The sequence below is a fragment of the Ruegeria sp. BI7 genome (assembly GCF_056537925.1).
The window spans coordinates 346,029-403,699 of record NZ_JBQFSK010000002.1 but is presented as its reverse complement, the minus strand read 5'-3'; the positions used below and the strand labels follow the sequence as shown (position 1 = coordinate 403,699).

The window sequence follows — 57,671 nt, the reverse complement described above, 5'->3', positions numbered from 1 at the left end:
GGTGTAGCTGAGCACCATGTCCGCCTCACCCTCAAGAAACAGGCCATACGCCTCGGACCAACCTTTGGTCACGGTCACGATATTGTCGGCAAGCCCGGCCCAGATTTCGGGGGCTTCGTCTCCATAAGACGCTTTGACCCACAACAGCAGCCCCAGACCCGGAGTGGACGAACGCGGGTCTTGAATAATGATCTTGCTTTCACCCTCGGCCAGTTCACGGAAATTGGCAGGTGCCGCCGCATCTGCGTTATGGACAAAAGCAAAATAGCCCCAGTCATAAGGCGCGAACACGTCATCCGACCATTCAATCGGCAGGGTATAATCGGCGCTGACCGAGTTGGGAGCAAACAAGCCAGTTTCCTTGGCCGCTGCGATCAGGCCGGTGTCCAGCCCAAGCACCACATCGGCGTCCGTGTTTTCACCCTCAAGCCGAAGACGCGACAACAGTGCCGCGCCGTCTTCGACGCCCACGAGGTTCAGATCACAGTTGCATACTGCTTCGAAAGCTTCTTCTACTTTCGGGCCCGGACCCCAGTCCGAGACAAAGCTGTCATAGGTGTAAACGGTCAGCTGAGGTTTGTCGGCCGCGACAGCCGCTGTTGCGCTCAGAAGTCCCGCAGCAATCATCAGATGTTTCATGTCATCCTCCATTGCGGCGAGAGGGCAAGGGTGGATGAAACCGTTACCTTTCCCTCCGCCGGTTCTAGCCGGTTCAGGTTCTACGGGTTCGCCAAAAGCATCTCAGCGCGGCAGGCCACGCACCCCGAGGTGAGGTTGTCAGTAGGTTGGAACGGACGAAAAGACAACCGGGTTAAAGTGCTTTTTTTGGATGCTCAAATTGGCATCCGTTCAGTTGGATTGAGAGATGCGCAACATAAGCGCCCTGAGGAACAATCACCGTAGGAAAGGTTTTGAACTACGTTCCGGGTACTGGAACAATTTGCGTTTTTACCCTTGAGAATTTCAGAGGCCGAACCTCAAAACTGAGAGGACGGCCACCAATCTTTTAGGCCTGAAGGCTAACCATCTTACCTTTCGGTCCCAGCCGCGTTGGGACGATAAAAGTCGCGGTACCACTTAACAAACTCAGCCACACCATCTTCGACCGAAGTCCTTGGTTGATAACCGGTCAATTCCCTGAGCAGCGATGCATCGGCCCAAGTTGCGGGCACGTCACCGGGCTGCATTGGCATCATGTTTTTATTCGCCTTGATGCCAGTGGCCGTTTCGATGGCTTCAATAAACGCGGTCAGCTGTACCGCATCATTGTTGCCGATATTCACCACTCGATGGGGGGCGATCGGTGACAAACTGTCCCCTTCTCGAACATTGCCGTCTGCGGGGCGCACAGGGACGGCGTCCATCAGCAGGCGGATCGCCTCAACCAAATCTTCGACATAGGTAAAGTCGCGTTTCATGTCACCGTGATTATAGACATCGATCGCATTGCCCTCGAGGATCGCTTTGGTGAATTTGAACAGCGCCATGTCCGGGCGACCCCAAGGGCCATAGACGGTGAAAAACCGGAACATGGTGATCGGCAAATCGAACAGATGCGCATAGGAATGGGCCATGCTTTCGGTCGATTTCTTGGTGGCCGCGTAGAACGACATCTGATGATCGGCGCGTTGGGTTTCCTTATAGGGCATCTCGGTATTGGCGCCAAAGGCCGAAGAAGTCGAAGCCAACAGCATGTGTTTTGGCGGATGCGCCCGCGCCGCTTCCAGAATTTCGAAAGTCCCTATCACATTGCTTTCCAGATACGAGCGCGGATTCTCGATCGAATAGCGCACCCCAGCTTGGGCAGCGAGGTGAATGACATAGTCAAAACCATGTTCCCCGAACAGCTCCATCATCAGGCCGGGGGTTTCGACCTTGCCGATGACGGGCGAAAAATTCTTACCATTGGGTTCGCGCGCCAGCATGTCGTGGCGGGCCTTTTTCAACGACACATCATAATAATCGTTCAGAGAGTCCAACCCCACTACGTGGTACCCTTGGGCCAGCAGAAGCTTGCTCAGATGAAAGCCAATAAAACCGGCTGACCCGGTGATGAGAACGCTCTGCATAATGTTGCCCTTGTAAAAAACTTGGTATTTCGGGCCTTTTTAGTGCGAGATCAAGGGAAGATACCACCACAGTTATCGCAGAAAACGGTGTATTCTGCTGTGCCCTTTCGCCACCCGGGCGACGCGTAGCAATAATCTGCCATTGTATAGGATTGGCAGCAGCGGACGCCAAAGGTTGCCAGCATTAATCATGCGCATAATTGACGCGCATTTAAAATGGACCTATCTTAGGGTGAAGGGAGGCATATCTGATGAACGCCCAATCACGCAGACCAACCAACCTTTCGCTGGACAGCGCATTGTTGTCCGAAGCCAAAGCTTTGAAGGTCAACCTTTCCCGCGCAGCCGAAGAAGGTGTTCGTATAGCTGTTGCCGAGGCCAAAGCCGAGCAGTGGAAAGCAGAAAACGCGGAAGCCCTCAAAAGCTCAAACGCGTTTGTTGAGCAACACGGCCTGCCGCTGGACAGCTTCCGGCAATTCTGATGCCCAAATACGATGTTTTTCCGAATCCATCGGGTGATGGCTATCTTCTGGATGTGCAAACCGATCTGCTTGGGGACCTGAATACGCGGGTGGTCGCCCCGTTGATACCATTGGCCAAGGCCCCAAAGCCCGCGACCCGGCTTAATCCAGTGTTCGATATCCATGGCGAACAGGTTGTCATGGTCACCCAATTCATGGCCGCGGTTCCGGTGGGAATTCTCAAATCTCAGACCGCCAACCTGAATGAGGAAGCCGACCGGATCACGGTTGCCATAGACATGCTGATGCAGGGCTTCTGATATCTGTGGAGCGACCGAAGTCTTGTTGATCAGGGTTGACTGAACCCTCGGCTAGTTGTCCTGACCCAGCACCTTTATGGCACCCAGTAGACGAGCGATTTCCTGTTCGGTGTTGTAGTGGCAGAACGAGATGCGGATGCAATCCGACAGGCCCAGTGGCTTTAGGACGTTGCCGGAATAGTGGTCATCCTTACGGGTGTGGGTGCGGATGCCCTGCTGATTCAATATCTCCACCACATCTTCCGAGGCATGACCTTTGACCACGATTGAAACCAACCCTTCGCGCGCGGGATTGTCAGCCCCGGCCAGAATGGTGACGTGATCCATATCGCGCAGGCCAGGCAGATTTCCGGTCCCATTAATGGCGGCGTTGGTCAGGTGGGTCTCATAGGCATGGATAGCACGGCCAGCGGCCTCGATCCGTTTGCGCGGGTCGGTCTCGTCCGACACCTCTCCGCCCAGCCAGTCGAAATAGGACACCACGTCCGAGACGGTCGCATAAGACCCAGTGTCACGAGTGCCGAATTCCCAGCCCGTCGCAGGCGCGTCGATCAGCATGTCATGCGGGGTGTTGGTTAGCTTTTCAGAAATCCAGGCAATGCCATAACCATGGCGCGAAAACACCTTGTAGGGCGAGATCGCATAGCCATCAACATTGTAGGCATCCAGATCCAGTTGCCCGTGGGCGGCGTGCTGAATGCCATCGACGATGATCATGCAATCCGGTGCGACCGCGCGGATCGCGGAGGAAATCGCCGCCACGTCCATTCCCATGCCTGTCACCGGTGAGGCATGCAGGATTGTTGCCACCGCCACATCGGGTGTCATCAGCGCAGTGTAATCCTCGGGTGTGACCAGCCCGGTTTCGTCATTATGCGGCACAATTACGTAGTCCATTCCCGCAATCTCAGCCCAGCGGTGCGCAGCGCTGCGGGTGGCAGGGTGTTCTATGGACGACCCGATCACCTTGGACCCCTTGGGGGCGGCCAGACAGGCGGTGCGGATCATCCGGAACAGCAACTCTGTCCCGCTTTCACCGGCAAAGAACTGCCCGCCCGAGGCGTTCATGAATACCGCCAGGTCACCCTTGGCTTTGTTGATCACATTCTGTGTCCCCTGCCCCGCCGGGTTGATGCGCCCGGGGTTGTCTGGGATCGCAGCATAAAAAGCCGAGGTTTCGGTGACTGTTTTCAATGTCAGCGCACCGCCTGCGTTTTCGAAAAAAATACGCTCGCCCTGAAACGGGCAGCTTTCGACATGGTTAAACCGGTCGCGGATCGCATCGATGAGGGCTGGGTTGTTCTGGATCATGGGTCTGTCCTGTAGTTTTTCTAAGCGCGCGGGGTGCGATCAGAGTGTGAGGGGTCATTCAGGTGTCTGCCAGCTTTGCCTCTGTAACCCAAGGATTGTCGAGCAGATTGGCGGTCGTCTGGCGCGTTGGCGACATCAGACAGTCTGCCACCGCCATCAATATCTCGAGGGATTGCCAACGAGAGCGACGCCGATAATCATGCGAAGTCTTGCCGGATCGCCAAAAGAGTGAGTGCAATATCCCTTAAAAACCCACATAAAACAAATAATTTCAGGATTATTGGGTTGAAATTGTATGTTTTTGTGGAACTATAGGGAAGAATGATGTCAAAAAGCCGGAATCTGATGTTACAAGAAGACGACAGCCTGGAACTTCAGGATTGGATTGTTGACTTGCACAACGTGATGCAGTGTGCCGAGGGCTATCAGAGCGTCGGAAAAGCGGGAGATGTCCGAGATTCTAAAGGTGAAGCTCGACCGCCCGAAAGGAAGCTGGGCGCCACCATGGGGCACGGCTATGCGCAGATGTTGGACGTTGATACAAATTCAAGAAATGCGATCGAACTTAATTGCAATTCGGCTAGAGCCCGCATGACCTCTCCCAATTATTGCTGCCCTAGCCCCGCAATCCATCACTAGACAGGACGGAAATGGATGTTGAATCCAACAAGCTCACAAAATACCGAAATGGCTGATCTGGTAACGCATGCGATGGCGGTTGCCGACATAGCCAATACTGCGGCACGAGGGTATTTTCGCGGTAGGTTGGGTGTTGAATTCAAGTCGGATGAAAGCCCGGTTACACAGGCCGATAAAGGTGTTGAAACCCAGGTACGCACTTACCTAGAGCAGCATTTCCCGGATCATGGTATCTTTGGTGAAGAGCACGGGTTTGACGGGCAGAATTGTCGTGAAGTTTGGATCATTGACCCGATTGATGGCACAAGATCGTTCCTTTCGGGGCATCCGCTGTTCGGCTTCTTGCTGGGGCATCTGGTTAATGGCAAGCCGGATATCGGAGTGATCGGTATGCCTGCGTTGAATGAGGTGTTTGTAGGCGTTTCCGGTCAGGGCACGACTCTGAATGGCAATACCATCGCAACGTCAAAAAAGACGCGGTTGGATCAATCCATCCTGTTTGTGAACGAAGGCGACAAGATCTATCGCGATCATCCCGCTTTATTCGCGAAACTGATGCAATCCGGGCAGACCCGCCGGTTCGCCTATGACTGCTACCCGCATGCCCTGCTGGCAGCAGGGCATGTGGATGCAGTGATTGATTATGACTTGCAGCCTTATGACTTCTTGCCTGTTCTGGCCGTTGTTGAGGCCGCAGGCGGGGTGATGACCGATTGGAATGGCAAGCCCCTCGACCTGAACTCGGATGGTCGGGTGATCTCGGCCGCTACGCCTGAACTGCATGCAGAAATGCTGGATATGGTGAACGGTTAGGCTCATGGCGATTGTAAGCTTTCTCATCAACTTGGCCGGAGCGACAATGTTGTTGCTTTTTGCCGTGCGCATGGTGCGCACGGGGATTGAGCGCAGCTATGGGGCCTCGTTCCAGCGCGTTATGACGGGCCAGCGCAGTTATTTGCAGGCGTCGATGGTGGGGCTTTCGATGGCTATTGTGCTGCAAAGCTCGGCGGCGGTGGCATTGTTGACCTCGGGCTTTGCCGCTGGTGGGATGCTGGCATTTCCTGCGGGCCTTGCAATGGTACTGGGTGGCGATCTGGGGTCTGCGCTGATTATTCAGATTCTGTCGTTCAAGCTGGATTGGCTGGTGCCGCTTCTGTTGGCGATTGGCGGGTATCTGTTTGTCAAAACCGAGTCCAAGAAACCGCGGCAATTGGGCCGCATTCTGATGGGCATCGCATTCATCCTGATCTCATTGCGCTTTTTGCGTGAGGCAATGGACCCAATCCGCGACAGTGCTTTTCTGCCCGCCATCGCCGACTATCTGGCCCGCGACTATATCACCGCGTTTTTGGTGGGTGGTGCGCTGGCCTTTGTCATGCATTCCTCGGTCGCGGCGATCTTGATGTGCGTGACGCTTGTGCAAATCGGCGCAATTCCTTTTGCCGCCGGGTTGTCGCTGGTGTTGGGGGCTAACTTCGGCTCGGCCTTTATCCCGGTTTGGTTGACGCGGGGGATGGATTTATCAGCCCGGCGCATCCCCTTTGCCAATCTGGCCCTACGTGGCAGTTGGGCCGTTATTACCCTTTTCGCAGCCACCACAGCCCTGAGGGCGGGCGTTCTGGGCGATCTGCAAGGCGGGCAAATGCTGGTGAACGCGCATCTGGCCTTTAATGCCTCTTTGCTGGTTCTGGCGCTGCCATTCTGTGGACGCCTAAGCGCCCCGTTCGAGCGGCTGTTGCCAGATCCGAAAACATCAGAGGCTGCGCTGCAGCCGGGTCGTCCCACCAGCGCGTTGGAAATGCGCAATATCGGCAGCCCCAGCCAGGCCCTATCGAGCCTCAAACGGGAACTGCTCAGGATGAGCGATCTGGTTGAATCGATGTTCCGCCCATCGCTGGAACTGTACCGCAGTGGAGACAAGGAACAGATCCGTGCCGTCAGGGACATTGATGTCGAGGTGAACGAGTGCCTGTCTGGCGTCCGAAAATTCGTGGCAGCCATTCCGGCAGAGGATTTTGGAAAGCAGAATGCGAAAGTGGCGCGCGACTTGATGGAATACGCCATTCGCCTTGAAACTGCAGGCGACGTTGTCGCCAAACGTCTGACTGTGTTGGCTACCAGCATGCGCAAAAAAGGTGCATCATTCTCGAAAGAAGGTTGGGCAGAATTGGTCGAAATGCACGAGGGTATTTTAGCCAATCTCAAACTGGCCTCGAACGTGCTGATCTCGGATGATTTGGAAAGTGCCCGCCTGCTGAGCCTCGAAAAGACCGAAATCAAACGGGCCGAGCGTGACAGCCGCAAGCGTCACCTCAAACGGCTGCAGCATGGCAGCACGGAAAGTTTTGAGACCAGCGATATCCATCTTGAGACGTTGCGCGCGCTGCGTGAATTCAACAGTCACATCGCAGCTGTGGCCTATCCGATCCTTTATCGGAATGGCCAGTTGCTGGAAACACGCCTGATCGAAGAAATGCCCCGGACGCAAAAAGATTCAGATACAGAGGTGAAAGGATGATTGCGCCCGTAGAGGTACTGAACGAAGAAGGCCAGGGCAAAGTGGTCTTATTGTGCGAACACGCGAGCCATCGGATTCCATCAGACTACAGTGATCTGGGTCTGTCCGAAGCTGACCGGCTAAGCCACGCAGTCTGGGACCCGGGTGCGCGAAGCCTGGCGTTAAAGCTTTCGCAGGCTTTGGATGCGCCGGTCGTTGCCTCGACCGTGTCGCGCTTGGTTTATGATTGCAACCGCCCCCCGGAAGCCGCAAGCGCAATGCCTGAGAAATCTGAACAGATCATGGTCCCGGGGAATACAGGCCTGACGCAAGCGCAGCGCGATGCGCGTACGGCTGCGGTTTACGATCCGTTCTGCGCTGCTGTGTCTGAGGTTTTGAACAAGCGCCGGGCTGATACGGTGATCGTGACTGTGCATTCATTTACCCCGGTCTATTTCGGCCAACCGCGTGCGGTTGAGCTAGGTTTGTTGCATGATGAAGACAGTCGGCTTGTGGATGCGATGCTGAATTATGTGGATCGTATTCCGAACCGCCGAACCGAACGAAATGAGCCTTATGGTCCAACCGATGGGGTCACCCATTCGTTACGCCTGCATGCGCTCAACCGAAATTTGCCAAATGTAATGCTGGAAGTGCGCAACGACCTACTGCGTACCGATGAAGAGATTGCTGTCGCAGCAGAAGAGGTATTGACCCTGCTGTTACCGGCACTGAACGACATCGCGATTAAGGAGGATAAATCGTGAGCGGAACTTTCAACCTCGACGAACTGAAGGCGCGTGTGACTGCGGGCGATGTTGACACGGTTTTGGTATGTTTTGTTGACATGCAGGGACGTTTGATGGGCAAACGCTTTCATGCGGGTCACTTTGTTGCGGGTGCATGGGAAGAAACACATTGCTGCAACTATCTGCTGGCGACTGATTTGGAGATGGGTACGCCGGATGGCTATGCCTCGACCAGTTGGGAGCGGGGCTATGGCGATTACGTCATGAAGCCGGACCTCAGCACGCTGCGCCCTGTTCCGTGGCTGGAAGGCACTGTGATGGTGATGTGCGATGTGCTGGATCACCATACCCACGAAGCAGTGCCGCACGCGCCGCGCTCGATCCTGAAACAGCAGGTCAACCGTCTGAAGGCGATGGGCTATGACGCGATGTGCGCGACCGAACTTGAGTTCTTTCTGTTCGAGAAGAGCTTTGACCAGATCCGTAAGGAGGGCTTCCGCGATCTGGCTCCGATCTCGGGCTACAATGAGGATTACCACATCCTGCAGACCACCAAGGAAGAGCATGTGATGCGTCCGATCCGCAACCATCTGTGGAATGCGGGGATTCCGGTCGAGAATTCGAAAGGTGAGGCCGAGACCGGGCAGGAAGAGCTGAACATCAAATATGCGGCGGCAATGGAGACGGCCGAGTATCACTCGATCGCCAAGAATGCGGTGAAAGAAATTGCCTGGCAGCACGGCCATGCGGCGACCTTCCTGTCGAAATGGCATCATGACAAGGTGGGCAGCTCGTCCCATGTGCATCAGTCGCTGTGGAAGGATGGCCAGCCTGCGTTTTTTGATGCGGATGATGAACTGGGCATGTCAGCGCTGATGAAAAGCTATATGGCCGGTCTGCTGAAATACGCCGCTGATTACACCTATTTCATGGCACCCTACATCAACAGCTACAAGCGGTTCATGAAGGGCACCTTTGCGCCCACACGGATCATCTGGTCGGTGGATAACCGCACCGCCGGGTACCGCCTGTGCGGCGATGGCACCAAGGCGGTGCGGGTCGAATGCCGCATTCCGGGCTCGGACATGAACCCGTATCTGGCGATGGCCGGGATGCTGGCCGCCGGAATTGCAGGGATCGAGGAAGGGCTGGAGCTGCAGCCGCCCACCCAAGGCGATGTCTATCAGGGCAACACTGGCATGATCCCGGGTACGTTGAAGGATGCACGAAACGCCCTGCATGGGTCGGCCATGTTGCGCGCGGCCATGGGGGATGAGGTGGTCGATCACTATATCCGCGCGGCAGAGGTCGAGATCGAGGAATTCGAGCGCGTGGTAACCGATTGGGAAGTTGCCCGCGGGTTCGAGCGGGCGTGAGCTTGGGCCAGGCTGGGGGCTCTGCCCCCAGACCCCCGAGGTATTTTTGGCCAGATGAAGCAGGGGATCCTGCCGTCTTTCGAAATGGAGTGGTTATGGGGCAGATGTTGAAATGTGTCTCACCGATTGATGGATCGGTTTTTGCGGAACGCGAGGTTCTGTCGCGGGACGCCGCCTTTGCGGCGGCTGAGCGCGCACGTGCCGCGCAGGCGAACTGGGCGGCGCGGCCGTTGCAAGAGCGTATCGATCGTGTGATGGCGGGCGTGGCGGCTGTTGGTGCGATGAATGATGAGATCGTTCCCGAGCTGGCTCATATGATGGGCCGCCCAGTGCGCTATGGCGGTGAGTTTGGTGGCTTTAAGGAGCGCGCCAGCCATATGGCCGGGATCGCCGAGGCGTCGTTGGCGGATATCGCGGTGGGCGAGGATGAGACCTTCAAACGCTATATCAAGCGCATCCCGCATGGGGTGGTGTTTGTGGTGGCGCCCTGGAACTACCCTTACATGACGGCAATCAATACGGTGGCCCCGGCGCTGATCGCGGGCAACACGGTGATCCTGAAACACGCCACCCAGACCCTGCTGGTGGGTGAGCGGATGGCACAGGCCTTCCATGCAGCTGGCGTGCCGACAGATGTGTTCCAGAACGTGTTCCTCAGCCATGACGTGACAAATGACCTGATCGCGGGCAATGCGTTCGACTTTGTGAACTTCACCGGCTCGGTCGGCGGTGGTCAGGCGATGGAGCGCGCGGCGGCGGGCACCTTTACCGGTGTGGGCACCGAACTGGGCGGCAAGGACCCCGGCTATGTGATGGAGGATGCCGATCTGGATGCCGCCGTGGATACGCTGATCGACGGGGCGATGTTCAACGCCGGACAGTGTTGCTGCGGGATCGAGCGGATTTACGTGCATGAAGCCCTCTATGACGACTTTGTCGCCAAGGCGGTGGAAATCGTGAAGGGTTACAAGCTGGGCAATCCGCTGGACAGCGATATGACGATTGGCCCGATGGCCAATGTGCGCTTTGCTGATGAGGTGCGCGCGCAGATCGCCGAGGCGGTCGCCGATGGCGCGGTGGCCCATATCGACACCTTCGCTGAGGATGACGGTGGTGCTTATCTGACCCCGCAGATCCTGACCAATGTGACCCATGATATGCGCGTGATGCGGGATGAAAGCTTTGGCCCCGTGGTGGGCATCATGAAGGTCTCATCCGACGAAGAAGCGATTGCGCTGATGAATGACAGCGAATTTGGCCTGACCGCCAGCCTGTGGACCCGCGATGTGGATCGCGCGGCCCGTGTGGGCGATCAGATCGAGACCGGCACCGTATTCATGAACCGGGCCGATTATCTGGACCCTGGCCTGTGCTGGACCGGCTGCAAGAATACCGGGCGGGGCGGTGGCCTGTCTGTCATCGGCTATCACAACCTGACCCGTCCCAAATCCTACCATCTGAAGAAGGTGACATCATGAGCCTTGTTGGAAACTGGTCTTACCCGACCGCGATCAAATTCGGTGCTGGGCGCATCAAAGAATTGCCCGAGGCCTGTGCCACAGCGGGGATGAAAAAGCCCTTGCTGGTCACCGACAAAGGGCTGGCCGAACTGCCGATCACCACGGCGACGTTGGACATCATGGAGGCCGCCGGTCTGGGCCGGGGTCTGTTCAGCGACGTTGACCCGAACCCGAATGAAAAGAACCTTGAAGCCGGGGTTGCCGCCTATAACGCTGGTGGTCATGACGGGGTGATTGCGTTCGGCGGTGGCTCAGGGCTGGATCTGGGCAAGATGGTGGCCTTCATGGCCGGTCAGACGCGTCCGGTCTGGGATTTTGAAGACATCGACGATTGGTGGACCCGCGCCGATGCGGATGTTATCGCCCCGATCATCGCGGTGCCAACCACCGCCGGAACAGGGTCTGAGGTTGGGCGCGCCAGCGTCATCACCAACTCTGAGACGCATGCCAAGAAGATCATCTTCCACCCCAAGGTTCTGCCGAGCGTGGTGATCTGCGACCCAGAACTGACCGTGGGCATGCCCAAATTTATCACCGCAGGCACCGGTCTGGATGCCTTTGCCCACTGTGTCGAGGCATTCTCAAGCCCGCATTACCATCCGATGAGCCAGGGCATCGCGCTGGAAGGCATGCGGTTGGTCAAAGAGTATCTGCCGCGCGCCTATGCCGATGGCACCGATCTCGAGGCCCGCGCGCATATGATGAGCGCAGCCTCGATGGGTGCCACCGGATTCCAGAAAGGTCTGGGCGCGATCCACGCCATGAGCCACCCCATCGGGGCGGTGTTCAACACCCATCACGGCACTACCAACGCGGTCTGCATGCCCGGCGTGCTGGAGTTTAACGCCCCTGCCATTGCCGACCGGTTCCAGATGGCAGCCGATTATCTGGGCATCGACGGCGGCTTTGACGGCTTCCGCGCCTTTGTGCAGACCTTCAACGACGATTTGGGTATTCCGCGCAAACTGTCTGACTTGGGCGTGACCGAGGCCGCAATCCCTGAACTGGTCCAAGGCGCAATCATCGACCCATCATGCGGTGGGAATCCCGTTGAGCTGACTGAAAGAAATCTAAAAACACTGTTCGAAGCAGCGTTGTGAAAGCAAGGGCCTCGGCGGACACTCTGCCGGGGCCAGAATTTATAATCACCAGTGGTGTTTCACAGGGTGAAGCCGGTAGGTCTTACCGGATAAAAGCAGTCAAGTGTTCATATATTAGTAGACCAGACGCGTTTCAGCTGATGACCGGATTTATTGGAAAATATAAATAAATCCCCGCAATTCAAATATTGTCACAAAACATTCACAATTTTTGTGGATTTTTAAGTGAAACTATGTTGGGCTTAAAAAATGGATCACGATAGCGATAATATCCCTCATCGGGGCCGTGAACTTCTAGATGTCCTGGCAAGGTTGGGGGGCTCGGCGCGCAATACCCAGATTGCGCAGGTTATGGACGTTTCTGAGGAAACTGTTCGTCGACTGGTCAAAGCGCTGGCGCAAAAAAACATGGTTGAGAGGGTGCATGGGGGAACCTATCTTTCCCGGGCGCAGGACACGCCGATGTTTTCCGGGGCGTTGGAGCAAAACGCCGAAGAAAAGACGCTTATTGCCAACAAGGTCAGCCAAATGATCGAAGACGGCATGGTGCTGTTCATTACGGTGGGCTCGACGACCACCCATGTTGCCGAGCAGCTGCGCGATCTGAAGAACCTAACCGTGGTCAGCAACTCGCTATCGGTTGTCGCCTCACTGGCTGATCACAACGGAACGCGAGCAATCCTTGCCGGTGGTGAGGTTATTCGGTCCGAACGCGGCAGTTTTGGTCGTGCGGCCGAGGAACTGGCCTGCCAATACAGTTATGATGCGGTGATTTGCGGTGCGGATGCCATATCGCTTTCCGGCGGCGTGTTGGCTTCAAACCCGCTGGAGGCTGAGTTGACGCGCGCGTTGCTTAAAAATACGCGGCGCATGATTGTCGCAACCGATCACACGAAATTCGGGGAACAAGCGACCAATGTATCCTGCCGATTTGACCAGGTGACCGATTTGGTGACCGACATACCCCCGTCTGAAACTTTCGCCACGGCTTTGAAGGATGCGGGGGTTACAGTCCATGTCGCTGCGCTGCGTGGCAAAAAAAAGAAAAAGAAGAAGAGAACCGACGTTGCTGCAGTCAACTAATCGGTTTCACAAACAAATAAAAAATGAAACTGACGTTACCGTAGGGAGAAAACATGAAACAGCTTCTGATGTCAGGTGTGGCCTTGGTCACTCTGGGGGGAACTGCCTGGGCGAACTGTCCGGCAGCGACAGTTGCAGATATGCAGGGCCTATCTGATGGTGCTTATCCGCAGCAATTTGATCTGGCAGAGTTTCAGTCGGCCGCGGGCTGTACGCTGAGCTTTGCAGAAAACCCAGCCATTGCAGATCTAAATGGTAAAATCCGCGGCAATGGCGACCTGCCTGCGGTGGCGGATCGTCTGCCGGCCGAGCCTTTGGTCATCGTGCCATATGACTCGATCGGTCAGTATGGTGGGGTTCTGGATGCGCTGTCCAACGCCACCGAAAGCGGCACGTCAGACTTCCTGTCTGTACGTCACGTGAACCTGTTCCGGTATTCCGACGATCTTCAGACCTTGGTGCCCAATGTGGCCAAGTCCTGGGAATGGAACGATGATTTCACTCAACTGACCGTGCATCTGCGCGAAGGTCACAAGTGGTCGGATGGGGCGCCGTTCACCGCGGCGGATGTCGTGTTCTGGTATGACAACCTGATGATGGACACCAATGTCATCGCCGAAGCCAAGGATTATGCTTTGGCAGGCGGTGAACCCATGAAGGTCGAGGCGCTGGATGATACCACGGTGCAGTTCACCCTGGTCGCACCCAAACCGGGCCTGACCGAGACGTTTTCGTTCACCTATGTGCAGCCATACCAGCCCAAACATTTCTTCGAAAAGTTCCACCCGGCGTTGGATGAAAATGCGGACGCCAACGCACAAGCGCTTGGGTATGAAAACGGTTATGAGCTGATCAAGGCCTACTACGGTAATTCGGACTGGATGGATACGCCGTCACCAATGCTGACGGCAGGTGACAAGCTGGCGGATCTGCCCAAGGATGCTATGCCGACCCTTGAAAGCCATATTCTTGTGAAGGAAAGCACCGAAGGGCGCCACTATGTCGCCAACCCCTACTTCTTCCAGGTCGACACACAGGGTAACCAGCTGCCCTATATCTCGGAAATGGATGAAACATATGTCCCGGATGAAGAGGTGCGTAACCTCAAGCTATTGAACGGCGAGGTGGATTACAAATCTCAGGGTGTGAACCTGACATCTGCTCCGGTTCTTTTGGAGGGTCAGGAAAGCGGCAACTACACGTTGGAAGTGAAGCCCGCGATCGGTTATCCGGTGCTGACGTTCAACGTGACCGCCGAGGATGAGGCCAAACGCGCGCTCTTCAACGACATCCGTTTCAGAACGGCCATGTCGGTTGCGATGGACCGCAATCAGCTGAACGAAGTTACCGCTTTTGGACTGGGTGAGCCGACACAGTATATCGGGTTCTCACCGCGCCCGGACTTCATTGATGCCAAATGGTCAGAGTACGAGGCTGGTTTTGATCAGGACCGCGCCAATGCTCTGCTGGATGAGGTCGGCCTTGTTGACCAAAACGGCGATGGTTTCCGTGATCTGCCAAACGGTGACCCGCTTGTGCTGGACTGGCAGTTCTCGACGCAGTCAGCCTCTGCTCAACTGGTGGAACTCATCGCTCAGAACTGGAAAGACGTGGGCGTCAACACCGCGATCAAAGAGGTTACTTCTGATGAGTTCCGCGCGGCGCAATCGGCCAATACGTTGGATATGGGTATGTGGCTCAAGAGCCAGCCTGCCGGTTCGGTTCTGGGCGATGGCGAAATCTGGGTTCCCCCGTTTGACGGGTACTTCGATGTTCGCACCGGGATGCTCTGGGCGGAATACATCAGCTCGAACGGTGAAAACGGTGTCGAGCCGCCCGCTTGGGTTGCCGATCTGAAAGCCGCTCTGGATACTTATCAATCCAGCGCACCTGGATCGGACGCATCCATTGCTGCTGCTCAGAAAATGGTTGAGATAATGACCAGCGAACTGCTGTTCATTGGTACGGTCAACTCGCCGGCACCGATCTACCACTCGAACAATCTGCAGAACTTCACCGAGTTCAAGACGCAGTCGTACGAGTTCTATCGGACCTATCCGTATCGCCCTGCTCAGTGGTGGTTGTCCGAGTAATCCGATCCTTGATCTGAGATGACGGAATGGGGCGTTCGCGCCCCGTTCCAAATGCTAGCCAGGAACAAAGACATGCTCCAATTCGCTCGCTTTGCCGCCACGCGTGCGGTGATGGCTGTGGTCACACTTGTTTTGGTATCACTCATCGTGTTCACGCTGATGGAGCTTGTGCCGGGCGATTGTGCCGAACGCTATCTTGCCTATAAAAATACCCAAGGCTCAGCCATCACACTGGCGGATATCGAGGCCGAACGGGCACGACTAGGGCTTGATCGCCCGTTCCTGACACGCTGGGCCAGTTGGCTGAGCGGTGCGTTCCGGGGCGACTTCGGTGAAAGCTGTATCCTGCGCGTGAATATCGCGCAGCTTTTGGGCGATAAGTTCTGGATTTCACTATGGATCTGCCTTGGCTCGTTGACGCTGGCCTATATGATCGCGCTGCCCGTGGGCATTATCTCGGCGGCTTCCAAGAACGCATTCCTCAACAATTCTCTGCGCCTGATCAGCTATCTGGGTCTGGCCATGCCCAACTTTCTGCTGGCACTGATGGTGATGCTGTTTTCCACCATCTATTTCGGCGAGACACTCACCGGCTTGTTCAGCCCAGAATATCGCGAGGCCCCTTGGTCATGGGCCAAATTCGTGGACCTGCTGAAACATGCCTGGTTGCCTATTTTCATTCTGGGCTGGTCCGCGACTGCCTTTGCGTTGCAGACCGTGCGCGCATTGATGTCGGATGAAATCGGCAAGCTTTACGTAACCGCAGCTGCGGCGCGTGGGATTTATGGCCCGCGTTTGTTGTGGCGCTATCCCGCCCGTCATGCGCTTGGGCCAATTGTCAACTCGCTGGGATTTGACCTGAACCGCATCTTCAACGAGCTGCCCATTGTCGCCCTGATCCTGACACTGACCGAGGCAGGGTCGCTGCTGCTGGAGGCTCTGGCACGGTCGAACGACCAACAACTGGCAGGCGCCATCATCTTCCTGCTAACAGCCGCCATCGTCACACTCAATTTCGCCACGGATATCCTGTTGGCCGTGATTGATCCGCGTGTGCGCAAGAGCATTCTGAGGTAAGATCCATGTCTGCAAAAACCTCCACGAAAATCGACGATCAGAAGGCCAAGGAAGCGTATTTCACGGCGTCGCAAAGACAGCTGATCTGGGCCAGGTTCAAAAAGCAGCGCGCGGCGATGATCGCGGCCACCGTTTTGGTTGTTCTGATCCTGTCGGGCCTCTTTGCGCCGTTTTTGTCGCCATACGATCCAACGGTCGCAGGACGGGACAAGGATTACCTGAACGGGGCCCCTCAGATACCGAAATTCTGCGACAAGAACGGCTGTTCGATCCGCCCGTTTCTGCACACGGTGACGCGCGAGCGGTCGATTGCCACTAACTTTCGCTGGGTCGAAAAGATAAACGAGGATGAACGCCGCTACATGCAGTTTTTCGTCCAAGGCGACAGCTACAAACTGTTTGGGTTCATTCCGGGCAACATCCATCTGTTTGGCATGGATCAGGGCTATGTCCATCTTTTCGGCACTGACAGCGCAGGAAAAGACATCTTTTCACGCACACTGCACGCGGTCTGGACGTCACTTCAGGTGGGCACGTTAGGCGTGGTGATCTCGTTCGTGTTGGCTTTGATAATTGGTGGCGTGGCTGGATATTATGGCGGGGCCATAGACAGTGTGATCCAGATGATCACCGACGCGGTCAGGACAGTACCGTCTATCCCCCTTTTCATGGCCATCGCCGCCTTTATTCCACCCGAATGGTCGGCTGAAACCCGATTTTTCGTCATAACCCTGATCCTCGGGCTGGTGGGATGGCCAACCTTGGCCCGACGGGTACGGACCCATCTGCTGACCGAGCGTAATCAGGAATACGTTCTGGCCGCGCAATTGTGCGGGGCACCCGCCGGTCACGTCATCAGGCGGCATCTTCTGCCAAGCTTTACCAGCTATATCATCGTCGACTTGGTCATATCGTTCCCCTACGTGGTCCTGTCGGAAACGGCGCTCAGCTTTATTGGGCTGGGCCTCAAGGACCCGGTGAACTCATTGGGTGTTATGTTGCAGAACGTGACCAAAGCGGATGTGTTGTTGAATTATCATTGGTACTTCATCCCGGTCCTCTTCTTCATCGCGCTTGTCATGGCCTTTGTCTTTGTGGGCGACGGGTTGCGTGATGCCGCCGATCCCTATTCGGAGACCCGTAAATGAGTCTGATCGACGTCGAAAATCTGACGCTGCAATTCAAGACCGACGAAGGGCTGATCACCGCGGTCGACAACGTGTCATTTTCGCTGGCACCGGGCGAGGTCATGGGCCTTGTGGGTGAAAGTGGCTCGGGCAAATCCGTGACCGCGAAATCGCTGATGAAGCTTAATCCGGGCAATGCAGTCTACGCACCGGAAAGCCGTATCACGCTTCATCTGGACAGCGGACCGGTGGATGTCCTTGCCTTGCAGCGCCCGCGAGATATGGAAGTTGTGCGTGGCGGGGCGATTAGCATGATCTTTCAGGAACCGATGGCCAGTTTCGCACCTGCAATGACAATCGGCAGCCAGATGGTCGAGCAGCTGTTGATTCACACGGATATGTCCAAAAAACAGGCCCGTGAACTGTCGATCGAGATGCTGGACCGCGTCGGTATTTCCGATGCGTCCACTCGGTTTGGCCAATACGCATTTGAAATGTCGGGTGGCATGCGTCAGCGGGCGATGATTGCCATGGCGTTATCGACCAAACCAAAGCTTTTGATCGCGGACGAGCCCACCACGGCGCTGGACGTAACGATACAGGCTCAGGTTATCGACCTGATGAAGGATCTGGTGGATGAATTCGGGATGGGCATCATCTTTATCACCCATGACCTTGGGGTGGTCGCACAGACAGCCGACAAGGTGGCGGTGATGTATTTGGGCAAGATGATCGAACAAGGCCCGGTCCGCGAGGTGATCCGCAACCCCTATCACCCATATACCCAAGGGCTGATCGACGCGCTGCCACAGCTGGACGATCTGGACAAGCCATTGATGCCGGTCCCAGGCGATATCCCTTCGCCGCTGGAACGGCCTGAAGGCTGCGTTTTCCATACCCGTTGCAGCAAAATCGTTGGCGATGTCTGTAAAACGATTGTGCCGGGCTGGTCGGACACTGGTGAAAACCATCGCACAGCCTGCCACCTTTGTGACGAGAGACAATCCGCATGAGCAACGACAATCTGATCGAAACCCAGGACCTGTCGGTTGGATTCCCTGTCGGCGGGAAGATTTTCAACAAGCGTACCCTGATGGCGGTCAACGAAGTTTCGCTGTCGATCCCCCGCGGGTCCTTTTTCGGTGTGGTAGGTGAGAGCGGTTCAGGTAAGACAACCTTTGGCCGCGCCCTGCTGAATGCGGCACCCATCACCGGTGGCACCGCCCATTATGATGATGGAGAGGTCAGCTATGATCTGGGCAATTTGGCCGGGGCCGACCTGAAGGAATACCGCCGCCGTGCACAGCTGATCTTTCAAGACCCGTATGCTGCGTTGTCTCCGCGTATGACCGTTCGCGACATCATTGCCGAACCTCTGGAAGTTATGGGTCTGTGCGACTCGCGCGAAGAGGTGGACGAGCGTGTGCGCGAAATCGCCAGCTTGTGTCGGCTGAACCTGGAACATTTGCGCCGGTTTCCACATGCTTTTTCTGGCGGTCAGCGTCAGCGGATTTCCATTGCCCGCGCTCTGGTGTCCAAACCCCGGTTTGTGGTGGCAGACGAAAGCGTCGCGGCACTGGATGTGTCAATTCAGGCCGACATCCTGAACCTGTTAAAGTCGCTTCAGGATGAGATGGGGCTGACTTATCTGTTCATCAGTCATGACCTGTCGGTGGTGGCCCATACCTGCGATCATGTCGCCGTGATGTATCTGGGGCAGATCATGGAAAGCGCGCCAACGCGCCAGCTGTTCCAATCGCCGCGTCACCCATACACCAAAGCACTGTTTTCAGCGATCCCGTCTCTGGACCCGGATGATCGCGGCAAAGCGCAGAAACTTGAAGGTGAGATCCCGTCGCCAACCAATCGCCCCAGTGGTTGTCAGTTTCACACACGTTGTCCTTTTGCCACTGACCTGTGCAAGCGGGAAGAGCCGCATTTGGAGACCTGCGAGGCTGGACACGCAGTAAGCTGCCACAGATGGCGTGAATTGCAGTTGGCGGGTTAATCCGGGTCAAAGTGTTGGTTGCCGTCAAATTGGTTCAACGCCTTTGAGGCAATAGAGGCAACTGACGAGCAATGTGACTTGGGGAGACACTGAAAGCTTTTTTGTTTAACCGAATACGGCTTCTCGCGAACACGCATCGGTACTTCAAGAAAACTCACAATCCACCTGTTTCCACGGGGCGTATGTTCAGGCGGCAAAAAGTATCTTGGTCCCACGAAAGCCGTTGCACTTCACACTTCTTGGCGCAATGAGAAGGATTGGGTATTTCCAGCACCAAAATCCCGGTCAAAAGGCTTTTCGCCTAGCCGGTATTACGGTAATGGGTGGACTCATACGATGAAGGTCAAACAGTCTAGGTTCGGAGTTTCTTGCACGCAGGGCATCTTACCTGATCGGTAATGGTGTTTCTGCAATCTGAAAGTCGTACTTTTGCACGTTCCGTGAAAATTAGTTCAACAAACCGTACATTATATTGCTTCTGGTATTCCCGGCTCTGACAACCCTTGAGAATTTGAAAAATGGTTAACAGTCCTAGCGCACAGGGTGTCGAACGCCACTGGCAACTGAGTCCCAGGCAGAACCAAAGTGCGTCATTTACCAAGACAGCGGCGGGCACGTTGCTGTTGTTTGTTACTTTCTCTCAGGGCAACGTCACCAGCGCCAGCCAGTTTGTCATCTTATACTTGCCGATCCTGTTCTTGGCGCTTGTGATCATCGGCGGCCGGAGGGGTTCTGCAGGTACTTTTGCCCCCAGCAGCCCCGCACGGCTCGGACTTCTACTGATACTCGTTCCGGTACTTCTGGCGACCCTTTCCACGGCCACCGTGCAATACGTCATCATCCTGCTTGGCTTTACCCTTATTGTCTTAACGCTGCCGGTGGGCGGGTTCCTCCAAAACCTTCCAACTTATGCTTATTACGCAGCCTGGCTGAATGCGATGCTGTACATGGGCGAAGTAATATTTTGGGGGCAACTGGGAATACCATTCGACCCATCAGTGTTTAACTATATCGGCGTCGACCGTGAGGGGGTAATCACCACATGGGGATTGACCCGCTATGGTGGACACCATTCGGAGCCAGGGTCCTTCGCAGTCAATTTCGCGGCGTTAACGGTGTTGTCGTTGATGGGCGATCGAAAGCCTACTCTGTTCCATTGGTTTGCTGTGTTTCTATTGGCTGGAACTCTGTCGATCACGGCGGCGCTATTGGCTGTGGTTGTGGTGGTGTCGATTATTCTGACCAGCAAACTGACGGCGAGATCTCTGTTTTTGCTTGTACTGGGACTTGGCCTGATCCCTGTGCTGATTTTGCAAGTTCTACCCCTTTTAGGCTTGCAATCGATGGAATTTCTGACTGAACGCCTGGTTGACCGTGGCGGGAACGATATCAGTATCTACATTAAAGCACAGCTTATCGAAGATGTTAAAACGCGAGACTTCTTATCTACAATATTCGGGAACCGATACGCAGAGTGCTTTCATTGTAGTTACTCCAAATCCATGGGCTTTGGTTTCTATTTTCTGTTTCAAGGCGGTCTGGTGGGTGCCATTGCAGTTGCAACCATTGGTGGCATCGCAATCTGGCGACTTGGACGAAAGGGCTTCGCGCTATTCATCGTTTTTATGTTGATGCGGTTGGAGTTTCATTTCCCTCAAGCCATGATGCTTTATTTGATCGTTGCAGGTTTGCCAGCACCCAACGGACGTTCCTCAAAGGGTAAGGTCGCGTGAAAAATATTTTGGTATTTGCGTTACGTATGATTACGCTTCGTTTGGCAGTCATTCTTTTGTCGTTGGCGCAGACTACACTTTGGGCGGCTGAGTTGGGGGTTGCAGGTTTCGGCCTGGTTTCGGCCTTCATCAGCGCGCAGGTTCTTTTAGGGTTGGGCGCGCGCTTTGGTGCGGACAACGTTTTGGTACGTCACTTTCGCACTGATCCGAACTTTCCGAAGCGTTTCCATACTTTTGTCCGCGCGGCGATCTTAGCCTCGGTGGTCGTCGCCCTAATCGGGTTTACGATATTGGCAAAGCCAGTGTTCGGTAAGCTGACCAGTTACGGCGCCGTCGCGTTTGTAATGTTGTTGCTGAGTTTTAACATCATGCAAATCCTGATTCAGGTCGTCGTAGCCCAAAAACGTCAGGTGCTGGTGACACTGGTCGGAGGCGTACTACCATTGTTGGTAAGTCTGGGATTTTTCTCCTTACCGTTGGACAACTACCTTTCAGTGCCCAGACACATTCAGGCAGTAGCGTTCTTGGCTTTAGGATATTTTTTGGCTGCCGCGGTTTTGGCGGTTCTTCTGCGTGATTTCTGGGCAGAATGTCGTGCGCAACACCGAGCGGCTCCTGGGCGCATGCGATTGTTGCTGGGTTCTGAGCAGTGGCACTTTCTAGCTTATCAAAGTATTGGCCTTGCCCGGGTTCACGGGACCACGTTGGCTGTCATGGCGTTGTTTGGTCCTGAAACGGCCGGGTTCTTTGCTCTTGCATTGCGCTTTGGCAATCTGCTGAGCTACCTCAACGAGCCAGCTCGCATGTATGTACTTCCGCGCGTTGCCGGCAGTTCCAGGGGCAATATCTGGCGCCTCTATCGCTCAATGTTGGGATTGAACGCTGGGCTGTTCGTGATCGGTGTCTTGTCGCTTGCCGGCCTCTATTTCTTTGTCCAGCTGCCATTTTCCACAGACCCACCGTTCCTGCTCTATACCGTTATCATCATGGCCGGTGCGGCGGTGAACCTCTGTGTTGGTCCAGTAGGGGCTATTCTTGCTCAAAGCGGCAATGAAAAACGCAACCTCACCGCAAATATTCTGGGCTTTGGCATCGCAAGCTTCTGTCTGCTTTTGGCTTGGGCTTTAAATGAGCCTGTTGCGGCAGTATTGGGAGTGTCATTGTCCACCGCGACGATCAATCTGTCTAACACTTTAAGCCTGATGCAAGTAATGCGCGATCCAATTTCCGGTCCCGGTCCGTGGCAACTGGGCCGTAGGCGTGGGTAGAGGGCCATCCAGGGTAAAGCACGTTTTGTTGGCAGCAAAAAATTTAGAATGGCATTGGTTGAAAATAAAGGTCATCTGAGTTGATACATGTTCGAAATTTCCAAATCGCAAGACAAAAAGATGAATAACAGTTACGCACCTATTTTGATCTTTGCTTACAACAGGCCGGATAGATTATCTCAAACCTTGCAATCACTAAAGCGATGTCCTGAGTTTTTGGAGTCACCTCTGAAAGTGTTCATTGACGGGCCGAGAACCGCCAAAGATACCAAAATGGTGGAACGCGTACGCGAAGTTGCTCAAAACCTAGAACACCCCAATAAGACAATTCACGTGAGGGAAAGAAATCTAGGCCTGAAAGCTTCGATCAGTAAAGGTGTTTCTGACGAGTTGAGGGAAAATGATTGCGCCATCATTCTGGAAGACGATCTTATCCTATCGCCGCAGACGCTTCATTTCTTCAATCAGGCTCTGGCAAAGTTTGCTTCGGATGACCGGGTTTGGAGTATTTCTGGCTATATGTACGACGTCGCGAGTTTTAAGGAGCGGCGGGACGCATTTTTTGTTCCATTTCCTCATCCTTGGGGCTGGGCAACCTGGAAAACATCTTGGGAGCGTTTCGCGTCTGGCTCGAGGGATCACGCTGTCGTCGAGTCCAAAAGTTTCAGAACTTATTTTGACGTTCTTGGTCTTCGGGATTTCTCATCCATTCTCGAGCTTGACGACCTTGGCTTAATAAGCAGCTGGTACGTGAACTGGTACCTAGAGATTTTTTTGCAAGGCGGCGTTTCACTAGCCCCGCCCGTTAGCCTAGTGCGGAACGCAGGTATGTTTGCGGGTACACATGCAAGCCCTCTGAACCCTTATCGCTTTTTGCACAAGAACCAAGAGTTGGCCTCGTTTTCACCTGAATTGCCGTCAGAAGTTGTGCTGGACTTCAAAGCGTTGGATTGGATCAGAAGCTCACGGGATGTAAAACTGCAAAAGGCCATCTCGCAGCTGGGTCGGGTAAAACGACGTGCCAAACAGGTGGCATCCATTGGGCGTGGCTCGTGAAATGAAATATGTGCGAAACGCTTATCGGGCGATGAACAGGTACACTGCAATTCGGGCGAATGTGAGTGTCGGAAAAAGCTTTGTTATCGGTGTAGGAGGGCACATTCAGGCCCCCGATCAATTGAAAATCGGTGACAACGTCAATATCGGGCGAAACTTCTACATGGCTTGCAATGGAACCATTGGAAGCAACGTTTTGATATCTAGCTATGTCGGCATTGTGGGGCGGCGGGATCATGACATGAAGCAAGTCGGCGTGCCGATTACCCAAGCATCATGGATTTACAGCGACGATCAGGACAGTGACACACCCGAAAGCACGATCTGTATCGAGGACGATGTCTGGATCGGATTTGGCGCGATATTGTTGAGCGGAATTACTGTCGGCAGGGGAGCTGTCATTGGTGCAGGTTCACTGGTAAACTCGAATGTCGAAAGCTACGACGTTGTTGGCGGGAACCCGGCGAGAAAGATTTCACGACGGTTTTCGGACGAGGAAATTGCAAATCACGAAAATGCAACAGTCTAGTTCTGCGCCTATTTTCATATGTTCACTATTCAAGTTCTTTCCGATTTGGTGTCTAAGAGGATCAATCCAGCCTGAATTTTTCGACAACAGTAATATTCAAAACGAATTAATTTCCGTTTAGCCATCTAACATAACTCAGCCTGCCATGGTTTGACGCAACTTTCTATTGCCCGCACGAGAATTTCATGACCGAACCAACTTCAGTACGCCCCATTTTCATCGGCGCTTGCCCCAGAAGTGGAACGACCTTTTTGGGGGATCGCGTAGGGGTACTGCTGAACGGTCGAGTGATGCCCGAATCTCAGTTCAAACGCCCCGCCTTGCGGGCGTTGGCGGTTAATGGCCCCGAGGTCGCAGTAAAAGTACTCGACAATGAGCGGTCTTATCGACTTTGGAGGGATCGCCCGGCGCGTGAGACACTGTTGAAATGTAATGATGCCGCTAGCTTTTTGAGCCATTTGGTTTTTCCCGCAGGCGTCCCTGTTGGCACTGCGCCAATCTGGGTAGATCACACCCCGATTAACTTCGAAGATTTTAGCATTTTGCGGCGAGCATTTCCCAACGCCCGGTTCGTTAACTTGGTTCGAGATGGGCGGGCAGTCTTCTCCTCGGTTCGGGGGTTGGAATGGGGACCGCGCAACCCAATGCACGCATCATGGTGGTGGGCCGCACGTACAGCGCCGGGGCTTGCTGCAAGCCTGAGACATCCGGATTGCTGCATAACCGTCCGGTATGAGGATTTGGCACGCGGACATCTGGATGATTGGAGCTCGTTGCTAACTTTTCTGACCGCAGGCGAGAAACGCAGCGTTACCCCAGAAGAGCTGAGCGCTTCTAGCGGATTTGAAGTGCCCGACTACACTCGCCATCAACACCAACTTGTCGGCGAAGCTCCTTCTGCCGATCGCGTCGAAAGCTGGCGTACAACCCTCTCACAGCGTGAGATCGAAATCTTCGAAGCGAACAACGGCGGCGCGCTGCTTGAGATGCTGGGATACGATCGGCTCTTTTCCTTTCCGCGACCTGCAATCAGGTCAGAGATGATCCGAATGGGCGAATGGCCGTTTCGTGTTACCGCCGAACCCATCAAGAAATTCAAACAGGCGCTGCGTTGGAACAAGGTTAAGTCTGCAGACAAGGTTACAAGTGCATGAGCGATCAGGGTTGTTTCCTTCTCGGGTTGGGTGCGCAAAAATCCGGTTCGACCTGGGTGCATTCCTATCTCGCTGCGGATTCGAATGCAGATTTTGGTCCGATAAAGGAATACCACGTCTGGGATTCGGTCCATTTGCCAGAAATGGCACACTACGATCATCGTGGGCGATCAGGTCTGCGAAACGCAGGTGAATCCTTACTGCGCCGCGCGCTCCGCCGGTCTCCGTCTGTCTCTGCGGTTCGCGGCGCATTACAGGATGATCTTGAAGGTTACTTCGATTTCTTCAAGGATTTGCTCAATCGTCCTGGGATTGCTTTAACTGGCGATATCACTCCAGCTTATGCAGGTCTACCAGCGTCAGTACTAGAAACCATTCGAGACGGCTTTGCCTATCGCGGCATTCCTATGAAAGCTATGTTTCTCATGCGCGATCCGGTGACGCGATGCGTTTCTGCAGCACAGATGAACCGACGCAAAAGCACCCGCACCGAAGCTGTTCAGCTAGATGGCGATTTGGATACCGCTGTACTGGCTTATGCACAATCACCCGAAGCGAGGCTGCGAGCTGACTACGAACGCACCGTAACTGCGTTGCGACAAGTTTTTGCCGAAGATCAGTTGTTCTTCGGCTTTTACGAAACGATCTTTCAGCGAGATGAAATCGCCCGCCTGTCCGAGTTTGCGGGTGTCGCCTTCTGCCCCGAGCATGCAGAACGGCAGGTGAATGTGCATGCCAAAGCTGAATACGTCGGTGACGCGACCCAAGAACAACTGCGCATCATTTTCGATCCGACTTACAATTTTTGCGCAGAAATATACCCAGAAACCAAGGACATTTGGATGCCCGAGGTACTCAACCCGGAAACACTGGTGAAAACCGCCTCATGATCTATCCAAAACGCATCCGCATTGTCTCGCCAGTCTATCCCCGCCCCTATAAACCGGAATCCGGTCGTTTTGTTGCCAACCTTGCCGAGGGCTGGAGTGCCCAAGGTGTTGCTGTCGATGTAATTAGCGCGACTACCCTTTCGGAGCGCCTCAAAGGACGATCTCTCCGCGAAAATGTATCAATCCCCGGCGTCAATACAGATCTGGTGCCGACGTTAGGCACCCCATTTGCCAAGCATTTACCCAAAGGGCTCTACCGCTTGCTGCTAGACCGCCACAACGACAATATCCTCTCGGGGTTGCGTGGTGGTAAGCGACCCGATCTGATCTACGCGCAATTTGCCGAGTCGGGGCAGTTTGCCCGTGTCGTTGCTCGGGAAAAGGGGCTGCCCTACTTCGTGGCTTTGGGCGAGTCCCATTCTCTGCTGAAAGGCACAACCGATACGCTTGAGATGCGCCGCACAGTAATGCGTGACGCGGCAGGGATTGTCTGTGTATCACCGCGATTGCAGGATGAGGCGATTGAGCTGGGTGCCGATTCATCGCGCGTGGAACTGATATTGAATTTCCCGAATTGGGCACGGTTTCGTCCGATGGATAAGGTCGAATGCCGACAAAAACTGGGGCTGAGCCAAGATGCGTTCATCCCGGTCTACGTAGGCCACTATTACGAGCGCAAAGGGGCATCCCGGCTTAACGCAGCACTGCACAAAATGACAAAGCCTGTCCAAGCTGCGTTTCTAGGTTCCGGACCGCTGGTGCCAGACTTTCCAGGTGTCATCAAGACAGGGAGCGTCAGCCACGAGGACCTTGCTTTATGGCTGAATGCCGCCGATGTGCTGGCCCTTCCAACTCTGGCCGAGGGCTGCTGCAACGCCATCGCTGAGGCCATTGCTTGCGCGCTTCCTGCAGTGACTTCGGATATTCCCGACGTTAGGTGGCAGGTTCCAGACAAAGGTGTGGTATTGGTGAACCCCTACGATATTGATGCTCTTGCCGCTGCACTGGATGAGCTTGCTGCCAACCCCCTCCGCGTGGCGGAAATGCGCGAAAGCCTGTTGCCGTTGTCACAGGCAGATCGTGAAAAAAGCCGCCCGTCTGAAATTCTGTCATGGATTCAACGGACGCTCGCCAACGACAGGATTCAATGCCCGGCGTAGTTGCCGTTTAGGCACTGACAAACTTGTAGCATAACGCCCTTGAGAGTGGGTGGCGTCCCAGCCAAAATAGGACCTAAGCCCAACTTTAAGGGCTTCGAACTTCTGCGTGAAATAAACGTTTATGCGGTTTGGAACTAACATCGGTTCGCTCTCAATACGGCAGGTGACGTTGAATTGCTGGCAGAGTGAGACGTCAAATTCAAACTTGGAATTTGCGGTCCACACGAGCAACTACCTAAAAATTAAATTTTATTTGAGTTCAACGACCGCCTCAAGCCTCGTGAAGGTGCTTTCTGACAGTTGGATCAATCCTATTGCTTTGGGCAGGATAGATTCCACAAGCAGCAATTGCCTCACGGGCGGTTACACGCTCGTGCAATCGTTTCCAGATTGCCTTGGCAGCGTAGGGATGCGGGTATGGGCGCCATGCGACGCCCATTGTCATGCCTCGCAGATATTTCAGCTGTTGACGATGTGCGGAATACAAAATCGTATTGGCAACGCTACCTTCGCGCGTAAGCTCGTGCTCGGTCACGAATATCCTGTTTCCGCGCATTGTCACCAAACCGGCATAGCGTGAAATCTGGTGCGTGCTTTTGTCTGGAGACGTAGCAATTTCTCGGGAGCGGATCGTGAACAGCCCATCAACTTCCTGAATTCGGATCAATGAACAAAAGATCTTTCCTTCCCATGAAGGTGTGCAGAAATAGGAATGATAGAACCCCACGTATCGCCTGAGGTTTTTCTGTTGACCCCGAAAAGGTTCCAAAAAAGCATCCGTTGGCGTTGTTCCGGCTTGTAAAAAGGTACCTTTTAACATGAGTTCGAAGGCGCCGGTTTCAGCGAATAAATCGGCTTCTGTCAGGTCGAAATGACGTGCAATGCGACGCATGTTGTAAGCTGAGGGCAAGCTGGAGCCATTCAAGTATCGATTGAATTGCTGTCTGTTGACGCCGATGTCACGGCAAATCTGCGAAATGTTCCCATGTTCTGCGCATAACGACCGCAGGTTGGCAGAAAAATTCTCGGACACAGGCAAAACCTTTCGCGTTCTGACGCTGTATCACTGCAAATAGCGTCAGTACGCGTAAGATCGCACAATTTGTTTTATCTGCAAATCGGTTTCTTCTTCGGTATCGGTCCACAACAGATAAGTCTCAGATGCCAATCGAAACCATCGAAAACACATGGATCGCCCTCGCCGACGGGCGGCGGCTTGCAGCACGACTGTGGCTGCCCGGCACGGGGCCAGCCCCGACCATTCTGGAATACCTGCCATATCGCAAACGCGATGGCACTGCGCCAAGAGATGAAACGACACACACCGTATTTGCAGAGGCGGGCTATGCCTGCATCCGCGTCGACATTGCTGGCACCGGGGACAGCGAAGGGCAGTTCGACGACGAGTATTCCGAGCAGGAACTGCGTGATGGCGAGGAGGTCATAGCTTGGATTGCCGCGCAGGATTGGTGTGACGGCCAGGTTGGTATGGTCGGAATATCATGGGGTGGGTTTAACGGTTTGCAACTGGCCTTTCGACAACCACCTGCGTTGAAAGCCGTGGTCAGTGTCGCTTCGACTGTGGATCGCTATGCGGATGACATCCATTTTATGGGTGGATGCCTGCTAAGTGACAATATGAACTGGGGCAGTCAGATGTTTGCGTACCTGACCCGCCCTGCTGATCCTGAACTTCGCGCGGATTGGCGAGAGGATTGGCTTGCCCGACTGCAAAACGTCCCATTCTCTGCGGCGGATTGGTTGCGTCATCCGACACGGGACTCTTTCTGGAAGCACGGCTCAGTTTGCGAGGATTGGTCCGCGATCCAGACCCCTGTATTAGCAATCACTGGCTGGGCAGATGCTTATGTCAATGCACCCCCGGCTTTGGTCGCGAACCTAACCGTGCCCACCAAAGCCGTCATTGGACCTTGGGAACATCGCTACGCGCATATCTCGAAACTTGATCCGGCGGATTTTCACTCAGAAGTCATCGGCTGGTTTGATCGCTGGCTGAAAGGGCAAGAAAATGGCGCCGAGGATTTGCCTGCGTATCGGACCTATATGCAGGAACACTTCAACCCAACAGCGCATAACAGCCCTCGGCAAGGTCGTTGGATCGCTGAGGCGACATGGCCTTCGCCTCATGTCTCTGAACAGGTCTGGCATCTGACAAAGGGCGGTTTTTCGCAGGAGTCGACGTCTGGCACGGTCGCTATCGCGTCGCCCTGTCATATTGGTGCCGATGGGGGGTATTTCTGTGCAGGCATGCGGATCGACAACGAACTTGCGGGCGACCAGGCCAGGGACGATGCCCTGTCGGTTTGTTTTGACAGCGCACCGCTGCAAGCTCCGTTAGAGTTACTGGGGCGCGCAAAGCTGAAGTTTCAATTTTCAGTGGATCAACCAGTGGCACAACTGGTCGCGCGGTTGTGCGACGTCTCGCCTGACGGTGTATCGCAGCGGATCAACTATCGGTCTTTGAACCTGTGTCACTACCACAGTCATGAGACGCCACAAACGCTGGAGCCAGGTCAGATTTACGAGGCCGAGATAGCCCTGAATGAATGCGCGCATCACTTACGCGGGGGCCATGTGTTGCGGCTGGCCCTGTCTACATCTTACTGGCCGATCGTCTGGCCGGCGCCGAATTCTGCCGAGGTGACATTGCACTTGCAAGATTGCGCCCTGCATCTGCCGGTGCGCGAGGTCACACGCGAAATTCATGCCTCGGAACCGGGACCGGCACAGACATATCCGGTTCTGGAAGCTGAACCTTTGCGTCCACCTTCAGCCCAATCCGAACGCATGATGACCGACGATGGTCGAGTGGTTCTGGAAACGTTCGATGACTACGGCAAGACGCGCGATCCTTATCATGATCTGATTGTCGGCAGCGATGTGCGAATGCACTACGGTATCCACCCCGATGATCCCGCCACCGCCGTCTTCGAGACCGCCTGGAATTTTACCTTTGAGCGGGCGGATTGGCAGGTGGCCATCTCGACCGAGTGCCGCATGACCTGCGATGCGCAAAATTTCTATCTCTACCGCAAACTACGCGCCACCGAAGGCGCAGACGAAATCGAAGTTCTGACAAAGGAATGGTCGGAAACCGTTCCGCGCGGGCTTCTGTAAATTAATCCAAGGGAGGATACTATGAAGATCGAATGGACAAAGGCCAATGTCGGTCGCCGAGGGTTTCTGAAAGGCGCAACCGCGCTTGGGGCCGCAACCGCGCTTCCGATGGGGTGGGCGGACCGTGCGTTTGCTGCAGATGACGGTGTTTTGCGTGTGCGGGCTTATGGTGATGCACAGAACATGGATCCGGCCCATTCCGTTGGTGTTGTTGAAGAGGAAGTACATGCTTCGATCTACAACAAGCTGATCCAGTACAAACCGGGCGAGGAATGGGGCTGGCAGCTGGATGCCGCAACGATGATTGAGCAGGTTGATCCGACCCACATCAAATTCGCACTACGTGACGATATCGGGTTCACCAACGGTTTTGGTGCCATGACTGCCGAGGATGTCAAATTCAGCATGGAACGGGTCGTGGACGACGCGACCGACAGTCCGAACAAGCCCGACTTGGGGCCATTCAGCCATGTTGAAGTAACTGGTGAACGCGAAGGGACAATTGTTCTGAACAAACCGTTCGCACCGATCTGGTCGATCGCCCTGCCCTATATCACCGGAAACATCGTCTCAAAAGCGGCAGTCGAAGCCGCTGGTGGCCGGATCGGGGCTGATCCGGTTGCAGAGTCCGGGCCGTACCTGCGGGACAGTTGGTCACCCAAGGAAAAGACGGTTCTTAAGCGCAACCCTGATTGGAAAGGGGATGCGCCGACCTGGGATACTGTCGAGATTTATCCAATTGACGATGAAAACACCGCCGAGATTGCGTTTGAGGCAGGTGAGCTGGATGTAACCCGTGTGTCGCTGGGCTCGGTCGAGCGGTACCGCGCCGGTGTTCCGAATGGCGGATCGCTGGTTGAAAAACCCTCGCTTTATTATGTCTGGTTGGGAATGAACGTCGAGCATCCGAAGCTGCAAAATCAAAAGCTGCGGCAGGCGATCCAGCACGCGGTGGATGTACCCAGCATTCTAGAGGCCGCCTATTTTGGTGCCGCTGATCCATCGACCGGCATCATTGCACCGGGTCTTGCCGGGCATCGACCTTCTTCGCTTGTGCCACCCGAGGCGAATTTTGAAAAAGCGGCGCAGTTGCTGGCGGAATCCGGTGAAACCAATGTCACACTGACCCTCGATACACTGAACAAGACGACCTTTACGACAACCGCCCAGATCATTCAGGCGACACTGGCGCAGATCGGGATCACGGTTGAGGTGAATGTTCTAGAATCCGGGGCGTTCTGGGCGTCTGGCGACAATGAGAACCTTCAGCTTGTACTGAATCGCTATTCCATGACCCCTGATCCGTACTATGCGACGTCGTGGTTTACGCCTGAACAGATTGGCAAGTGGAACTGGGAGCGTTTCAATAGTCCTGAATTCAACGAAATCCATGAAGCCGCGGCTGCGGAAACGGATATCGCAAAACGGGCTGAAATGTATCAGCGCGCGCAGGACTTGATGGAAGATAGCGGTGCCTATCGCTTTATCACCCACGAGGCGACACCGGTCATCCACAGCGCACGTGTCATTCCTGCGCTTCGGCCGGATGGCCTGTCCCTGCTTCGCTATTTCGGCAAGGCGACCTGATCTCCCCAGGTCGACCGAGGTGCGGCGGGCGCGTAACGCTCGCCGTACCAAAAACAAAGCCACCAAGCCGCAAGGAGCCAGTTGGCCATGCTGAATTTCGCAACCCATCGCTTCGGGCTGTCGCTGCTTATCCTCTTCGTGGCGGTGACCGTCATGTTCCTGATGATCCGCGCCGTGCCAGGCGATCCGGTCCAGATCATGCTGGGCCCGCGCGCCACGCCCGAGCTTCAGGCTCAGCTAACCGCGGCGCTGGGGCTTGATCAACCGATCTGGAAACAACTTTTGATCTTCTATGGAAACCTCCTGCAAGGTGACCTTGGCACTGACGTCTTCTCGGGCCGTTCCGTGACCGAGATTGTGTTTCAGCAATTGCCTTTCACTCTGGAGCTGATCTTTGCGTCGATCCTGTGGTCTGCAAGCTTGGGCATCGCACTTGGTGCCTATGCGGCTGCGCATCCTAACACTTTGATCGATCGGATCACCGCCGCAGTATCCGTTAGCTTTGTTGCTGCCCCGGCCTTTGTTGTTGCACTGTTGGCGCTGCTTGTTTTCGCCGTGCATTTGCAATGGTTCCCTGCCATAGGCGCGGGCGAAGGGTTCTGGGATCGACTGGACCATCTTGTCCTGCCCGCCTTTGCAATCGGGCTCAGCTGGGTTGGCTATATTGCCCGGCTGGTGCGGGCTTCGATGCTGGAAGTTATGGGCGAAAGCCACGTGCGCACGGCCCGGGCCTTTGGTATCGCCGAACGTCGCGTGGTCATGGTTTACGCGTTGCGTATTGCCATACTGCCAGTGGTTACCGTGATTGGGGTCGGGATGGGCTTTCTTCTCAGCTCGGCCGTTTTTGCAGAAATCGTCTTTGCCCGCCCCGGGCTGGGAAAGTTGGTGATCGATAGCATCACGACCCGCAACTACCCGATTGTCATGGGTTCGGTCCTCGTATCCACCGCGCTGTTCGTGGTGTCGACCGCATTGGCTGATCTGATCAATGCGTTGCTCGATCCACGTGCGCGTACGGCTCATTGAGGAGGGGGAGTTATGGAAAAATCTCGTTCTGAACTGGGCCAGATCATAGTCGGCGTCGCCCGTGACCCGCTTGGCTTAATGGGCTTGATCATTGTCGGCATCATCGTGTTCTGCGCAATATTTGCGGCCTGGATCGTGCCCTATGACCCGATTGCGATGGATATCAAATCCCGCATGCAAGGACCGTCCGCCGCGCACTTGCTGGGAACCGACCAGCTGGGTCGTGATACGTTTTCGCGTGTGATTGCCGGAGGCCAAGTCGCGCTCAAGGTGGCTTTGCCTGCTGTGTTTGGTGCCATGGCGATTGGCCTGACGCTGGGTATGATTGCAGGGTACGGGCCGAAATGGCTCGACAATCTTTTGATGCTGTTTTTCGATACCATTCGGTCCTTTCCGACCGTGATGTTCGCGCTTGCTGTTGTGGCCCTCGTCGGGCCGAGCCTTCAGACCGTGGTGTTTGTGGTCATGGCGACCTCGATCCCGACCTATGGGCGGGTGGCGCGAACCCAGACGCTGACGCTGCGCAACTCCGAGTTCATACTGGCCGAACGCTCGATGGGGGCCAGCATGGCGCGCATCTTGGGTGTGCATATGCTGCCTAACATCATTGGCGTTCTGGCGGTACTGGCGGCGATGGACATCCCCACAGTTATCGCGCTTGAGGCTGGCCTCTCCTTCTTGGGACTGGGTGTCAAACCCCCAACCCCCAGCTGGGGAGCGTTATTGAAGGACGGTTATTCCCTGATCCGCCAGACGCCTTGGCTGGTAGTGGGCGGCGGCCTGCCGATCATCCTGGCAACTCTTGGGTTCACTTTTCTGGGTGAAAGCCTGCGCGACGTGGTTGACCCGAAACTGAGGAAACAGAGATGACCGATATACTTCTGGAAATCGACCACCTCAGCGTCGACTACGAAACAGGACGCGGCGACCTGAAGGCCCTGCGGGATATCACTTTCAACATCAACAAGGGTGAAATTGTCGGCATTGTTGGGGAATCCGGTTGTGGTAAATCCACCTTGATTTCATCCATCCTGCGTTTGACCGCGCCCAATACGCGGTTCCGCGAAGGAGAGGTTAGGTTCAAGGGGCAGGATTTGCTGCAAGCCTCTGAGCGTCAGATGCGTGACCTGCGTGGGGCGGATATATCCATTGTGTTTCAGGATCCGATGCAAACGCATAATCCGGTTCTGACCATTGGGCAGCAGATGCTGGACATTCAGCACCGATCCAAGCAATCCAAAGCGGACAAACTGGCCCACGCGGCCAAGATGCTAGGCGCCGTTGGCATTCCCGATCCCGAAGCCCGTTTGAAACAGTATCCCCATGAATTCTCGGGCGGGATGCGCCAGCGGATCGCCATTGCGATGGCGTTGATGTCCGAACCTGATCTTTTGATCGCAGATGAGCCGACTACGGCGCTGGATGCGACGCTTGAGGTGCAGATCATTGAGCGTCTGCAAGAACTGCAGCGCGAGTTTCACTGTGCCATCCTGTTTATCTCTCACCACCTGGGCGTGATTGCGGAACTCTGCGACCGGGTGGTTGTGATGTATGCTGGTGCAGTTGTCGAAAGCGGCGACGTGCGTGAGATTTTCCACAATCCCAAACACCCCTACACGCGCCGTCTGATTGAATGCGACCCCGGTCACATCAAGGAACGTGCCCGTATTTTGCCGACCATCCCCGGTGAAGTGCCCGATCTGGCCAACCTGCCAGGTGGCTGCATTTTTAGAGATCGTTGCGATCAAGCGATGGCACGCTGCGCGAGCGAGGTGCCCCCTTTGGATCAACTAAAAGAAGGCCATCATGCTGCGTGCTGGCTGAACCATGAGGAGGCCACAACATGAGCTTGCTGAACGTCGTGGACCTTAAAACCAGCTATGGACCGGTCAATGTTCTGGCGGGCGTCAGCTTTACCGTAGAACCCGGCGAGACCTATGCGCTAGTTGGTGAAAGTGGCTCTGGCAAAACGACGGTTATTCGCGCCATTGCGGGACTTGCCCCGGCGCAGGATGGTTCGGTCACTTTCGAAGGCCAGGAAATTCGAGGCGCGCCGGAAAAGGTCATGCGTCCGCTTCGCAAGGACATGGCAATGATGTTTCAGGACCCGGTCGGAAGCCTGTCGCCACGCTTGACGATCCGCAGCCTGATCACAGAACCCTATCGCATTCAGGGTATGAAGGACCGCGATCTGGATGCCGAGGCCAAGCGCCTGCTGGAAATGGTCAACCTGCCCACGCATTTTGCGGATCGTTATCCTTACCAGCTGTCTGGTGGTCAGGCACGGCGTGTGGGCGTAGCCCGTGCGTTGGCGCTGGAGCCCAAGCTGATCCTGGCGGATGAACCAACCGCTGGCCTTGATGTGTCGGTGCAGGGCGAATTGCTGAACCTGCTCAACGATCTGCGTGAAAGGCTGGGTTTGGCGATGGTTATCATCACACATAACCTCAGCGTCGTGCGCCACGTGGCCGACAGGATGGGCATCATGTATCTGGGCCGATTGGTCGAAGAAGGCACAACCGAGACGATTTTCAACGACCCGCGCCATCCTTATACGCGCTGTCTTCTGAGTGCCAATCCAGAACCCGACCCGGATGCGCGATTGGAACGGATCGCCCTTAAAGGTGAACCCCCCAGCCTGCTCAAGCGCCCTTCTGGGTGCGAATTCCGCGAGCGCTGTCCTTTTGCCAAGGATATCTGCACCCAGACACCAGAATGGGAAGTGGGCGAAGGCCACGGCCTGCGTTGTCTGGCCCCGCTGTCCTAATAGGTAGTCCAATGCCAAGCACACTCTATTTCAATGGCACAATCCTGACGATGGATGCACAGAACTCTTCGCCTGAGGCAGTTTTGACTGCAGGTGACAGAATCCAGGCGGTAGGGTCCGAAGCTGACCTGCGCGCGCGCATGCCTTCTGATGTCCAAGAGCATAACCTGCAGGGGCGCACTCTGATTCCTGCGTTTATCGACCCACACGGGCACTTCCCGGATCCGGGGTTTATCCGACTGTTCCGTGTTGACCTGTCCCCGCCCCCATTGGGGGATTGCACACAAATGGCCCAGGCGCTGGACAGACTTCGAGAAAAAGCCGACGCGACGCCCGAGGGTGAATGGGTCATGGGGGTGTCGTTTGACAATACGTCCATTCTAGAACACCGAATGCCCACACGGGCCGAGTTGGACGACATATCATTACGCCATCCCATCTGGGTTATCCATGCGTCGGGTCACAACGGGGCCGCAAATTCTGTTGCACTCAAGAGGCGCGGGATAAACCGTCAAACCCCTGACCCGGAAGGTGGCCGCTTTGGTCGCGATCCCGATACCGGCGCCTTAACGGGGTTGATCGAAGGGCTATCGGCCATGGGTGAGATGGGCGACACAGATTTCCTTATCAACCGGGAAAGATTCTGGCAGGGCTTTGATGCCTGTCGTGACGAATACCTGGCCCACGGTGTAACCTATGCGCAGAATGCCTGGACGTCGCAAGCCATGCTGGATCACTTTGCCAGTTTGCCCGCAGATCAGGACCCGGGAATAGACATTGAGCTTTTGCCCATCGCAAGACTGGAGCCCGAACTAAGCACGCATTGGATCGGCGCGAATTGGCCCGGCAACCCACATTTTACACTGGGTCCGCGCAAGCTGTTCACGGATGGGGCGTTTCAGTTGCAGACCGCCTATCTGTCGGCCCCCTATTATCGACCGATAGATTCGGATCATCCATGCGGAATGGTCTACACCTCGCAACAGCAGCTGGATGCTGACGTTCGCAAGCTTCATGAAAAAGGTCTGCAAATTCATTGCCACTGCAATGGCGATGCCGGCGCCGAGATGTTCATTGATGCGGTTGAAAAAGCCCTGCAGGCGCACACCCGCGCAGATCATCGCCATACCATTATCCACGGTCAGGCCCTGCGGGATGATCAGCTAAGGCGTATGGCCCAACTTGGCCTGACCGTCAGCTTCTTTCCCGCTCATGTGTATTTTTGGGGGGATCGCCACTTTGACACCTTCCTGGGGCCAGAGCGGTCTGCGCGAATTTCCCCTGCGGCGTCAGCGGAAAAGTTCGGCGTGCGATACACGATCCACAACGACGCCTCGGTCACGCCGACACGTCCGATCCACTTGGCCCATTGCGCGGTAAATCGCAAAACCGCTTCGGGCCGTATGCTTGGCGAGGATCAAAAGATCAGCGTTCTGTCGGCCTTGCGCGCACAAACTATCGACGCGGCCTGGCAAGTCTTCAAAGAGGATCAGCGCGGGTCTATCGAGCCGGGTAAGGTCGCTGATTTCACCATTCTTTCGCGTAACCCCTTGCACGCCCCGGATCACCTGACAGACACACGGGTGCTTGAAACAATTCGCAACGGTCAAATTGTATTTTCAGCACTGCCCACCGAACAAGAAGTCGAGCACACCTAATGACGGCCAAGCGCATCGCGATCGCGGGGTTTCAGCATGAAACCAATTGCTATGGTGTGACAAAGGCTGGTCTGGCCGAGTTTGAGATGGCGGATTCCTGGCCTAGTATGCTGCTAGGCGCGCAGGTTATTTCGGAAACGGCTGGCATGAACCTGCCCGCCGCAGGTTTTGCTGCAGCGGCTACCGCAGTAGGGTTTGAAGTCGTGCCGATACTGTGGTGTTCGGCAGAGCCATCTGCTCATGTAACCGATCACGCATTCGAAACGATTTGCGGGATGTTATTGGATGGAATCCGCGCTGCGGGTCAGATTGACGGCGTGTATCTTGATCTGCACGGCGCGATGGTCACCGAAAGCCTAGCTGATGGTGAGGGAGAGGTTTTGCGTCGCGTCCGCAATCTCGTGGGCCCAGAAATTCCAGTGGTGGCAAGTTTGGACCTGCATGCCAACATCTCGGCTCAGATGGTTGAACACTCAGATTACCTGTCGATCTTTCGCACCTACCCTCATCTGGATATGGCGGAAACAGGCGCAAGGTGCGTTCCTGTACTACAGCGCTTGCTTGCAGGTGAAACACTGAGCAAAGCGTTTCAAGCGGTGCCATATCTTATTCCGCTGCATGCACAATATACCGGCTCTGCGCCATTCGACGAAATCTATCAATTGCCAGCAAGATTCGAGCAGCAGGATGTACTGACAGAAATCGCGCTTGGCTTTACGGCGGCGGATTTTCCCGAAACCGGCCCGTCCTGCGTTGCCTACGCAACCACAGCGAATAAAGCGGCCACTGCCGTTGAAGATATCGTCAACTTGTTTTTGGCCCAGGAAACCCGCCTTGATTGTTCCATGCTGTCTCTGGAAGAGGCTATTTTGACAGGCCGCCAAAGACGGGAAAAGCCGGTTGTATTGGCTGATGTTCAGGACAACGCCGGTGCGGGTGGGACGTCTGACACCACTGGATTGCTGGCAGCCCTGATAGAGGGTGGAGTCACAAGCGTTTTGATGGGCCTATTTAATGATCCCGAAAGTGCAGAGCAAGCCCATGCGGCGGGTGAAGGTGCATTGGTCAATCTGGCAGTTGGTGCAAAATCCAACTTGGCGGGTCACGTTCCGGTCAAAGCAGAGTTTGAAGTTCTGGCATTGGGTGATGGCACATGTCGCTATACGGGTGAAATGTATGGTGGTGGCTTTGCAACGCTCGGCAAGACGGCGGCCCTTCGGTTGGTTGGGCACAAGGCTGAGATTGATCTTGTCGTCACAAGTATACGCAACCAATGCCTGGATCGCGCGCATTTCACGCATATTGGTTTAAATCCAACGAGTTATTCGGTGATTTGCGTGAAGAGTACAGCCCATTTCCGAGCAGATTTCGAACCTATTGCAGAAGAGGTTTTTGCGGTTTCTTCACCAGGTACCTTTCTCTGCGACCTGAAAAAAATCCCCTACACCCGTATCACCAGAAGGCTGCCCATCGCTGCTGGGTCTGCTGCTGACGACGTTCCCGACACTGTTGGCTATTCGGGTGCAACCCCGGCATAGTTCCGTGCTTTGGACATCTTTCCAATTCCGGGGTTGAACGAATTGGTGGGATCACAACATTTGTAATGTGCCGCCAGATCGGGTTTCGCGGCATACAGGTGGCCCACATTGTGTTCGGCCGGATATTCCGCGCCGCGCGCATCAAACAATTTGAGCATCGCCGCCTTCAATGCCTTAGGGTCCGCCCCTTTTCGAACCACATAGTCCTGATGCATCACGTGGCACATGAAATGTCCATAATAGAGCTTGTGGACAAGCTGATTACTTATCTCGGGTGGTAGGTTTTCCAGCCAATCCTGATCATTGCGTCGCAGGGCAACGTCCAAGGCGATGATGTCCTCAACCTCATCTGCGTGAATGGCCATATAGCGCACGGCGGCCCCCGCAGCGGCGAAACGGTGCAGCCCCGCAATCTTGGCCTCACGCGCTGTGCATTCAAGGAAATCGGCGTCGCGATCTTCCAGAAAGCCGGGCAACCAATTGGCCGCTTCATCTATCCCGGCATCCTTCATTTTAAGGATCAGGTGATGTTCAAACCGGTCGCGGAAACCCAGCATTCTTTTGGGCAGAACTCGTGGCCACAGCGCCACCGCCATTTGCATGAAGCGGTCGGTAAAATTGCGCAGGAACGGAACCCGTCGCAATCGCGCATCCACAGCCCCTTTCATGGCAAAAAACATCGGTAGGCGGTCAGTGCCTAGCTTATCAATCATCACGACCGTGTCCTTGCCATAGCGCGCAGTAATATCGAACACGTCGCGGTGCATGTATTCTGCGGACACTGGCAAGACTTTAAACTCGGACAGAATGTGGCGGCGTAGGGCGGCCAGATCACCGGGATCGTTGGCACCGATGTAAAACACCTTCTCAGCATCGTTCTGGGGAAAGGTATCAAGGCGCACGGCGAATACGGCCAACTTTCCAGCAGACCCGGCGGATTCGAACAGTTTTCCCTTGTCGGCGTTGAACCGCGCAGGCGTTTGAGCATCCACATCGCGCACGATCAGCGCATAGTCACTGGCCGAGGCGCGTTTATTAGAGGATTCTGGTGTCCGGTTGAAGGTTCCGGCGTCCAGATTGGTCAGAATTTCTTCGGGCGTCTCGCCCAGATCAATACCCAGATGATTGACCAACTCTAGATCACCCTGTTCGGTGATCCGGGCATAGACCGAAAGTTCAGTGTAAACTGGACCGCGTTCGACCAGGGAACCTCCCGAGTTGTTGCAGACTCCACCAACAATCGACGCCCCGATACAGGACGACCCAATTACCGAATGCGGCTCGCGTCCCAGCGGAGCCAGTAGTTTTTCCAGTGCGAAAAGTGTGGCACCCGGAAAGCTGACAATCTGCGCGCCGTCATTCAATGGGACCAAGGTGTCCATCCGGCGAGTGTTTATCAGGACCACATCTCGGTCATAGTGACCGGACGGGGTCGAGCCCTCGGTCAAGCCGGTGTTGGCCGCTTGCATGATGACGATTTTATCCGCCGCGACGCAGGCTTGCAGCACCCTCCACTGTTCCAACAGCGTACCCGGTCGGATGACACACAATGCCTCGCCCTCACCCGAGCGAAAGCCGCGGCAAAACCGTTCAGTCGCGCGTTTGTCGGTCAGGACATGGCGAGAGCCGACGATGGCGCGGAACGTCCCGATCAGGTCCTCATTGGTCATGCTGCGTCCCTTTGCACATTCAAAGTGGGCGCAGTGTCCCTGAACCGGACATTATTGCGGTTCAACTGGTCGATACGTGTCACACCCATCAGTTTCATATCGCGTTCAATCTCGGCCTGCATCAATCCCAACGCGCGTTCGACACCTGCCTGCCCCGCAGCGGCAAGCGGATACAAATAGTGACGCCCTACCCCAACGGCCTTTGCCCCCAGTGACAGCGCCTTCAACACATGGGTTCCGCGCTGGATACCGCTGTCCATCATCACGTCCAGCTTGTCTCCGACCGCATCGACGATCTCGGCCAGTTGGTCGAACGGCGTGCGCGAGCCGTCCAACTGACGACCGCCATGGTTTGACAGGATAATCCCGGTGCATCCGATCTCGGCCGCGCGACGCGCGTCTTCAACGGTCATGATCCCTTTCAGGCAAAATTGACCGTCCCAATCCCGCACCATCTGAGCGACGTCGTCCCAGGTCATCGACGGATCCAGCATGTCGGTGAAATACCCGCCGATCGAACTCGCACCTCCACCCATGTCTACATGTTCCTCTAACTGCGGCAGGCGGAATTTCTCGTGGGTCACATAGTTGATCCCCCACATCGGCTTGATTGCGAACTGGATCATACCCCCCAACGTCAGCCGGAACGGGATCGAAAAGCCGGTGCGCAGGTCACGCTCGCGATTGCCGCCGGTGATGCTGTCGACGGTCAGCATCATGACTTCGACACCGGCCTCTTTGGCGCGCTGCATCATGGCGGCGTTCAGGCCGCGGTCCTTGTGGAAATAGAATTGATAGACTTGCGGGTTCTTGTGCTTTTGCCGCAGCTCTTCAAGCGATACGGTGCCCAGTGACGATACGCCAAACATGGTGCCGTATTTCTCGGCCGCTGCGGCCACCGCGCGTTCGCCCTGATGGTGGAACAGGCGCTGCAGTGCTGTGGGCGAACAATAGACGGGCATGTCCAGCTTTTGACCCATCACTGTGACGGACATATCAACATCCGATACCCCGCGCAGAACCGAGGGCAACAGATCGCAGCGGTCAAACGCGTTTGTATTCTCGCGATACGTCACCTCGTCATCCGCACCGCCATCGATATAGTTGAAGATGGGCCCCGGCAGCCGCTTTTTGGCCAGCCGCCGAAAGTCATGAAAGTTGTGGCATTGGCTCAGACGCATCACGCGAACTCCTTAATAGGCGACCGAAGGCAACCAGGTGGCAAGGGTCGGCCATAAGAAGACCAGGGCCAGACCGGTAAGCTGCAGCAGCACAAAGGGAATGATCCCCTTGTAGATGTGCATCAGCTTGATCTCGGGCGGGCAAACGCCTTTTAGATAGAACAGCGCGAAACCCACGGGCGGTGTCAGGAAGCTGGTTTGCAGCGTCACCGCGACGAGGATCACGAACCACACCAGCGCGGGTTCGTCCAAAACGCCAAAGCCCGGGATGTCGATACCAAGGCCGTTCACGATGGGGCGCATCAGGGGCAGCACGATCAGCGTGATTTCGATCCAGTCCAACACAAACCCCAGCAGGAAGACGATGAACAGGATAAAGAGGATGGTACCGTTTGCACTGAATCCGGTGGATTGCACCACATGTTCAATCAACTCGTCGCCGCCCAGTTCCCGCAGGACATACGAAAACACGGTTGCACCAAGGAAGATGGCAAAGATGTAGGCGGTGGTATTGAAGGTCGACACCAGCACGTTCCACAACTTGTGGAAGGTAAGCTTGCGATAGCTCAGTGCCAACAGCGTCGCCCCCAAGGCGCCGATACCTGACGCCTCGGTCGGTGTAGTCAGGCCCGCGAAGATTGAACCCAGCACTGCAAGGATCAGCATTAGCGTCGGGATGACGGCGATCATTACGTCTTTGACCGCAGCCCAGTCGGGGGCCTTCGCGCCTTCAGGCACGGGGGCCGCGTCACGTTTCACCAGTGCGAGTATGAAGATGTATGTCAGGTAAAGGCCACCAATGATCACACCCGGGAAGACCGCGGCCATGAACAGGTCGCCCACCGACAGCGCCATCTGGTCGGCCATGATCACCAGCATGATTGAGGGCGGGATCAGAATACCCAGCGTACCGGATGCCGAGACCACGCCCGCCGCAAGCGTCGGCTGGTATTTCTGTTGCATCATTGACGGCAGGGACAGCACGCCCAGCAACACCACTGATGCACCGATGATACCGGTCGAGGCCGCCAGAATGATACCGATCAGGGTAACGGTGATGGCCAATCCTCCACGCACTGTACCAAACAGGCGCTGCATCGAGGACATCAGACGTTCCGCAACACCGGATTCGTCCAGCATCAGACCCATGAAAATAAACATCGGCAACGCAACCAGAACCGCATTGGACATCGTCGCATAAACACGGTTCACAACCGCACCAAGGGTCAGATAGTCGAGCCCTGTAAAGGTGCTCTCCAACCCGGTCCACAGCATCAGATCGTTGTCGAACAGATAGGCCAGACCACAATAGGCAACGCCGACACCCGCCAGAACCCAGGCCACCGGGTACCCGGTAAACAACAGCGCAATGAAGGTCAGGAACATGGCGATGACAAGCTTTTCCTCGGTAGTTTCCACGAGGAAGGTCAAGCCGACGCAAACAGCGGCAAACACGGCCAGAACCAGCAGGATACGACGCAAAGATGCACCTTCGCGCTCTGAGGCCGGTCCATACAAAAGCGCGTGCCCATCGTGGATCAGTCGCGCAAGCGCCGCCAGTGCTAGAAGAACAAAGCTGATCGGGATTACCGCCTTGAAAGCCCAGCGGGCAGGCAGACCGGTTGGGCTGTCTGAGCGTTCATTGACCCGGAAGCTTTCGTAGAAATAGTCGTACCCCTGATCGATCATCAGATAGATGAACGGGGTCAACAGGGTAAGAATACCGATCACCTCGATGATCCGCTGCGCCCGGCGTGACAGCTGCATGTGCAGAACATCGACGCGCACGTGACTGTCGGTGATCAAAGCATAAGAGATGCCGATCATCGTCACGATGCCGTAGAAATGCCACTGGATCTCGTCCAACTTGGGGTAGTTCTGGCTGAGCAAATAACGCAGAGCGACCTGGGTGAAAATTGCCCCCATCAGCAGGACATTTGCCCACATGACCACATGGCCGACAGCCTTGACGCTTGCGTCTATCGCGACCGCGATCTTCTGACGATCGGTTTCGGGATGTTCCAGGATGCCTTCATAGGCTTCGACCGGATCGGTAAGATTGTTTTGTGTGGTCATGGTCATACCTCGCTCGACAGCCCGGCGCGCGGGCAGTGAAAGGTTAGAATTTCCGAAGATCAGGAAATAGGTACCGGAGCGACGGATCCCGCCGCCCCGGTTGCGTCAGCAAGGGAGGTTACTGACGAGGGAGGAACGCATTCGTTTTCCAGAGGTCGTAGCCGTCGCGAAACTCGTTCATGTCGGCCAAAACCTGAGCGAAGAAGGCGTCGTTAGCGGCTTCTTCTGCTGCAACCTCATCCCAAGTTGTGCGGAAGGTATCCAGCATCTCAGGCGACCACTGTTTGATGGTGACACCGTTGTTTTCAATATTGTCGATCAGCGCAGCGTGCTGAATGGCTTCGCCTTCGGCAAAGCTGTCCGCCATCGAAGCTTTACAGGCGCTTTCAATGATCGCTTTGTGCTGGTCGCTGGTTTCGTTCCAGACGTCCTTGTTGATCAGCAGTTCGAACACAGTTGCCTGCTGATGCCAGCCGGGGAAGTAGTTGTATTTGACCAGCTTGTGGAACCCCAGACGCGCGTCAATGGCAGGCATCGAAAATTCGGTCGCGTCAATCGCGCCTTTTTCCAGCGCAGGGAAGATCTCACCACCTGGCAGCAGCGAGGTCGCCACGCCCAGTTTCTGCATCACTTTGCCGCCCAGACCAAAGAAACGCATCTTCAGGCCGTTCAGGTCTTCGGGTGAATTGATCTCGGATGCGAACCAGCCCGAAGTTTCAGGCGCAATGATCGCGCAGGGCAGAACTTTGACGTTGAAGCCCGCCTGATCATACATCTCTTGGTAAAGAGTCAGGCCGTTGCCGTAATACAGCCAAGCCATGTATTCGCCCGCCTCGGGGCCAAAAGGAACAGCCGAGAACAGCGGCGCGGCAGGGATTTTACCCGCCCAATATCCGGCCGTAGTGTAGCCAGAATTGATCTTGCCGGTAGATACAGCGTCAAGAATTTCAAACGGCGGAACCAGTTTGCCCGGCTCGTAGACTTTCATCTTCAACGTACCGCCCGACATCAACTCAAGCTGTTCGGCAACGCGCGGGATCGGTGAACCCAGGCCCGGCAGCTCGGTCGAAAAGGCAATCGGGGTTTTCAGCAACAGTTTGTCTGCGGCAACTGCAGGTGCGGCCAGCAGGCTGGCAGCTACGGCGAGGCTCGTCAGGGTCTTCTTCATGAATTCTCCTCCAGGGTAGGTCGGAACATTGTCCCGATCAGCGGCGCAGGTCCCTCCCACACCATTCCGGTGGTAAACTAACTTTACCAATAAAAACCAGTCAATAACTTTATTTACCATTGGAATTAAGCCGACGTAACAACGCAGTCACCTCAGCTACATACGTCACTCGCAAAGAAGAAAAGAAAATCGATCAAATTACGTTCAAAAACAGTCATCTGTAATACGGTGATCTTCCGGATCTCACTGCTTGAATCTAAACAGATTATGGTTATATTTATTTACCAGTGATCTTTACTTAAGACATCGAACAGAGGCACAGCACCATGAGCCCCACAGCGATATTTGAACCGGTTGGACACGAATCACTGGCCGAGGCTGTTGTGTCTCAGATCGAAGATTTGATCGCCTCGGGCATCCTGAAACAGGGTCGCAAACTACCTTCGGAACGAGACCTCGCGGAGATGCTGCGCGTCTCGCGCCCGAAACTGCGCGAGGCTCTGTCCGTTCTGGAAGAGCGCGGCTTGGTCACGACGCAACATGGTGAAGGAACCTTTGTCGCGGCTCTGACAGGTCAGGCCATGATGCCGGCACTACTCGCACTTTATGAGAGACATGAGCCCGCCTTTTTCGATTACCTGGAATATCGGCGCGAACAGGAAGGCTTTGCCGCCCGCCTTGCAGCGCGCCGCGCGACAAAAGCAGATCAAGAGAGGATTGCCGAGATTTTGGTCGAAAATGAACGCGCCTGGCGTGAAAACGACACCAAAGCCTCTCAAGAGGCAGATTTTGCGCTGCACTCTGCAATCGTCGACGCCAGCCAGAACGCAACGCTGATCCATATCATGGCTTCAATCTACGAACTTACGCGCAAGGGTGTATTCTACAATCGCGACTTTCTTAAGACGATCGATGGCACCGGCAAGAAGCTGCTGGATCAACATATGGAGCTTGGCCGGGCCGTAATCGACGGCGACGAGGAACGTGCAGAAAAGGCCGCAACCGACCACATTGATTTCGTCGAGGAGTCCTTTAGGTTGGGGATCGAACGCAGCCGCAGGGAAGCAATGGCTGAAAAACGCCGTCTGCTGTCGGATCAAAAACCTTCGTAGCGCTTTCAGATCATGAGGATGGGCCACACATCTTTGCCTAAGGACAATGCGATCTGTTGCCCAGGGCAGCGCAGCCAAATATTCCGCTGCTGGTTGTTGGTGGGTCGCAACAATCGATCCCGTGGATTGCCGAACATCTGGCTCAGGCCGGAGCAAAACTGCGCGATAACAAAGTCTAGTGGATCAGCGAATTTGTCGACCGTTGTATAAAGATAGCCCTGCGCGCTTTTCTACTTGGGGCTAGTCGCATCTAGCCACCGGCGACATTCGCACTGTTCAAGTAGAAGCCAAGTATTTTCATAGCTGTTCCCATATCTCGCAATTGATGGATGTCGAGCAGGGTTTTGCAAATTTTTACAATCGCAAAAATCATCTGTGACATGTCTGATCCTTCCTGACGGATGATCGATTGCGGCAACCACCATCTGAAGCTGCAAGCCCTGAATGTAAAACTGCGCGGTCCCAAAATCTTTGAGGCGGACCGGGAAGCCACGTGGCATATTGCACCTATCGAATTTTCGCATTGGACCGAGTGGATATGGACCAGATCAAAGCAAACCTGATCGGCGCGGGCCGGGTCGGCCAGACCTTCCTGAGCCTGTTGAACTCATTACCATATTGCCAAATTCAAGACGTCCTGAGCGCGCGTTTCGCTTCCGCTCAGGAAGCCGTTGAGAGGGCAAACGCCGGTCATGCCGTGCAAAGCATTTCCGATTTACGCCCCGCCGATCTTTGGGTCATCGCTGTCCCTGATACTCAGATAGCAGCGGTTGCCTCTGATCTGGCAACAAAGCTTTCCGCGACAGATGGCACACCAAAACCACCCATCGCCTTTCACTGCAGCGGGTATTTTGCGGCCGATGAAATGGCTCGGCTGCGCGGATTGAACTGGCGTCTGGCAAGTGTCCATCCGGTTCTGTCCTTTGCAGATCCCGACAAGGCAAAGGATCAGTTCAAGGGTGCGCTATGTGGGCTGGAAGGAGACGCCGACGCCCTTGAATTCCTTCGGCCCTTGTTAGGCAATCTTGGCGCTGAATGTTTTTCGATCCGTTCCGACGCCAAAAGTCTTTATCACGCCGGGGCTGTGATTTCGAACAATTTTGCCGTGGTTTTACAAGCAATTGCGCAAGAAGCATGGACGGTGGCCGGCGTTTCGGAAGATGTTATCGCGCCACTGAACGCCAAACTGATGGAAAGCACTGCTCAGAACGTCATTGCCTTGGGCCCCCAACGCGCGTTGACCGGTCCAGCAGCCAGAGGAGACGATGAAGTTGTCACCTCGCAGGGTGAAGATGTTGCGGACTGGCACCCTGATGCTGGGGAGGTTTACCGAATCTTGAGCGACATGGCCCGGTCACTCAAAACGAGTGGCGTAACCAAATCTGATCGTTGAGTTTCGATAGTCAGTTTTCGAGAGATCGCATTGCCCCAGCAAGAACCAAAAGAAGATGGTGGAGCAGCGCGTGATCTAAAGACCTGTTTCAAACTGCACAGGTTTTCAGTTGTTCATCGTCGACCTGGTCAAAGTTCAGTGGTGTTTTCTAACTCAGCTATGCCGGAGTGTTCTGATCGGGGAACCGTTCTCCCGGGGCAGCTTTGCTGTTGACGTCCAGTACCTCTGTCGAGCGGACATTGAAAACTTTGCAGAATGTAGCGGAAAAGGCGCTAGTACTGCCGTGCCCACAGTTCTGTGCCACAACACCGACGGGGCGTGTTTTTGGCAAGCGCCTCCAAAACACTCCTCTGGGCCGGAACCTTCCAACATTCCTGGCAGGCTATTGACCCTCAAACTGTCTCAGGCGCTGCGTCAATAAAGTCCGACCCTAGGAACATCAGTTTTTCAGAACGCGAGTTAACACAGGCTTTCGGTCCAAGAGCTTCTGCAAGCTCGCGCCAGGTTGCTGATTCCTGACGATCAAAGGCGTTTGCGGGTGGGATATTTCCAAACTTCTCTTCAATGCTCAGCATGAGTATCAGGCTAAGGATGGAATCGAGAAACGGGTGTGTGTTGTCGGGATCAAAACCTGCGCGCGAGACCAACCCCTCGTGATCTGCGAAGTTTCGCAACACCTCAAGCATTGGGGAAAGAGGTGACTCAGACACAGTAGCAGCCTTCGGTTGCCGCGCTGGCAAACCAGATGTGTCTGCCCCCCCATTTTCCAATATTGATCGAAGCCTTTTACGATCCAATTTCCCACTGGGAAGACGCGGCAGTTCCTCTGTGTGTACAAATCTCAATGGCGCGGCGGCGGGAAAGAAATTTTCGGTAATGGCCTGCCGCAATTCCTTTTCCAGAATGTCGACATCCTTGCGTTTGGTTTCAATGGCAATGGCAACCGCATCTGCCTCGCGAATTTGCGCGACGGTGACAAAGGCCCGCTCGATCCCTGCTACGTTTTCTGCGATTTCGGTAACGGCAGTCAGCGACAGTCTACGCCCCCAGATGTTAACCACATCGTCCACTCTTCCCAATACATCTAAACTCCCGTCAGGCAGAATGGTCACCCAATTATCAAGAAGAATGGGATCCTTGAGTGGATCAAAAACCGGCTCACCTGCCTGCAAATTCTTGAAATTGCCCAGGGTCCGGTCGTAGCCAACGGCCTTGACCCGGCCAATTTCGCCGGGTTGCAAGTCGTGACCGTCTGCATTGACTGCTTTTGCACCAGCCAAGAACATTCCACCCGGAGATCCCTGATACTTGGCAAAACCTTCGGCGGGAAGCTTTCCATGTGAAACTTCCGCAAGAACTGCCCGTCGGGATCGTTACCACCTCGATTGGTTCCGTTTTCGTGTTTCTGCTTCTATTCAGAACGGCAAGAAGCCAGAGGTAGCTTTCTAAGGCCGCCGACCACCCAACCCGGGCAAGACTAAAGCTTTTGCCCGGCCTGCTGAGGGATGCGCATTATTCCACCAACAATCCAATTTGTTTCAATGACCTCACAGATACGGAAAATTCTGTCTCGCGCTTGTCAGCGGGTGTGATCCAAATCGCGCGCAGGCTTACTAGTTCACTCGGATCGGCGCCTTTAAGTGTTGTGAACGCCGCGTGAGGTTACCTTGCGGCAAAGCAGGTCAGTGAAACAACTACAGGAGCCCGCTTCGACATGGATATGGCAGAGTTTTCAGGAGCAGCCTTTCAATTGCTTGAAATACTTACGTACTCTTTTGTCCTTTGTGTCGGCCTGGCGGCGCTTTGGGTTGTGGTTTTATATGTTCGCGACCGGACGCAAACCGAAAGCACGCTGCGCCGCAACTACCCGGTCATTGCGCGGTTCCGTTACGGGTTCGAACATGTCGGTGAGTTTCTGCGGCAGTATTTCTTTGCACTGGACCGAGAGGAGATGCCGTTCAACCGGGCGGAACGATCCTGGGTTTACCGGGCGGCCAAGGATGTGGAATCCACTGTCGCCTTCGGATCAAGCCGGGATTTGAAGCCGTCGGGAACCGTGTTCTTCGCCAACTGTCCATTTCCAACGCTGGAGAAAGACGCCGAGGAACCCGCCGAGGTCGAAATCGGACCTTTTGCGCGTCATCCCTATAAGACCAGTTCGATTTTCAACATCTCGGGCATGAGTTATGGAGCCATCTCAATCCCGGCGGTGCGTGCCCTGTCTTTGGGTGCAAAAAAAGCGGGGATTTGGATGAACACGGGCGAAGGCGGGCTGTCGCCATATCATCTGGAAGGCGGCGCCGACATCGTCTTTCAGATCGGAACCGGCAAATTCGGCGTTCGTAAACCCGAAGGCGGGTTTGACGAGGACAAGCTGCGCGAGGTTGCGGCGCATGATGCCGTCAAGATGTTCGAGATCAAATTAAGTCAGGGGGCAAAACCCGGCAAAGGCGGTATTCTGCCCGGCGTCAAAGTCACCGAAGAGATTGCCGAAATCCGGGGGATCGAACCTGGGCAGGACGCGATCAGCCCGAACCGGCATCCTGATATCGACAGCGTTAACGATCTGCTGGACATGATCGCCTTTGTGCGGGAAGTTACTGGCAAGCCGGTGGGCTTCAAGGCGGTGATCGGCGCGCAAGGATTCTTTGAAGACCTCTGTGCTGCAATTCTGCGGCGCGGTGTTGAAAGCGCCCCGGATTTCGTGACCATCGACAGCGCCGATGGTGGCACAGGCGCAGCCCCCATGAGCCTGATCGACAATATGGGGATGCCGATACGCGAAAGCTTGCCTCTGGTCATTGATGTGCTGAAGGCGCATGGTCTGCGCGACCGGGTCAAGGTCTGCGCCAGCGGCAAGATGATCAACCCCTCCGAAGTGGCCTGGGCCTATTGCGCGGGGGCCGATTTTGTCAACTCGGCCCGCGGGTTCATGTTTGCCCTGGGCTGCATTCAGGCATTGCAGTGCAACAAAAACACTTGCCCAACCGGGATCACCACTCACAATCGCAATCTGCAATTCGGTTTGGATCCGGCCAATAAATCAGAACGCGTGGCCAGCTATGCAATGAACATGAAGAAAGAGATCGGCATTATCGCCCATAGCTGCGGTGTGGCTGAACCCCGACTTCTCAGGCGACACCACGCGCGGTTGGTATTGGAAAACGGCCGCTCTTTACCGATGAGCGAGCTTTATCCCGAACCGCAACATGTGGCGGCGGCTGAATAACTCGCAATTGCTGTCTATAGTTCCCTTCAAACCCCATTTAGGTGAGTGTTTCCATGTCTGCCAAATCTACTCCGACCAAAGCCTCTGACCTGCTTGTTGCCGCCCTCGAAGCCGAAGGGGTCACCCGAGTTTTTGCTGTGCCTGGCGAAGAAAACCTTGATGTTCTTGAATCCTTGCGCACGTCATCCATCGAATTGGTGTTGACGCGCCACGAACAGGGCGCTGCCTTTATGGCGGCCACCTATGGCCGTTTGACCGGCAAGGCAGGTGTCTGCATGGCGACGCTGGGACCGGGGGCGACAAACTTCGCAACTCCGGCTGCATATGCCCATTTGGGGGGGATGCCCCTGATTATGATCACCGGGCAAAAACCGATCAAGAAATCCAAACAGGGGCAATTCCAGATCATTGATGTAGTGGGCCTGTTTGACCCGATCTGCAAGATGTCTAAGCAGATCGTGCATGGCAACACGATCCCTGCCCTGATCCGCGAGGCGTTCCGCGTGGCCGAGGAAGAGCGCCCCGGCGCGGTATTGCTGGAACTGCCAGAAGATATTGCGGCAGAAGCCACCGATGCACCAGTTCTGCAGCCTCATCCGCGCCACTATGCTGTGGCGGATCATACGGTTTTGCAGGAAGCCGCTGAACTGATCCGATCGGCAAAGATGCCCCTGCTTTTGCTGGGGGCCGGGGCCAATCGCAAGGACGCGCGCAAAGCGCTCAGCCGGTTTGTGGCAGACACTCAGATCCCATTCTTTGACACACAAATGGGCAAAGGTGTCATTGATGAACGGTCTGAGCTGTTCATGGGAACGGCTGCGTTAAGCGACGGCGACTATCTGCACTGCGCCATCGACCGGGCCGACCTGATCATCAATGTCGGCCATGATGTCGTGGAAAAGCCTCCTTTCTTCATGGAAGAGGGCGGCACCAAGGTCATTCATGTGAACTACAAGGCGGCGCAGGTCGATCAGGTCTATTTCCCGCAGATCGAGGTTGTCGGCGATCTGGCCAAATCAATCACGCGCCTTGCCGAAATCCTCGACGGACCGCTGGAGTTTGATGACAGCTATTTCCGGCTTGTGCGCGAGGAGACGGAAAAACACACATCCGAAGGGGCCGATGATCCGCGCTTTCCGATCATCCCGCAGCGTATCGTTGCCGACACCCGCAAGGTGATGGGTGACAGCGATATAATCGCGCTGGACAACGGCATCTACAAGATCTGGTATGCCCGAAACTATAAAGCGTATGAGCCCAACACCGTGCTGCTGGACAACGCGCTGGCGACGATGGGGGCGGGGTTGCCCTCGGCGATGATGGCGGCGATGCAGTATCCTGACCGCCGGGTCATGGCGATCTGTGGCGATGGTGGATTCATGATGAACAGTCAGGAACTGGAAACCGCCGTGCGGCTGGGGTTGAATCTGGTGGTGACCGTGCTGAATGACAGCTCTTACGGAATGATCCGCTGGAAACAGGCTCATGCAGGGTTTGACGATTGGGGATTGGAATTCAACAATCCCGATTTTGTGCAATACGCCAACAGCTATGGCGCAACCGGCCACCGCGTCGAACGCACCGAAGACTTGGTTCCGACATTCGAGGCCGCCTTTGCATCGGGTGGCGTGCATCTGATCGACGTACCTGTCGATTACAGCGAAAACCAGCGCGTCCTGATCGAAGAACTGGAAGCCAAGGTATGCCTGATATGAGTACCAGCCTGGATGTCGTGAACCCATTCAGCCTAGAGAAAATAGGCGCGATTAACCTGCGAACATGGGACGAGGTCGAGCCGATGCTGGATCGTGCTCACTCTCTGTTCCGGGACAGGTCCGCGTGGTTGCCCGCTTATCATCGGATTGAAATTCTGGAAAAAACCGCTGCTCTGATGCGGGCCCGGTTCGACGAATTGGCGCATCTGATCGCCGATGAAGGTGGCAAACCCTTGATTGATGCGCGGGTCGAGGTGACGCGCGCCATAGATGGGGTGGGTTTGTGCATCCACGAGATCGGGCAGATGTCCGGGCGCGAAATCCCGATGGACCTGACCACCGCCGGAGCCGGGCGCTTGGCATTTACGACCCGCGAACCCATCGGGGTGGTTGTGGCCGCCAGCGCGTTCAATCACCCGCTGAACCTGATTGTGCATCAGGTCGCCCCTGCTGTGGCAACCGGGTGCCCGGTGCTGGTGAAGCCAGCCCTCGACACGCCTCTGTCCTGCAAGGTCTTTGTCGACATGCTGCACGAGGCTGGCCTGCCGCAGGAATTCTGTCATTTCGTAGCCTGCGACAATGCAGTGGCGGAACAGTTGATCACCGACCCGCGCACGGCTTTCTTTACCTTCATCGGATCAGCCCGTGTGGGGTGGATGCTGCGATCCAAACTGGCACCGGGTACACGCTGCGCATTGGAACATGGCGGTGCCGCACCGGTGATTGTGGACACCGATGCCGATCTGGACGCAATGATCCCGGTTTTGTCGAAGGGCGGGTTTTACCATTCCGGGCAGGTCTGCGTTTCGACACAGCGGGTCTTTGCGCCAATGGATATGGCCGAAGAGGTCGCCACGCGACTGGCCGAGGCTGCATCTCAGCTAAAGGTTGGAAACGCCACTGATGAAACGGTTGATTGCGGTCCACTGATCCGTCCGGGCGAAGTTGACAGGGTTGCAGAATGGGTAGACGAGGCAATCGCTGGCGGCGCACGCGTTCTGACCGGCGGTAAACGGTTGGGGCCGACAACCTACGCGCCCACCGTATTGCTGAACCCTCCGGCGGATGCCAAAGTCTCGACGCTGGAAATTTTCGGACCCGTTATCTGTGTTTATGGCTATGACACTTTCGATGGCGCAGTTGAGGCCGCGAACGCATTGCCTTTCGCCTTCCAGTCTGCGGTTTTCACCCAGTCACTGGATCGCGCGCTGACGGCGGTACGCACGCTGGATGCCACGGCGGTCATGGTCAATGACCATACGGCCTTTCGGGTTGACTGGATGCCCTTCGCAGGCCGCCGCCAATCCGGTTACAACACCGGCGGGATCAGATACACGATGCACGACATGACACAGGATAAAATGGCAATTATCCGGTTGCCTCAGGATAAGTGACGGCCCTGTATATCCCGGTTCTGGCTCCATTCACTGCAAGGTATCTCCCTTTCAGGTCAGAGGGCGTTGGTTGAATTGAAAATCCACGCTCGAATTGGTTCAGTGCCAGTCCAACTGACGCGCCCTATTGTTTGACCCGTAGGGTAGTTAGGTTTGAATAAGTACAGTTGCTTCGCCAACCGTATACGCGTTCATTTATTGCCGACATGACGCGTGCGGACAGTTTCCAAAAGGGGGCGCGGGTTATTGTATCGATCAATTGCACCGTTGCGCACAAAGTAACCACGATCGACATCGGCAAGGGTATCGCAAAACACCCGCGTGTTTTTAAGCATTGCGCTGGTTCCCATTGCCTCAAGGACCCGGGCGTTGGTCGCGTCATCATCCCTATGGGGAATGGCAGGGTTGTCTCCGGCGACGCGCAGATGCACCGATGCTTTCAAGCCGTGGGGCGTAACCACCCGATCTGCGGCTTCTAATCTATCCGCAACCGGCTCGGTGTTGCCCAGCCGGAACACAGCACCCGCAAGTCCGCAGGAATTCGGAAGGGTCGCGAGAATTTCTATCTGGTGCCTGTCCTGTGTATCGAACCCGTGGTTTATCACATGAAAATACGTACGATCAGCTTTGATATCCTCTTTCGTACGCATCCGGGAAATGTAGATCGGCAAGCCGGTTTTTTCGTATGCCTTAGACAGCGCATCAACCGATCCCTCCATGTCGCGCCAATTCAACGTGATTTCCCAATCAAACAAGTTGTCAGCGACGGACGCGATCAAATTCAGGTGGTTTTCAGGAATACTGTAACCAAACAACGTGATGCGAAATCCAAGATGTTTCAGAAGGCCAATCCGGGCGCGGCGCACAGGGTCCAGAAGATCATGCAGAGGGAGACGCACGTCCCGGATGCCCATCTCTTGCAGCGCCAGAAGATGATAGTCATTGCGAACCGGTTTGCGATCGAATTCGTCCAATCCACCGCTGGGAGGCACCTCTGATATCTCTGCCCAATTCTTACGAAGGTCAAAGCCTATCAGTGGCCAGGTGTTTTCCCTTGGGTCAGGGGCCAAAGGCTGCAGATCGCCGGTTGGTTTTTCTCCGGGTGCCAGCTCTGCTCCGTTGGTACGCACAAACTTCGTGACGTGGCCGTTTTCATAAACACTCACCAAAAAATAGCCCAGTTTCGCAGCGTCATTGCGACCGAATTCACTGCCTTCCGGTGGAATTGCCCTCAGCATTTCTGAATAGTCCTGCCTGACAAAGCTAGTCGCAGGCGCCAGGTAAAAATCCGTCTCGCCGTAACGATCGTACCAGAAGTTGTGGGCGTGACCTGAAAACATGGCCTCGATCCCATGCTTTTCGAGCAGCCCCAACAGCCATCCCCTACCCGGCTGATCGGTATTGTCATAGTGGTCAAGTTCGTCGGGATAACACAAGTAGGCCGGGTGGTGCAGCATGAGCATGACCCGTTGCCCTTGCGCCGCGGCTAGCTCGTTTTCAACCCAACATCTTTGATCCGCTTCATCCTGCAGCTCGGAATTGATCAATTGCGCGTTCAGCAGAAGAAAACGCACCCCACCCTTTTCGAAGCTGTGGTATTGGGCGCCAAACTCCTTTTCCCACGCTTCGATCATTTTGGGCGTGGTGGGGCTCGCTGGCCCGCCACTGATTGGCGTGTCGCCGATATCGTGGTTTCCCGGCAGCACATGGATTGGCATCGTCAGGTCCGACACAATTGCGCGGTAAGCTTCGGCGGCCTGCGCAAACAGCTCTCCAGTCTCAGGCACGGGGTGAAGCAGATCACCGAGGTGGACAACAAAGTCCACCTCTCTGCGGTTGATATCTGCGACTACAAAGCGAAACCGGCGATTGGCGCGGGCGTTCACGGGAAAGGGCGAGTTGCAGCGATCTTCGTCTGGATTGACATGGGTGTCCGAGATCACCGCAAAGCTGTAGACAAAGCGGCCCAGACCGGCCTTTCCCGTATTAACCATGATGTCTTCCTTGTATCTCGGGATTATCCGCCAGTGGTCAGAACCGATGCCTGCCCTGTGCGTGAGGCACGAATGCGGGATCGGATCAGTACAAAGATCGACAACGCTGTCAGCAGCCAGAACAGCCAGCAAATCGCGTTTCTGACAAAAATTGAAAGACTCCCATCAGACAACAACAGTGATTGACGGAAGTTGTCCTCAAGAAGCGGTCCTAGAACGAAAGCGATCAAAAACGGCGCGACCGGGATATCAAGCCGCATCATGGCGAATCCAACAAGACCCATGCACAGCATTACCAAGATATCGAACAGGTTGTTGTTCACCGCATAGGCACCATAAACACACAGTGTAAACACGATCGGGTACAGAATGCGGTTCGGGATCAGCGCGACGCGGCTGAAGGTCTTGATCGCGACCTTGCCCACGATGAACAAATAGGCCGAGCTAAGCAGGATACCCATGAACAGCGCATAGATCATTGGCAGGTTTTCCGCGAAAAGAATGGGGCCCGGACGCAACCCATGGATCATGAATGCGCCCAGAATTACCGCCGTGATCACGTCACCTGGTACGCCCAAAGCCAGCAGCGGGATCATTGTCGCCCCGGCTACACCATTGTTCCCAGCCTCGGCCGCAGCGACGCCTTCAGGCTCACCCTTGCCGAAGTTTTCGGGGTTTTTCGAGTTTCTGCGTGCTTCGCTATAGCTCAGAAAGGCGGCCGGGGCACCGCCGATGCCAGGAATTGCCCCCAATATCACACCGATGAAACTCCCACGGACCACCGATTTCAGCGTCTTGCGGAAATCGGCAAAGCTTGCACCACTCCCCAATTCCTGACGCTGTGCCCCGGGTGGCCTTGCGCGCCGCGTCGCGCGATCCAAGATTTCGGGGATGGCGAACAGGCCGATCAGAACAGGAATAAAGTTCAGACCGGACATCAGCTCGTAGTTTCCAAAGATGAACCGGTTCGTGCCGTAGATCAGATCAAGCCCGACAGTGGCCAACATCAAACCCAGGCACGCAGACAAGATACCTTTGGTCAAGCTGGGTCCTGCAACACCTGCGATGATTGTCAAAGAAAAAACGATCAGCGTGAAAAACTCCGGTGGACCAAAACGCAATGCGAATGTCGCCAGAAAACCGGCGAACATGATCAGCGCTATGTTCGAGATCAGATCAGCCACACAAGATGCATAAAGCGCTATGTCCAACGCCTTTCGTGCTTGCCCCTTCTGCGCCAGCGGATACCCATCTAAAATGGTACAGGACGCCGCTGGGGTACCGGGTGTCTTTATGAGAATTGCCGTCAAAGACCCGCCATAAAGACCGCCCTTATACACTCCAAGCAGCAGCAGGATGCCGGTCACAGGCTGCATCGTAAACGTAAACGGCAGCGCCAGAGCCACACCCATAGGTGTCGTCATCCCCGGTATCGCACCGATGATGGTTCCAATCAGAACCCCGATGCCGATCACCAGAATGTTTTCGAAGCTCAGGAAAAGCTGAAAGGCAGTGGAAATATTCTCGATCATGCTCAGCTCCTACTCAGCTAAACGTTTCGAATATGCCAAGGGGCATTGGCACACCCGCGACGTGCAAAAAGAACAGATAAAGAAGAATAGGAAGAAGGATGCTGATTGGAACGATGTAGTACCATTTTCGCTCACCAAAAAAGAGCATCATGGCAAGCATCAAAACAATCGAGCTGGCAACCACGCCCAGCGTCGTAAGCGCAAAGTAAAACAGGAAAAGTGCAAAGATCAGAATTACCGTTCGTAGCGTTCCCGGCAGCGTCTCCAACTTGT

At 55.2% G+C, this 57,671-nt stretch carries 47 protein-coding genes and 1 riboswitch (2 of these 48 cut by a window edge); of the genes, 34 read left to right on the top strand and 13 right to left on the bottom strand.

Annotated elements, in window-relative coordinates:
- Together thiB and ACR0JB_RS09375 are read right to left on the bottom strand one after the other, a co-directional pair.
- Positions 1 to 639, bottom strand: the 5' portion of a protein-coding gene (gene thiB / locus ACR0JB_RS09380; protein WP_170395223.1) for a thiamine ABC transporter substrate binding subunit. 342 nt of this gene lie to the left of the window's left edge; only the first 639 of its 981 coding nucleotides appear in the window; its start codon is at positions 637 to 639; its stop codon lies off the left edge, out of view.
- Between the two features lie 32 nt (positions 640 to 671).
- Positions 672 to 776, bottom strand: a riboswitch (TPP riboswitch).
- A gap of 252 nt (positions 777 to 1,028) precedes the next feature.
- Positions 1,029 to 2,069 (bottom strand): GDP-mannose 4,6-dehydratase, encoded by a 1,041-nt coding sequence (locus tag ACR0JB_RS09375; protein ID WP_170395221.1) that lies wholly within the window; start codon positions 2,067 to 2,069, stop codon positions 1,029 to 1,031.
- 251 nt (positions 2,070 to 2,320) lie between these two features.
- On the opposite strand from ACR0JB_RS09375, the gene ACR0JB_RS09370 reads away from it, so the two are divergent.
- The gene (locus ACR0JB_RS09370; RefSeq protein ID WP_170395219.1) at positions 2,321 to 2,551 is read left to right on the top strand and encodes a type II toxin-antitoxin system CcdA family antitoxin; all 231 of its coding nucleotides are present in this window, start codon (positions 2,321 to 2,323) and stop codon (positions 2,549 to 2,551) included.
- Positions 2,551 to 2,850 (top strand): CcdB family protein, encoded by a 300-nt coding sequence (locus tag ACR0JB_RS09365; RefSeq protein ID WP_170351152.1) that lies wholly within the window; start codon positions 2,551 to 2,553, stop codon positions 2,848 to 2,850. Before ACR0JB_RS09370 ends, ACR0JB_RS09365 begins: the two co-directional genes overlap by 1 nt.
- Positions 2,851 to 2,901: 51 nt before the next feature.
- On the opposite strand, the gene ACR0JB_RS09360 is transcribed toward ACR0JB_RS09365, so the two are convergent.
- Entirely contained in the window at positions 2,902 to 4,161 is a 1,260-nt protein-coding gene (locus ACR0JB_RS09360) for an aminotransferase class V-fold PLP-dependent enzyme (RefSeq protein ID WP_480789863.1), read from the bottom strand.
- A 687-nt stretch (positions 4,162 to 4,848) separates the two neighbouring features.
- Between ACR0JB_RS09360 and ACR0JB_RS09355 the strand changes: the two genes are divergently transcribed.
- From ACR0JB_RS09355 to ACR0JB_RS09265, 19 genes are all read left to right on the top strand, one after another.
- Positions 4,849 to 5,613, top strand: a complete 765-nt coding sequence (locus tag ACR0JB_RS09355; RefSeq protein ID WP_254437356.1) for an inositol monophosphatase family protein — start codon at positions 4,849 to 4,851, stop codon at positions 5,611 to 5,613.
- Between the two features lie 4 nt (positions 5,614 to 5,617).
- The gene (locus ACR0JB_RS09350; protein ID WP_170351155.1) at positions 5,618 to 7,318 is read left to right on the top strand and encodes a Na/Pi cotransporter family protein; all 1,701 of its coding nucleotides are present in this window, start codon (positions 5,618 to 5,620) and stop codon (positions 7,316 to 7,318) included.
- Positions 7,315 to 8,064: an N-formylglutamate amidohydrolase gene (locus tag ACR0JB_RS09345; RefSeq protein WP_170395207.1), complete on the top strand. Its 750-nt coding sequence runs from the start codon at positions 7,315 to 7,317 to the stop codon at positions 8,062 to 8,064. Before ACR0JB_RS09350 ends, ACR0JB_RS09345 begins: the two co-directional genes overlap by 4 nt.
- A gap of 80 nt (positions 8,065 to 8,144) precedes the next feature.
- Positions 8,145 to 9,422: a glutamine synthetase family protein gene (locus tag ACR0JB_RS09340; protein WP_480789866.1), complete on the top strand. Its 1,278-nt coding sequence runs from the start codon at positions 8,145 to 8,147 to the stop codon at positions 9,420 to 9,422.
- Positions 9,423 to 9,517: 95 nt separating this feature from the next.
- Positions 9,518 to 10,900 carry an aldehyde dehydrogenase family protein gene (locus ACR0JB_RS09335; RefSeq protein WP_480789862.1) on the top strand — a complete coding sequence of 461 codons (1,383 nt, stop codon included), beginning with the start codon at positions 9,518 to 9,520 and terminating at the stop codon, positions 10,898 to 10,900.
- Positions 10,897 to 12,042, top strand: a complete 1,146-nt coding sequence (locus tag ACR0JB_RS09330; RefSeq protein WP_170505863.1) for an iron-containing alcohol dehydrogenase — start codon at positions 10,897 to 10,899, stop codon at positions 12,040 to 12,042. The genes ACR0JB_RS09335 and ACR0JB_RS09330 overlap by 4 nt, the downstream gene beginning before the upstream one ends.
- Before the next feature lie 249 nt (positions 12,043 to 12,291).
- Positions 12,292 to 13,125 carry a DeoR/GlpR family DNA-binding transcription regulator gene (locus ACR0JB_RS09325; protein ID WP_170505866.1) on the top strand — a complete coding sequence of 278 codons (834 nt, stop codon included), beginning with the start codon at positions 12,292 to 12,294 and terminating at the stop codon, positions 13,123 to 13,125.
- 53 nt (positions 13,126 to 13,178) lie between these two features.
- Positions 13,179 to 15,218: an ABC transporter substrate-binding protein gene (locus ACR0JB_RS09320; protein ID WP_170395192.1), complete on the top strand. Its 2,040-nt coding sequence runs from the start codon at positions 13,179 to 13,181 to the stop codon at positions 15,216 to 15,218.
- 72 nt (positions 15,219 to 15,290) lie between these two features.
- On the top strand, positions 15,291 to 16,295 hold the full coding sequence (locus ACR0JB_RS09315) for an ABC transporter permease (RefSeq protein ID WP_170351162.1): 1,005 nt from the start codon (positions 15,291 to 15,293) through the stop codon (positions 16,293 to 16,295).
- Between the two features lie 5 nt (positions 16,296 to 16,300).
- The gene (locus tag ACR0JB_RS09310; RefSeq protein WP_480644417.1) at positions 16,301 to 17,443 is read left to right on the top strand and encodes an ABC transporter permease; all 1,143 of its coding nucleotides are present in this window, start codon (positions 16,301 to 16,303) and stop codon (positions 17,441 to 17,443) included.
- The gene (locus tag ACR0JB_RS09305) at positions 17,440 to 18,435 is read left to right on the top strand and encodes an ABC transporter ATP-binding protein (RefSeq protein ID WP_170351164.1); all 996 of its coding nucleotides are present in this window, start codon (positions 17,440 to 17,442) and stop codon (positions 18,433 to 18,435) included. Before ACR0JB_RS09310 ends, ACR0JB_RS09305 begins: the two co-directional genes overlap by 4 nt.
- Entirely contained in the window at positions 18,432 to 19,430 is a 999-nt protein-coding gene (locus ACR0JB_RS09300; protein WP_170395189.1) for an ABC transporter ATP-binding protein, read from the top strand. Before ACR0JB_RS09305 ends, ACR0JB_RS09300 begins: the two co-directional genes overlap by 4 nt.
- A 617-nt stretch (positions 19,431 to 20,047) precedes the next feature.
- A complete protein-coding gene (locus ACR0JB_RS09295) occupies positions 20,048 to 21,163 on the top strand; it encodes a hypothetical protein (RefSeq protein WP_170395186.1) in 1,116 nt (371 codons plus the stop codon).
- The gene (locus ACR0JB_RS09290) at positions 21,160 to 22,431 is read left to right on the top strand and encodes a lipopolysaccharide biosynthesis protein (RefSeq protein ID WP_480789861.1); all 1,272 of its coding nucleotides are present in this window, start codon (positions 21,160 to 21,162) and stop codon (positions 22,429 to 22,431) included. Before ACR0JB_RS09295 ends, ACR0JB_RS09290 begins: the two co-directional genes overlap by 4 nt.
- Before the next feature lie 87 nt (positions 22,432 to 22,518).
- Positions 22,519 to 23,487 carry a glycosyltransferase family protein gene (locus ACR0JB_RS09285; protein WP_170395181.1) on the top strand — a complete coding sequence of 323 codons (969 nt, stop codon included), beginning with the start codon at positions 22,519 to 22,521 and terminating at the stop codon, positions 23,485 to 23,487.
- 1 nt (position 23,488) lies between these two features.
- The gene (locus tag ACR0JB_RS09280; RefSeq protein ID WP_170395178.1) at positions 23,489 to 24,016 is read left to right on the top strand and encodes an acyltransferase; all 528 of its coding nucleotides are present in this window, start codon (positions 23,489 to 23,491) and stop codon (positions 24,014 to 24,016) included.
- Positions 24,017 to 24,201: 185 nt separating this feature from the next.
- Positions 24,202 to 25,170, top strand: coding sequence for a sulfotransferase family protein (locus tag ACR0JB_RS09275; protein ID WP_170505869.1), 969 nt, complete (start codon positions 24,202 to 24,204; stop codon positions 25,168 to 25,170).
- The gene (locus tag ACR0JB_RS09270) at positions 25,167 to 26,060 is read left to right on the top strand and encodes a sulfotransferase family protein (RefSeq protein WP_480789860.1); all 894 of its coding nucleotides are present in this window, start codon (positions 25,167 to 25,169) and stop codon (positions 26,058 to 26,060) included. Before ACR0JB_RS09275 ends, ACR0JB_RS09270 begins: the two co-directional genes overlap by 4 nt.
- Positions 26,057 to 27,220 (top strand): glycosyltransferase, encoded by a 1,164-nt coding sequence (locus tag ACR0JB_RS09265; protein ID WP_170505872.1) that lies wholly within the window; start codon positions 26,057 to 26,059, stop codon positions 27,218 to 27,220. Before ACR0JB_RS09270 ends, ACR0JB_RS09265 begins: the two co-directional genes overlap by 4 nt.
- 271 nt (positions 27,221 to 27,491) lie before the next feature.
- On the opposite strand, the gene ACR0JB_RS09260 is transcribed toward ACR0JB_RS09265, so the two are convergent.
- Entirely contained in the window at positions 27,492 to 28,253 is a 762-nt protein-coding gene (locus tag ACR0JB_RS09260; protein WP_170395167.1) for a helix-turn-helix transcriptional regulator, read from the bottom strand.
- A 128-nt stretch (positions 28,254 to 28,381) separates the two neighbouring features.
- On the opposite strand from ACR0JB_RS09260, the gene ACR0JB_RS09255 reads away from it, so the two are divergent.
- From ACR0JB_RS09255 to ACR0JB_RS09220, 8 genes are all read left to right on the top strand, one after another.
- Entirely contained in the window at positions 28,382 to 30,358 is a 1,977-nt protein-coding gene (locus ACR0JB_RS09255) for a CocE/NonD family hydrolase (protein ID WP_170395164.1), read from the top strand.
- A gap of 21 nt (positions 30,359 to 30,379) precedes the next feature.
- Positions 30,380 to 31,945, top strand: a complete 1,566-nt coding sequence (locus ACR0JB_RS09250; protein WP_170351175.1) for an ABC transporter substrate-binding protein — start codon at positions 30,380 to 30,382, stop codon at positions 31,943 to 31,945.
- Positions 31,946 to 32,032: 87 nt separating this feature from the next.
- Complete coding sequence (locus ACR0JB_RS09245; RefSeq protein WP_170395162.1) at positions 32,033 to 32,971, top strand: ABC transporter permease; 939 nt, start codon at positions 32,033 to 32,035, stop codon at positions 32,969 to 32,971.
- Positions 32,972 to 32,983: 12 nt separating this feature from the next.
- On the top strand, positions 32,984 to 33,841 hold the full coding sequence (locus ACR0JB_RS09240; RefSeq protein ID WP_170362625.1) for an ABC transporter permease: 858 nt from the start codon (positions 32,984 to 32,986) through the stop codon (positions 33,839 to 33,841).
- The gene (locus ACR0JB_RS09235; protein WP_170505878.1) at positions 33,838 to 34,818 is read left to right on the top strand and encodes an ABC transporter ATP-binding protein; all 981 of its coding nucleotides are present in this window, start codon (positions 33,838 to 33,840) and stop codon (positions 34,816 to 34,818) included. Before ACR0JB_RS09240 ends, ACR0JB_RS09235 begins: the two co-directional genes overlap by 4 nt.
- Complete coding sequence (locus ACR0JB_RS09230; protein WP_170362623.1) at positions 34,815 to 35,738, top strand: oligopeptide/dipeptide ABC transporter ATP-binding protein; 924 nt, start codon at positions 34,815 to 34,817, stop codon at positions 35,736 to 35,738. Before ACR0JB_RS09235 ends, ACR0JB_RS09230 begins: the two co-directional genes overlap by 4 nt.
- Positions 35,739 to 35,749: 11 nt before the next feature.
- Positions 35,750 to 37,396, top strand: a complete 1,647-nt coding sequence (locus tag ACR0JB_RS09225) for an amidohydrolase (protein ID WP_480789859.1) — start codon at positions 35,750 to 35,752, stop codon at positions 37,394 to 37,396.
- Positions 37,396 to 38,934 carry a M81 family metallopeptidase gene (locus tag ACR0JB_RS09220; protein ID WP_170395154.1) on the top strand — a complete coding sequence of 513 codons (1,539 nt, stop codon included), beginning with the start codon at positions 37,396 to 37,398 and terminating at the stop codon, positions 38,932 to 38,934. Before ACR0JB_RS09225 ends, ACR0JB_RS09220 begins: the two co-directional genes overlap by 1 nt.
- Here the strand turns inward: ACR0JB_RS09220 and dld are convergent.
- The 4 genes from dld to ACR0JB_RS09200 form a co-directional block, all read right to left on the bottom strand.
- Positions 38,910 to 40,604, bottom strand: coding sequence for a D-lactate dehydrogenase (dld, locus tag ACR0JB_RS09215; protein WP_170395151.1), 1,695 nt, complete (start codon positions 40,602 to 40,604; stop codon positions 38,910 to 38,912). The two genes, ACR0JB_RS09220 and dld, sit on opposite strands and share 25 nt — an antisense overlap.
- Complete coding sequence (locus tag ACR0JB_RS09210; RefSeq protein ID WP_170395148.1) at positions 40,601 to 41,785, bottom strand: alpha-hydroxy acid oxidase; 1,185 nt, start codon at positions 41,783 to 41,785, stop codon at positions 40,601 to 40,603. The genes dld and ACR0JB_RS09210 overlap by 4 nt, the downstream gene beginning before the upstream one ends.
- Before the next feature lie 12 nt (positions 41,786 to 41,797).
- On the bottom strand, positions 41,798 to 43,861 hold the full coding sequence (locus ACR0JB_RS09205) for a TRAP transporter large permease subunit (protein WP_480644400.1): 2,064 nt from the start codon (positions 43,859 to 43,861) through the stop codon (positions 41,798 to 41,800).
- A 118-nt stretch (positions 43,862 to 43,979) separates the two neighbouring features.
- Positions 43,980 to 45,029 carry a TRAP transporter substrate-binding protein gene (locus tag ACR0JB_RS09200; protein ID WP_170518204.1) on the bottom strand — a complete coding sequence of 350 codons (1,050 nt, stop codon included), beginning with the start codon at positions 45,027 to 45,029 and terminating at the stop codon, positions 43,980 to 43,982.
- 326 nt (positions 45,030 to 45,355) lie between these two features.
- Between ACR0JB_RS09200 and ACR0JB_RS09195 the strand changes: the two genes are divergently transcribed.
- Positions 45,356 to 46,141 (top strand): FadR/GntR family transcriptional regulator, encoded by a 786-nt coding sequence (locus ACR0JB_RS09195; RefSeq protein ID WP_170351185.1) that lies wholly within the window; start codon positions 45,356 to 45,358, stop codon positions 46,139 to 46,141.
- Positions 46,142 to 46,391: 250 nt separating this feature from the next.
- Here the strand turns inward: ACR0JB_RS09195 and ACR0JB_RS09190 are convergent, their stop codons facing one another.
- Positions 46,392 to 46,523, bottom strand: a complete 132-nt coding sequence (locus tag ACR0JB_RS09190; RefSeq protein WP_480789858.1) for a hypothetical protein — start codon at positions 46,521 to 46,523, stop codon at positions 46,392 to 46,394.
- 156 nt (positions 46,524 to 46,679) lie between these two features.
- Between ACR0JB_RS09190 and ACR0JB_RS09185 the strand changes: the two genes are divergently transcribed.
- On the top strand, positions 46,680 to 47,534 hold the full coding sequence (locus tag ACR0JB_RS09185; protein WP_480789857.1) for a Rossmann-like and DUF2520 domain-containing protein: 855 nt from the start codon (positions 46,680 to 46,682) through the stop codon (positions 47,532 to 47,534).
- Between the two features lie 392 nt (positions 47,535 to 47,926).
- Here ACR0JB_RS09185 and ACR0JB_RS09180 read toward each other — a convergent pair whose 3' ends face one another.
- Positions 47,927 to 48,814: a hypothetical protein gene (locus tag ACR0JB_RS09180; protein WP_480789856.1), complete on the bottom strand. Its 888-nt coding sequence runs from the start codon at positions 48,812 to 48,814 to the stop codon at positions 47,927 to 47,929.
- A 434-nt stretch (positions 48,815 to 49,248) separates the two neighbouring features.
- Here ACR0JB_RS09180 and ACR0JB_RS09175 point away from each other — a divergent pair, with 434 nt between their 5' ends.
- The 3 genes from ACR0JB_RS09175 to ACR0JB_RS09165 are packed head-to-tail and all read left to right on the top strand — an operon-like array spanning position 49,249 to position 53,872.
- Complete coding sequence (locus ACR0JB_RS09175) at positions 49,249 to 50,763, top strand: FMN-binding glutamate synthase family protein (protein WP_480789855.1); 1,515 nt, start codon at positions 49,249 to 49,251, stop codon at positions 50,761 to 50,763.
- A 53-nt stretch (positions 50,764 to 50,816) separates the two neighbouring features.
- Entirely contained in the window at positions 50,817 to 52,478 is a 1,662-nt protein-coding gene (locus tag ACR0JB_RS09170; protein ID WP_170351197.1) for an acetolactate synthase large subunit, read from the top strand.
- Positions 52,475 to 53,872 carry an aldehyde dehydrogenase family protein gene (locus ACR0JB_RS09165; protein WP_480789854.1) on the top strand — a complete coding sequence of 466 codons (1,398 nt, stop codon included), beginning with the start codon at positions 52,475 to 52,477 and terminating at the stop codon, positions 53,870 to 53,872. The genes ACR0JB_RS09170 and ACR0JB_RS09165 overlap by 4 nt, the downstream gene beginning before the upstream one ends.
- Before the next feature lie 191 nt (positions 53,873 to 54,063).
- On the opposite strand, the gene ACR0JB_RS09160 is transcribed toward ACR0JB_RS09165, so the two are convergent.
- The 3 genes in view from ACR0JB_RS09160 to ACR0JB_RS09150 are tightly spaced (at most 23 nt apart) and all read right to left on the bottom strand, a layout consistent with a single transcriptional unit that may run on beyond the window.
- Complete coding sequence (locus ACR0JB_RS09160; RefSeq protein ID WP_170505887.1) at positions 54,064 to 55,866, bottom strand: metallophosphoesterase family protein; 1,803 nt, start codon at positions 55,864 to 55,866, stop codon at positions 54,064 to 54,066.
- 23 nt (positions 55,867 to 55,889) lie between these two features.
- Positions 55,890 to 57,398: a tripartite tricarboxylate transporter permease gene (locus ACR0JB_RS09155; protein ID WP_170379504.1), complete on the bottom strand. Its 1,509-nt coding sequence runs from the start codon at positions 57,396 to 57,398 to the stop codon at positions 55,890 to 55,892.
- A gap of 13 nt (positions 57,399 to 57,411) precedes the next feature.
- Positions 57,412 to 57,671, bottom strand: the 3' portion of a protein-coding gene (locus ACR0JB_RS09150; protein ID WP_170362600.1) for a tripartite tricarboxylate transporter TctB family protein. The gene runs 256 nt beyond the window's last position; only the last 260 of its 516 coding nucleotides appear in the window; its start codon lies beyond the right edge, outside the window; it ends in the stop codon at positions 57,412 to 57,414.

Coding starts and splice junctions, on each gene's coding strand:
- ACR0JB_RS09375 (WP_170395221.1), bottom strand. CDS start 2,069: ATGCAGAGCGTTCTCATCACCGGGTCAGCCGGTTTTATTGGCTTTCAT.
- ACR0JB_RS09370 (WP_170395219.1), top strand. CDS start 2,321: ATGAACGCCCAATCACGCAGACCAACCAACCTTTCGCTGGACAGCGCA.
- ACR0JB_RS09365 (WP_170351152.1), top strand. CDS start 2,551: ATGCCCAAATACGATGTTTTTCCGAATCCATCGGGTGATGGCTATCTT.
- ACR0JB_RS09360 (WP_480789863.1), bottom strand. CDS start 4,161: ATGATCCAGAACAACCCAGCCCTCATCGATGCGATCCGCGACCGGTTT.
- ACR0JB_RS09355 (WP_254437356.1), top strand. CDS start 4,849: ATGGCTGATCTGGTAACGCATGCGATGGCGGTTGCCGACATAGCCAAT.
- ACR0JB_RS09350 (WP_170351155.1), top strand. CDS start 5,618: ATGGCGATTGTAAGCTTTCTCATCAACTTGGCCGGAGCGACAATGTTG.
- ACR0JB_RS09345 (WP_170395207.1), top strand. CDS start 7,315: ATGATTGCGCCCGTAGAGGTACTGAACGAAGAAGGCCAGGGCAAAGTG.
- ACR0JB_RS09340 (WP_480789866.1), top strand. CDS start 8,145: ATGCAGGGACGTTTGATGGGCAAACGCTTTCATGCGGGTCACTTTGTT.
- ACR0JB_RS09335 (WP_480789862.1), top strand. CDS start 9,518: ATGGGGCAGATGTTGAAATGTGTCTCACCGATTGATGGATCGGTTTTT.
- ACR0JB_RS09330 (WP_170505863.1), top strand. CDS start 10,897: ATGAGCCTTGTTGGAAACTGGTCTTACCCGACCGCGATCAAATTCGGT.
- ACR0JB_RS09325 (WP_170505866.1), top strand. CDS start 12,292: ATGGATCACGATAGCGATAATATCCCTCATCGGGGCCGTGAACTTCTA.
- ACR0JB_RS09320 (WP_170395192.1), top strand. CDS start 13,179: ATGAAACAGCTTCTGATGTCAGGTGTGGCCTTGGTCACTCTGGGGGGA.
- ACR0JB_RS09315 (WP_170351162.1), top strand. CDS start 15,291: ATGCTCCAATTCGCTCGCTTTGCCGCCACGCGTGCGGTGATGGCTGTG.
- ACR0JB_RS09310 (WP_480644417.1), top strand. CDS start 16,301: ATGTCTGCAAAAACCTCCACGAAAATCGACGATCAGAAGGCCAAGGAA.
- ACR0JB_RS09305 (WP_170351164.1), top strand. CDS start 17,440: ATGAGTCTGATCGACGTCGAAAATCTGACGCTGCAATTCAAGACCGAC.
- ACR0JB_RS09300 (WP_170395189.1), top strand. CDS start 18,432: ATGAGCAACGACAATCTGATCGAAACCCAGGACCTGTCGGTTGGATTC.
- ACR0JB_RS09285 (WP_170395181.1), top strand. CDS start 22,519: ATGTTCGAAATTTCCAAATCGCAAGACAAAAAGATGAATAACAGTTAC.
- ACR0JB_RS09280 (WP_170395178.1), top strand. CDS start 23,489: ATGAAATATGTGCGAAACGCTTATCGGGCGATGAACAGGTACACTGCA.
- ACR0JB_RS09275 (WP_170505869.1), top strand. CDS start 24,202: ATGACCGAACCAACTTCAGTACGCCCCATTTTCATCGGCGCTTGCCCC.
- ACR0JB_RS09270 (WP_480789860.1), top strand. CDS start 25,167: ATGAGCGATCAGGGTTGTTTCCTTCTCGGGTTGGGTGCGCAAAAATCC.
- ACR0JB_RS09265 (WP_170505872.1), top strand. CDS start 26,057: ATGATCTATCCAAAACGCATCCGCATTGTCTCGCCAGTCTATCCCCGC.
- ACR0JB_RS09255 (WP_170395164.1), top strand. CDS start 28,382: ATGCCAATCGAAACCATCGAAAACACATGGATCGCCCTCGCCGACGGG.
- ACR0JB_RS09250 (WP_170351175.1), top strand. CDS start 30,380: ATGAAGATCGAATGGACAAAGGCCAATGTCGGTCGCCGAGGGTTTCTG.
- ACR0JB_RS09245 (WP_170395162.1), top strand. CDS start 32,033: ATGCTGAATTTCGCAACCCATCGCTTCGGGCTGTCGCTGCTTATCCTC.
- ACR0JB_RS09240 (WP_170362625.1), top strand. CDS start 32,984: ATGGAAAAATCTCGTTCTGAACTGGGCCAGATCATAGTCGGCGTCGCC.
- ACR0JB_RS09235 (WP_170505878.1), top strand. CDS start 33,838: ATGACCGATATACTTCTGGAAATCGACCACCTCAGCGTCGACTACGAA.
- ACR0JB_RS09230 (WP_170362623.1), top strand. CDS start 34,815: ATGAGCTTGCTGAACGTCGTGGACCTTAAAACCAGCTATGGACCGGTC.
- ACR0JB_RS09225 (WP_480789859.1), top strand. CDS start 35,750: ATGCCAAGCACACTCTATTTCAATGGCACAATCCTGACGATGGATGCA.
- ACR0JB_RS09220 (WP_170395154.1), top strand. CDS start 37,396: ATGACGGCCAAGCGCATCGCGATCGCGGGGTTTCAGCATGAAACCAAT.
- dld (WP_170395151.1), bottom strand. CDS start 40,604: ATGACCAATGAGGACCTGATCGGGACGTTCCGCGCCATCGTCGGCTCT.
- ACR0JB_RS09210 (WP_170395148.1), bottom strand. CDS start 41,785: ATGCGTCTGAGCCAATGCCACAACTTTCATGACTTTCGGCGGCTGGCC.
- ACR0JB_RS09205 (WP_480644400.1), bottom strand. CDS start 43,861: ATGACCACACAAAACAATCTTACCGATCCGGTCGAAGCCTATGAAGGC.
- ACR0JB_RS09200 (WP_170518204.1), bottom strand. CDS start 45,029: ATGAAGAAGACCCTGACGAGCCTCGCCGTAGCTGCCAGCCTGCTGGCC.
- ACR0JB_RS09195 (WP_170351185.1), top strand. CDS start 45,356: ATGAGCCCCACAGCGATATTTGAACCGGTTGGACACGAATCACTGGCC.
- ACR0JB_RS09190 (WP_480789858.1), bottom strand. CDS start 46,523: ATGTCACAGATGATTTTTGCGATTGTAAAAATTTGCAAAACCCTGCTC.
- ACR0JB_RS09185 (WP_480789857.1), top strand. CDS start 46,680: ATGGACCAGATCAAAGCAAACCTGATCGGCGCGGGCCGGGTCGGCCAG.
- ACR0JB_RS09175 (WP_480789855.1), top strand. CDS start 49,249: ATGGATATGGCAGAGTTTTCAGGAGCAGCCTTTCAATTGCTTGAAATA.
- ACR0JB_RS09170 (WP_170351197.1), top strand. CDS start 50,817: ATGTCTGCCAAATCTACTCCGACCAAAGCCTCTGACCTGCTTGTTGCC.
- ACR0JB_RS09165 (WP_480789854.1), top strand. CDS start 52,475: ATGAGTACCAGCCTGGATGTCGTGAACCCATTCAGCCTAGAGAAAATA.
- ACR0JB_RS09160 (WP_170505887.1), bottom strand. CDS start 55,866: ATGGTTAATACGGGAAAGGCCGGTCTGGGCCGCTTTGTCTACAGCTTT.
- ACR0JB_RS09155 (WP_170379504.1), bottom strand. CDS start 57,398: ATGATCGAGAATATTTCCACTGCCTTTCAGCTTTTCCTGAGCTTCGAA.